At 60.9% G+C, this 57,671-nt stretch carries 43 protein-coding genes and 3 rRNA genes (2 of these 46 cut by a window edge); 20 read left to right on the plus strand and 26 right to left on the minus strand.

The features are described 5' to 3' along the window. From AB1Z25_RS01955 to AB1Z25_RS01965, 3 genes are all read left to right on the plus strand, one after another. Positions 1-744 carry the 3' portion of an ABC transporter permease gene (locus tag AB1Z25_RS01955; protein WP_227106683.1) on the plus strand. 150 nt of this gene lie to the left of the window's left edge, so 744 of the gene's 894 nt are visible here — the last part of the coding sequence; the start codon falls outside the window, past its left edge; its stop codon occupies positions 742-744. Then, a complete protein-coding gene (locus AB1Z25_RS01960) occupies positions 737-1,531 on the plus strand; it encodes an ABC transporter permease (protein WP_227106685.1) in 795 nt (264 codons plus the stop codon). The genes AB1Z25_RS01955 and AB1Z25_RS01960 overlap by 8 nt, the downstream gene beginning before the upstream one ends. Before the next feature lie 99 nt (positions 1,532-1,630). Next, positions 1,631-2,695: an ABC transporter substrate-binding protein gene (locus tag AB1Z25_RS01965; RefSeq protein WP_107798018.1), complete on the plus strand. Its 1,065-nt coding sequence runs from the start codon at positions 1,631-1,633 to the stop codon at positions 2,693-2,695. Positions 2,696-2,744: 49 nt separating this feature from the next. Here AB1Z25_RS01965 and AB1Z25_RS01970 read toward each other — a convergent pair whose 3' ends face one another. Continuing rightward, a complete protein-coding gene (locus AB1Z25_RS01970) occupies positions 2,745-3,380 on the minus strand; it encodes a pyrimidine 5'-nucleotidase (RefSeq protein WP_107798019.1) in 636 nt (211 codons plus the stop codon). Between the two features lie 386 nt (positions 3,381-3,766). Between AB1Z25_RS01970 and AB1Z25_RS01975 the strand changes: the two genes are divergently transcribed. The 3 genes from AB1Z25_RS01975 (at position 3,767) to rrf (ending at position 8,731) form a co-directional block, all read left to right on the plus strand. Beyond that, positions 3,767-5,302 (plus strand): 16S ribosomal RNA (locus AB1Z25_RS01975). A 304-nt stretch (positions 5,303-5,606) separates the two neighbouring features. Continuing rightward, a 23S ribosomal RNA gene (locus tag AB1Z25_RS01980) occupies positions 5,607-8,495 on the plus strand. Positions 8,496-8,616: 121 nt separating this feature from the next. Next, positions 8,617-8,731 (plus strand): 5S ribosomal RNA (rrf, locus tag AB1Z25_RS01985). The 16S, 23S and 5S rRNA genes sit together here, the layout of an rRNA operon. Before the next feature lie 105 nt (positions 8,732-8,836). Here rrf and AB1Z25_RS01990 read toward each other — a convergent pair. Both AB1Z25_RS01990 and dnaE read right to left on the minus strand, forming a co-directional pair. Continuing rightward, positions 8,837-9,280 (minus strand): GNAT family N-acetyltransferase, encoded by a 444-nt coding sequence (locus AB1Z25_RS01990; protein WP_107800826.1) that lies wholly within the window; start codon positions 9,278-9,280, stop codon positions 8,837-8,839. A 121-nt stretch (positions 9,281-9,401) separates the two neighbouring features. Then, complete coding sequence (gene dnaE / locus AB1Z25_RS01995) at positions 9,402-12,851, minus strand: DNA polymerase III subunit alpha (protein WP_486636470.1); 3,450 nt, start codon at positions 12,849-12,851, stop codon at positions 9,402-9,404. Positions 12,852-12,962: 111 nt separating this feature from the next. On the opposite strand from dnaE, the gene AB1Z25_RS02000 reads away from it, so the two are divergent. Further along, entirely contained in the window at positions 12,963-13,571 is a 609-nt protein-coding gene (locus tag AB1Z25_RS02000) for a flavin reductase family protein (RefSeq protein ID WP_235084698.1), read from the plus strand. On the opposite strand, the gene AB1Z25_RS02005 is transcribed toward AB1Z25_RS02000, so the two are convergent. The 7 genes from AB1Z25_RS02005 to AB1Z25_RS02035 all read right to left on the minus strand — a co-directional run bounded on the left by AB1Z25_RS02005 (position 13,546) and on the right by AB1Z25_RS02035 (position 22,223). Beyond that, entirely contained in the window at positions 13,546-14,469 is a 924-nt protein-coding gene (locus tag AB1Z25_RS02005) for a VirK/YbjX family protein (protein ID WP_227106692.1), read from the minus strand. The genes AB1Z25_RS02000 and AB1Z25_RS02005 overlap by 26 nt on opposite strands. A gap of 120 nt (positions 14,470-14,589) precedes the next feature. Further along, on the minus strand, positions 14,590-16,293 hold the full coding sequence (locus AB1Z25_RS02010) for an ArnT family glycosyltransferase (protein WP_486636471.1): 1,704 nt from the start codon (positions 16,291-16,293) through the stop codon (positions 14,590-14,592). A 184-nt stretch (positions 16,294-16,477) separates the two neighbouring features. Beyond that, positions 16,478-16,732, minus strand: a complete 255-nt coding sequence (locus AB1Z25_RS02015) for a PhaM family polyhydroxyalkanoate granule multifunctional regulatory protein (RefSeq protein WP_107800821.1) — start codon at positions 16,730-16,732, stop codon at positions 16,478-16,480. A gap of 79 nt (positions 16,733-16,811) precedes the next feature. Then, positions 16,812-19,088, minus strand: coding sequence for an NADP-dependent malic enzyme (locus tag AB1Z25_RS02020; protein ID WP_107800820.1), 2,277 nt, complete (start codon positions 19,086-19,088; stop codon positions 16,812-16,814). A 155-nt stretch (positions 19,089-19,243) separates the two neighbouring features. Continuing rightward, on the minus strand, positions 19,244-20,572 hold the full coding sequence (locus AB1Z25_RS02025; RefSeq protein ID WP_081548523.1) for a TRAP transporter large permease: 1,329 nt from the start codon (positions 20,570-20,572) through the stop codon (positions 19,244-19,246). After that, positions 20,569-21,159 (minus strand): TRAP transporter small permease, encoded by a 591-nt coding sequence (locus AB1Z25_RS02030; protein WP_107800819.1) that lies wholly within the window; start codon positions 21,157-21,159, stop codon positions 20,569-20,571. Before AB1Z25_RS02030 ends, AB1Z25_RS02025 begins: the two co-directional genes overlap by 4 nt. A 59-nt stretch (positions 21,160-21,218) precedes the next feature. Further along, positions 21,219-22,223, minus strand: a complete 1,005-nt coding sequence (locus AB1Z25_RS02035; protein WP_107800818.1) for a TRAP transporter substrate-binding protein — start codon at positions 22,221-22,223, stop codon at positions 21,219-21,221. Between the two features lie 210 nt (positions 22,224-22,433). Between AB1Z25_RS02035 and AB1Z25_RS02040 the strand changes: the two genes are divergently transcribed. Together AB1Z25_RS02040 and AB1Z25_RS02045 are read left to right on the plus strand one after the other, a co-directional pair. Further along, positions 22,434-24,719, plus strand: a complete 2,286-nt coding sequence (locus AB1Z25_RS02040) for a PAS domain S-box protein (protein ID WP_233246740.1) — start codon at positions 22,434-22,436, stop codon at positions 24,717-24,719. A gap of 186 nt (positions 24,720-24,905) precedes the next feature. Beyond that, complete coding sequence (locus tag AB1Z25_RS02045; protein WP_081548533.1) at positions 24,906-25,412, plus strand: DUF1993 domain-containing protein; 507 nt, start codon at positions 24,906-24,908, stop codon at positions 25,410-25,412. Here the strand turns inward: AB1Z25_RS02045 and AB1Z25_RS02050 are convergent. The 3 genes from AB1Z25_RS02050 to AB1Z25_RS02060 form a co-directional block, all read right to left on the minus strand. After that, a complete protein-coding gene (locus AB1Z25_RS02050) occupies positions 25,394-25,984 on the minus strand; it encodes a nucleotidyltransferase family protein (RefSeq protein WP_486636472.1) in 591 nt (196 codons plus the stop codon). The two genes, AB1Z25_RS02045 and AB1Z25_RS02050, sit on opposite strands and share 19 nt — an antisense overlap. Then, a complete protein-coding gene (gene nadB / locus AB1Z25_RS02055) occupies positions 25,974-27,572 on the minus strand; it encodes an L-aspartate oxidase (protein WP_235084688.1) in 1,599 nt (532 codons plus the stop codon). The genes AB1Z25_RS02050 and nadB overlap by 11 nt, the downstream gene beginning before the upstream one ends. 276 nt (positions 27,573-27,848) lie before the next feature. Further along, a complete protein-coding gene (locus AB1Z25_RS02060) occupies positions 27,849-28,463 on the minus strand; it encodes a hypothetical protein (RefSeq protein ID WP_486636473.1) in 615 nt (204 codons plus the stop codon). Positions 28,464-29,047: 584 nt separating this feature from the next. Here AB1Z25_RS02060 and AB1Z25_RS02065 point away from each other — a divergent pair. Next, entirely contained in the window at positions 29,048-29,263 is a 216-nt protein-coding gene (locus tag AB1Z25_RS02065) for a hypothetical protein (RefSeq protein WP_486636474.1), read from the plus strand. 298 nt (positions 29,264-29,561) lie between these two features. Here the strand turns inward: AB1Z25_RS02065 and AB1Z25_RS02070 are convergent, their stop codons facing one another. From AB1Z25_RS02070 to tssJ, 13 genes are all read right to left on the minus strand, one after another. Then, positions 29,562-29,867: a hypothetical protein gene (locus AB1Z25_RS02070; protein ID WP_486636475.1), complete on the minus strand. Its 306-nt coding sequence runs from the start codon at positions 29,865-29,867 to the stop codon at positions 29,562-29,564. 156 nt (positions 29,868-30,023) lie between these two features. Then, complete coding sequence (locus AB1Z25_RS02075; protein WP_486636476.1) at positions 30,024-30,716, minus strand: hypothetical protein; 693 nt, start codon at positions 30,714-30,716, stop codon at positions 30,024-30,026. Positions 30,717-30,759: 43 nt separating this feature from the next. Continuing rightward, positions 30,760-31,272, minus strand: coding sequence for a hypothetical protein (locus tag AB1Z25_RS02080; protein ID WP_486636477.1), 513 nt, complete (start codon positions 31,270-31,272; stop codon positions 30,760-30,762). Between the two features lie 207 nt (positions 31,273-31,479). After that, positions 31,480-31,695: an RHS domain-containing protein gene (locus AB1Z25_RS02085; protein WP_486637339.1), complete on the minus strand. Its 216-nt coding sequence runs from the start codon at positions 31,693-31,695 to the stop codon at positions 31,480-31,482. A 134-nt stretch (positions 31,696-31,829) separates the two neighbouring features. Continuing rightward, entirely contained in the window at positions 31,830-32,255 is a 426-nt protein-coding gene (locus AB1Z25_RS02090; protein ID WP_486636478.1) for an SMI1/KNR4 family protein, read from the minus strand. Between the two features lie 131 nt (positions 32,256-32,386). After that, the gene (locus AB1Z25_RS02095) at positions 32,387-32,509 is read right to left on the minus strand and encodes a hypothetical protein (protein WP_486636479.1); all 123 of its coding nucleotides are present in this window, start codon (positions 32,507-32,509) and stop codon (positions 32,387-32,389) included. A gap of 280 nt (positions 32,510-32,789) precedes the next feature. Next, on the minus strand, positions 32,790-33,323 hold the full coding sequence (locus AB1Z25_RS02100) for an SMI1/KNR4 family protein (RefSeq protein ID WP_486636480.1): 534 nt from the start codon (positions 33,321-33,323) through the stop codon (positions 32,790-32,792). Position 33,324: 1 nt separating this feature from the next. Beyond that, positions 33,325-37,956, minus strand: a complete 4,632-nt coding sequence (locus tag AB1Z25_RS02105) for an RHS repeat-associated core domain-containing protein (protein WP_486636481.1) — start codon at positions 37,954-37,956, stop codon at positions 33,325-33,327. 15 nt (positions 37,957-37,971) lie between these two features. Further along, positions 37,972-41,001: a type VI secretion system Vgr family protein gene (locus AB1Z25_RS02110; RefSeq protein WP_486636482.1), complete on the minus strand. Its 3,030-nt coding sequence runs from the start codon at positions 40,999-41,001 to the stop codon at positions 37,972-37,974. Between the two features lie 19 nt (positions 41,002-41,020). Next, on the minus strand, positions 41,021-41,500 hold the full coding sequence (gene tssE, locus AB1Z25_RS02115) for a type VI secretion system baseplate subunit TssE (protein ID WP_227106718.1): 480 nt from the start codon (positions 41,498-41,500) through the stop codon (positions 41,021-41,023). Positions 41,501-41,503: 3 nt separating this feature from the next. Further along, the gene (icmH, locus tag AB1Z25_RS02120) at positions 41,504-42,205 is read right to left on the minus strand and encodes a type IVB secretion system protein IcmH/DotU (protein ID WP_081548565.1); all 702 of its coding nucleotides are present in this window, start codon (positions 42,203-42,205) and stop codon (positions 41,504-41,506) included. A gap of 7 nt (positions 42,206-42,212) precedes the next feature. After that, positions 42,213-43,559 (minus strand): type VI secretion system baseplate subunit TssK, encoded by a 1,347-nt coding sequence (gene tssK / locus AB1Z25_RS02125; RefSeq protein WP_486636483.1) that lies wholly within the window; start codon positions 43,557-43,559, stop codon positions 42,213-42,215. A gap of 269 nt (positions 43,560-43,828) precedes the next feature. Beyond that, positions 43,829-44,368 carry a type VI secretion system lipoprotein TssJ gene (gene tssJ / locus AB1Z25_RS02130; RefSeq protein ID WP_107798022.1) on the minus strand — a complete coding sequence of 180 codons (540 nt, stop codon included), beginning with the start codon at positions 44,366-44,368 and terminating at the stop codon, positions 43,829-43,831. A 198-nt stretch (positions 44,369-44,566) separates the two neighbouring features. On the opposite strand from tssJ, the gene AB1Z25_RS02135 reads away from it, so the two are divergent. The 10 genes from AB1Z25_RS02135 to AB1Z25_RS02180 form a co-directional block, all read left to right on the plus strand. Then, complete coding sequence (locus tag AB1Z25_RS02135; protein WP_253315661.1) at positions 44,567-45,415, plus strand: M15 family metallopeptidase; 849 nt, start codon at positions 44,567-44,569, stop codon at positions 45,413-45,415. Between the two features lie 27 nt (positions 45,416-45,442). After that, positions 45,443-49,213, plus strand: a complete 3,771-nt coding sequence (gene tssM, locus AB1Z25_RS02140) for a type VI secretion system membrane subunit TssM (protein ID WP_253315662.1) — start codon at positions 45,443-45,445, stop codon at positions 49,211-49,213. A gap of 15 nt (positions 49,214-49,228) precedes the next feature. After that, positions 49,229-50,248, plus strand: a complete 1,020-nt coding sequence (tagF, locus tag AB1Z25_RS02145) for a type VI secretion system-associated protein TagF (RefSeq protein ID WP_107798024.1) — start codon at positions 49,229-49,231, stop codon at positions 50,246-50,248. Positions 50,249-50,331: 83 nt separating this feature from the next. Then, positions 50,332-50,844 carry a type VI secretion system contractile sheath small subunit gene (gene tssB, locus AB1Z25_RS02150; protein ID WP_107798025.1) on the plus strand — a complete coding sequence of 171 codons (513 nt, stop codon included), beginning with the start codon at positions 50,332-50,334 and terminating at the stop codon, positions 50,842-50,844. 3 nt (positions 50,845-50,847) lie between these two features. After that, positions 50,848-52,332 (plus strand): type VI secretion system contractile sheath large subunit, encoded by a 1,485-nt coding sequence (tssC, locus tag AB1Z25_RS02155; protein WP_107798026.1) that lies wholly within the window; start codon positions 50,848-50,850, stop codon positions 52,330-52,332. Between the two features lie 113 nt (positions 52,333-52,445). Further along, positions 52,446-52,943, plus strand: coding sequence for an Hcp family type VI secretion system effector (locus tag AB1Z25_RS02160; RefSeq protein ID WP_043640831.1), 498 nt, complete (start codon positions 52,446-52,448; stop codon positions 52,941-52,943). Between the two features lie 287 nt (positions 52,944-53,230). Then, positions 53,231-53,665: an OmpA family protein gene (locus AB1Z25_RS02165; protein ID WP_158274210.1), complete on the plus strand. Its 435-nt coding sequence runs from the start codon at positions 53,231-53,233 to the stop codon at positions 53,663-53,665. A gap of 133 nt (positions 53,666-53,798) precedes the next feature. Next, complete coding sequence (locus AB1Z25_RS02170; RefSeq protein WP_486636484.1) at positions 53,799-56,417, plus strand: type VI secretion system Vgr family protein; 2,619 nt, start codon at positions 53,799-53,801, stop codon at positions 56,415-56,417. A gap of 30 nt (positions 56,418-56,447) precedes the next feature. After that, positions 56,448-57,362, plus strand: coding sequence for a DUF4123 domain-containing protein (locus AB1Z25_RS02175; protein ID WP_486636485.1), 915 nt, complete (start codon positions 56,448-56,450; stop codon positions 57,360-57,362). A 79-nt stretch (positions 57,363-57,441) separates the two neighbouring features. Next, positions 57,442-57,671: the beginning of a T6SS effector BTH_I2691 family protein gene (locus AB1Z25_RS02180; RefSeq protein ID WP_486636486.1), read on the plus strand. The gene runs 2,338 nt beyond the window's last position; 230 of the gene's 2,568 nt are visible here — the first part of the coding sequence; it begins with the start codon at positions 57,442-57,444; its stop codon lies off the right edge, out of view.

Here is a 57,671-nt window from a genome sequence, read left to right on the forward strand (position 1 = left end):
CTCGAGGAAGGCAAGCTGGTCTGGGATCTGACGCTGGACAACTTCCGCCGCTTGGTGGAGGAGCCGCTCTATATCGAGCTGTTCATCAAGTCCGCCGGCTACGCGGGGATCACTACCGTGGTTTGCCTGTTGATGGCCTATCCGCTGGCCTGGCTGATCGCCCGCTCCGGCAAGAAATACCGCGACCTGATGCTGCTGCTGGTGATCCTGCCGTTCTGGTCCAACTTCCTGATCCGCATCTACGCCTGGATGATCATCCTGGGGCCGCAATCGGCGTTCACCAAAATGCTGAACGTGGTGGTGACCTCGCTGGGTTTTGAACCGGTGCGTCTGCTGTTCACCCCGTTCGCCGTCATCGTCGGCCTGGTCTATGTGCACCTGCCCTTCATGGTGTTGCCGTTGTACGCCAATCTGGAAAAACACGACATGGCCTTGCTGGACGCGGCGCAGGATCTTGGCGCCAACGCCTGGCAACGCTTCTGGCGCGTGACCTGGCCGCTGAGCCTGCCCGGCGTGTTCGCCGGCTCCGCGCTGGTGTTCATCCCGGCGCTGGGCATGTTCGCCATTCCGGACATCCTGGGCGGCACCGACTCCATCATGATCGGCAACCTGATCAAGCAGCAAATCCTGGACACCCGCGACTGGCCGTTCGGTTCGGTGCTGTCCATCATGCTGACCGGCGGAGTGTTGTTGATCGCGGCCCTGGGCGCGATGGTGGGCAGAGGAGGCAAGAAACGTGGCTAAGAAACAATCCCGCTGGTTGTGGGCGTCGGCGCTGCTGACCTATCTCTTCCTCTATCTGCCGCTGGTGATCGTGGTGCTGTACTCGTTCAACGATTCCAGACTCAACGCGGAATGGGTGGGCTTCACCCTCAAGTGGTACGACAAACTGTTCCACAACGAGAAGATGCTGAGCGCGGCGGCCAACTCGCTGATCATAGGCATCATCGCCAGCGCCTGCGCCACCGTGCTGGGCACCTTGGCCGGCATCGCCATGCATCGCTACAAGCTGCGCTTGCTGCCCTTCCTGGTGCTGACGCCCATCGCCATCCCGGAACTGCTGATGGGGGTGTCGCTGGTGATCTTCTTCGTCATCGTCAACCAGCTGATCGGCATTCTGGAACTGGGCATGATCACCATCCTGCTGTCCCACGTCGCCTTCTGCATCGGCTTCGTCGCCATCGTGGTGCGGGCGCGGATGCAGGGCATGGACGACAGCCTGGTGGAAGCGGCGCGCGATCTGGGGGCGACGCCGTTTCAGGCCTTCCGCCTGATCACCCTGCCGGTGATCAAGCCGGGCATCATCGCCGGCGCCCTGATGGCCTTTACCTTGTCCATCGACGACTTCGTGATCACCTTCTTCACCGCCGGCGCAGGCGCCAGCATGCTGCCGCTGGAGATTTACTCGATGATCAAGATCGCGGTGACGCCGGAAGTGAACGCCGTTTCCAGCTTGCTGATGCTGTTGACCCTGGTGCTGATCGTCATTGCTTCGCGCGTGTCGCCCAGCGCGCTGCGGGCCAATGGCTGAAAGCCTGTTTAAGTAGTAGGGCCCCGGCCGGGCAACAAGGGAGCCGGCCGGTTTTTCATGTAGTCGCAACGCACTCGTGCGAATAGAAGGAAAAACGCAATGAAAAAAGTCCTGGTGACGCTTGCCCTGGCCGTATCTGCACAAGCGTACGCAGCGGAAGAATTGCACCTCTACAACTGGAACAACTACCTATCGGAAAGCACCGCCAAGAGCTTCGAGGCTTATTGCAAGTGCAAGCTGGTGCAAGATTTCTACGGCGACAACGAAGAAATGCTGGCCAAGCTGGCCGCCGGCGCCAAGGGTTACGACATCGTGGTGCCGACCGGCTTCGCGGTGGAAGCGCTGATCAAGCAGGGCAAGGCGCAGCCGCTGGACAAAAAACAGCTGCCCAACTTCAAGAACCTGAACGCAGGCTATTTGAACAGCTTCTTCGACAAGGGCAACCAGTACTCGGTCCCCTACGCCTTCACCACCACGCTGCTGGGCTACAACGAAACCAAGCTGAAAGAACTGGGCTTGCTGGACAAGGCCAATAGCTGGGCGCTGATCTTCGATCCGGCCGTATTGGCCAAGCTCAAGGGCAAGATCACCGTGCTGGACTCTCAGCGCGAGCTGGTGTCCGCCGCCTTGATGTATCTGGGCAAGCCGGCCAACTCCACCAATCCGGCGGACTGGAAGGCGGCGCGCGACGTGATCCTGAAGGCCAAGCCCTACTGGGCCGCCTTCAACAACCAGAGCTATATCAAGGAACTGACCGTAGGCAACATCTATGTCGCGCTGGGCTATTCCAACGATATGTACCAGGCGCAGCAGGACGCCAAGAAGGCCGGCCGCAAGTTCGGCGTCAATTTCGGCTTGCAGAAAGAAGGCAACACCCTGTCGCTGGACAACTTCGTGGTGTTGAAGGACGCGCCGCGCAAGGACCTGGCTTACAAATTCATCAACTTCATGCTGGACGGCAAGAACGCCTCCGGTCTGACCAACGAGATGGGCTCGGGCAACCCCAACGCCGCCGCCGGCAAGTTCGTCAAACCGGAACTGACCAAGGTGCATGCGATCTTCCCGACCGCCGGCGAACTGCCGCGCCTGCAACAGCTGAAGGACTTGAACGCCAAGGACCGTCGCGAGCTGAACAAGGTGTGGTCCGAGATCAAGCTGAAGTAAGCGGGATACTCTATATAGGAAAAGGCCGGGATTCCGGCCTTTTTTTATTTCAGTCCCAGCGACGGCGCGCCAGCTCGCCGATGGAGGCGATGCGGATGTCCACATGCGCAGGCCGCCGCACCTGCTTGCTGACCCAGACCGTTTTCATGCCCAGCTTCTTCGCCGTCAGCAGATTGGGCAGCGAGTCCTCCACCATGATGCAGTGTCGCGGATCCAGCCGCTCTTGCGCCAGAACTTTACGGAAGGCGCCCACATGCGGCTTGGGCACGTAGTCCACTTGCTCGACGCCATATATAGAGTGAAAGTGCCGCTCTATCGCCAAGCGCTGCAAAATGCCTTGCACATAATGGTGCGGGCCATTGGAGAAGATCAGCTTGCGGCCCGGCAGCGCGCTCAGCGATTCCGCCAGATTGTGCTCGGCGAACAGCCATTGCTCCAGTTCTTCCAGCTTATGGGTTTCTAATAGGAAGTCATGAGGGTCGATGCCGTGGTGGGTAACTAGCCCATGCATGGTGGCGCCGTATTGCGCCCAATAGCGCTCGCGCAGCAAGCGGGCTTCCACCGCGTCCACTTGCAGATGTTTCATCATATAAGCGGACATCGCGTGGCTGATATGGGCGAAGATGCCGCCGCTGGCGTGGTGCAGCGTGTCGTCCAGGTCGAAAATCCAGGTTTTGTTGCGCATGATTGTGCTTCTAGAAGGGCGGACGAGGAGGGGAATTATCGTTTTTTCAATCCGGAAACGACAGTCCCTACCAGTGCATGGCGGCTACGCTGAAATTCTTCATATGGATGATTCAATATAAATCATGGGGATAGCTTGCGAGAGGCCTCTTTTGTCAAAAATCTTTCACGAAAGGTGTTGACGGGTTTAGGGGGCTGACGTATAGTTCGCCTCCTCAGCAGACAACGCAGCGGCGGAAACGAAACGCAGCGACCTGCACCGATCTTTAACAGAACGAATAACCGATAGGTGTAAGTGCTCGGTCGATGACCAAACACTTGCACTGCAAGACGAGAAATGTCTCGATGTTTCTTTGATCTTGCGTGCCAGAAAATTTGCTTGGAATTGAACTGAAGAGTTTGATCCTGGCTCAGATTGAACGCTGGCGGCATGCTTTACACATGCAAGTCGAACGGTAACAGGGTGCTTGCACCGCTGACGAGTGGCGAACGGGTGAGTAATGCATCGGAATGTACCGTGTAATGGGGGATAGCTCGGCGAAAGCCGGATTAATACCGCATACGCCCTGAGGGGGAAAGTGGGGGACCGAAAGGCCTCACGTTATACGAGCAGCCGATGTCTGATTAGCTAGTTGGTGAGGTAAAGGCTCACCAAGGCGTCGATCAGTAGCGGGTCTGAGAGGATGATCCGCCACACTGGGACTGAGACACGGCCCAGACTCCTACGGGAGGCAGCAGTGGGGAATTTTGGACAATGGGCGCAAGCCTGATCCAGCCATGCCGCGTGTCTGAAGAAGGCCTTCGGGTTGTAAAGGACTTTTGTCCGGGAGCAAATCCTAGTGGTTAATAACCGCTGGGTCTGAGAGTACCGGAAGAATAAGCACCGGCTAACTACGTGCCAGCAGCCGCGGTAATACGTAGGGTGCAAGCGTTAATCGGAATTACTGGGCGTAAAGCGTGCGCAGGCGGTTGTGCAAGTCTGATGTGAAAGCCCCGGGCTTAACCTGGGAACGGCATTGGAGACTGCACGACTAGAGTGCGTCAGAGGGGGGTAGAATTCCGCGTGTAGCAGTGAAATGCGTAGAGATGCGGAGGAATACCGATGGCGAAGGCAGCCCCCTGGGATGACACTGACGCTCATGCACGAAAGCGTGGGGAGCAAACAGGATTAGATACCCTGGTAGTCCACGCCCTAAACGATGTCAACTAGCTGTTGGGGGTTTGAATCCTTGGTAGCGTAGCTAACGCGAGAAGTTGACCGCCTGGGGAGTACGGCCGCAAGGTTAAAACTCAAAGGAATTGACGGGGACCCGCACAAGCGGTGGATGATGTGGATTAATTCGATGCAACGCGAAAAACCTTACCTGGTCTTGACATGTAACGAACGCCGCAGAGATGTGGCGGTGCCCGAAAGGGAGCGTTAACACAGGTGCTGCATGGCTGTCGTCAGCTCGTGTCGTGAGATGTTGGGTTAAGTCCCGCAACGAGCGCAACCCTTGCCATTAGTTGCCATCATTAAGTTGGGCACTCTAATGGGACTGCCGGTGACAAACCGGAGGAAGGTGGGGATGACGTCAAGTCCTCATGGCCCTTATGACCAGGGCTTCACACGTCATACAATGGTCGGTACAGAGGGTCGCGAAGCCGCGAGGTGGAGCCAATCTCATAAAACCGATCGTAGTCCGGATCGCACTCTGCAACTCGAGTGCGTGAAGTCGGAATCGCTAGTAATCGCAGATCAGCATGCTGCGGTGAATACGTTCCCGGGTCTTGTACACACCGCCCGTCACACCATGGGAGTGAGTTTCACCAGAAGTGGGTAGGCTAACCGTAAGGAGGCCGCTTACCACGGTGGGATTCATGACTGGGGTGAAGTCGTAACAAGGTAGCCGTAGGGGAACCTGCGGCTGGATCACCTCCTTTCTAGAGAAGGTTGTTGATCGAGTACTTACAGCCTATCGGTTATTCGCGAGTTTGAGTCTCGCGATCAGAGTGCTTGGATGAGTACTGTGATCGCGTTGTTTGAACGCACTGATCTTTAACAAACTGAAGAAGCCGAATATATAAAGACGGCGAGAAGGAAACGTAGAGTTAACTCTTTACGTGGACGGATCGTCATCTTGGGTATTTGATTGTATCTAGGCTACGTCGCCATATCAAAAGGGGCGGTGTAGTCGTCGCACAAACACACTTGTTGTTTTGGTGATCTAGGTTACTGAAATGATAGGGTCAAGCGACTAAGTGCATCTGGTGGATGCCTTGGCGATCATAGGCGAAGAAGGACGTGTAAGCCTGCGAAAAGCGCGGGGGAGCTGGCAATAGAGCTTTGATCCCGCGATGTCCGAATGGGGAAACCCCTCCGCAAGGAGATCCCAGACTGAATCCATAGGTCTGAGGAGGCGAACGCAGCGAACTGAAACATCTAAGTAGCTGCAGGAAAAGAAATCAACCGAGATTCCGTTAGTAGTGGCGAGCGAACGCGGAAGAGCCTGTACGTGTTATGGATTGTGTTAGTGGAAGGTTCATGGAAAGGACCGCCATAGTGGGTGATAGCCCCGTACACGAAAACGCATTCCAAGGACTAGGCGTACGATAAGTAGGGCGGGACACGAGAAATCCTGTCTGAAGATGGGGGGACCATCCTCCAAGGCTAAATACTCATGATCGACCGATAGTGAACCAGTACCGTGAGGGAAAGGCGAAAAGAACCCCGGGAGGGGAGTGAAATAGAACCTGAAACCGGATGCATACAAACAGTGGGAGCGGACTTGTTCCGTGACTGCGTACCTTTTGTATAATGGGTCAGCGACTTACGTTCAGTAGCGAGCTTAACCGAATAGGGGAGGCGTAGGGAAACCGAGTCCGAATAGGGCGATTTAGTTGCTGGGCGTAGACCCGAAACCGAGTGATCTATCCATGGCCAGGATGAAGGTGCGGTAACACGCACTGGAGGTCCGAACCCACTAGTGTTGCAAAACTAGGGGATGAGCTGTGGATAGGGGTGAAAGGCTAAACAAACTCGGAGATAGCTGGTTCTCCCCGAAAACTATTTAGGTAGTGCCTCATGTATCACTTCCGGGGGTAAAGCACTGTTATGGCTAGGGGGTCATTGCGATTTACCAAACCATGGCAAACTCTGAATACCGGAAAGTGCGAGCATGGGAGACAGACGGTGGGTGCTAACGTCCATCGTCAAGAGGGAAACAACCCAGACCGCCAGCTAAGGTCCCAAATGATCAGTTAAGTGGTAAACGAGGTGGGAAGGCATAGACAGCCAGGATGTTGGCTTAGAAGCAGCCATCATTTAAAGAAAGCGTAATAGCTCACTGGTCGAGTCGTCCTGCGCGGAAGATGTAACGGGGCTCAAACTGATAACCGAAGCTGCGGATTTGCACGTAAGTGCAGATGGTAGGGGAGCGTTCTGTAGGTCTGTGAAGGTGTCTCGTAAGGGATGCTGGAGATATCAGAAGTGCGAATGCTGACATGAGTAGCGATAAAGCGGGTGAAAAGCCCGCTCGCCGAAAGCCCAAGGTTTCCTACGCAACGTTCATCGGCGTAGGGTGAGTCGGCCCCTAAGGCGAGGCTGAAAAGCGTAGTCGATGGGAAACGGGTTAAAATTCCCGTACTTTTATGCAGTGCGATGTGGGGACGGAGAAGGTTAGGTCATCAGACTGTTGGAATAGTCTGTTTAAGCCGGTAGGCTGGGGTGGTAGGCAAATCCGCCGCCCCTTAAGGCCGAGACGTGATGACGAGGGTCTACGGACCTGAAGTGACTGATACCACGCTTCCAGGAAAAGCCACTAAGCTTCAGCTGCATAAGAACCGTACCGCAAACCGACACAGGTGGGCAGGATGAGAATTCTAAGGCGCTTGAGAGAACTCAGGAGAAGGAACTCGGCAAATTGATACCGTAACTTCGGGAGAAGGTATGCCTCTTAGAGTGAATCCCCTGCGGGAGGAGCTTTGAGAGGTCGCAGAGAATCGGTGGCTGCGACTGTTTAACAAAAACACAGCACTGTGCCAACACGAAAGTGGACGTATACGGTGTGACGCCTGCCCGGTGCTGGAAGGTTAAGTGATGGGGTGCAAGCTCTTGATCGAAGCCCCAGTAAACGGCGGCCGTAACTATAACGGTCCTAAGGTAGCGAAATTCCTTGTCGGGTAAGTTCCGACCCGCACGAATGGCGTAACGATGGCCACACTGTCTCCTCCTGAGACTCAGCGAAGTTGAAGTGTTTGTGAAGATGCAATCTCCCCGCTGCTAGACGGAAAGACCCCGTGAACCTTTACTGTAGCTTTGCATTGGACTTTGAACAGACTTGTGTAGGATAGGTGGGAGGCTATGAAGTGGGAACGCTAGTTCTCATGGAGCCGTCCTTGAAATACCACCCTGGTGTGTTTGAGGTTCTAACCTTGGTCCGTGATCCGGATTGGGGACAGTGCATGGTAGGCAGTTTGACTGGGGCGGTCTCCTCCCAAAGTGTAACGGAGGAGTTCGAAGGTTACCTAGGTACGGTCGGAAATCGTGCTGATAGTGCAATGGCAAAAGGTAGCTTAACTGCGAGACCGACAAGTCGAGCAGGTGCGAAAGCAGGACATAGTGATCCGGTGGTTCTGAATGGAAGGGCCATCGCTCAACGGATAAAAGGTACTCCGGGGATAACAGGCTGATACCGCCCAAGAGTTCACATCGACGGCGGTGTTTGGCACCTCGATGTCGGCTCATCACATCCTGGGGCTGTAGCCGGTCCCAAGGGTATGGCTGTTCGCCATTTAAAGTGGTACGTGAGCTGGGTTCAAAACGTCGTGAGACAGTTTGGTCCCTATCTGCAGTGGGCGTTGGAAGTTTGACGGGGGCTGCTCCTAGTACGAGAGGACCGGAGTGGACGCACCTCTGGTGTACCGGTTGTGACGCCAGTCGCATTGCCGGGTAGCTAAGTGCGGAAGAGATAACCGCTGAAAGCATCTAAGCGGGAAACTCGCCTGAAGATGAGACTTCCCTGAGGGCTTGACCCTCCTGAAGAGTCGTTCGAGACCAGGACGTTGATAGGTCGGGTGTGGAAGCGCTGTGAGGCGTTAAGCTAACCGATACTAATTGCTCGTGAGGCTTGATCCTATCATTTGAGTGGCTTGGGAAACTGAGCGACGAGATAGTGTTGTGCGGCACAATTGAATACCGAATATATGTGGGGTGGTGTAGACCATCCCAGGCTTCTTCAAGTTTGTACCAGTTTATGTCTGGTGGCCATAGCGAGGTGGTCCCACGCCTTCCCATCCCGAACAGGACCGTGAAACGCCTTAGCGCCGATGATAGTGTGGCATTCGCCATGTGAAAGTAGGACACCGCCAGACGCCCCATTGCAAAGCCCAGCTCACACGAGCTGGGCTTTATGCATTGTGCTGTTGAACGGCGACACGGAAGCCTCCCCAAAGGGAGGCTTTGTTGCGTCCGGACGGCTAGAAATCCGCGCGCATGACCAGGCGCGGATCGTTGTCGCCGAAGTAATGAGGCTGATGTTCGACGACGACAAAGCCAAGCTGCTGGTACAGCCTGACCGCGGGATTGTCGGGGTGGACCGTCAGTTTCGCGTGGCTGGCCTGGCGCGCCCGCAGCGCCTGCAGCAAGGCCTGCAGCAGTTGCTTGCCTACGCCTTGTCCGCGGCAATGCTCGTGGACCGCCAGCGACATGATCCAGAATTCGCCTTGCCCGCTGCCCGGCGCGCCGATGATGTAGCCGCCCAGTGCCCCGTCTTGCGCGCCCGGCGCGACGAAGAACAGGTCCGGCCACAGGTCGTGAGCCTGGCGGAAGAAAAAGTCCGGGTAGACGTGGTGGCCGAATACCGCTTGCTCGATCTGGAAGACCGGGGCGACGTCTTGGAGTTGCGCCGGGCGTGCCGTCATCTGAAAACATCCTCTTCTGTGGTGCGTTTGAGCGGGCAAGCCTACTGCAATGCCCGGCGCTTGCAAAGCGCGGGGCAAGAAAAAAGCCGCGCTGCGCGCGGCTTGGCGGGAGCGCGGCGGCTCACCACATCACTTTGACCTTGTCGTTGCCCAGCCAGTCCTGCAGCGCCAGCAACAGCCCGTCGTCCAGCCGGACGCCCCAGGGCGGGGGCAGCATTAGGTCGCCGCTGGCCGCGCCGTTGTTGTAATGGATGCGCACCGGGCAGCCGGCGTCTTCGCTGCGGAACGGGTGCAGCTGGGCCTTGAGTTTGCTGACGTCCACCTTGCCGGCCAGTTTCAGCGACAGGCTGCGCGCGTAGCGGCTGCGCGCCTCGCCCAGCTCATAGACTTTGTCTGCGATGATGCGCAGGCCGCCGGAGAAGTTGTCCTCGCTGACCTTGCCTTCTATCACCAGCACCACGTCGTCTTTCAAGCGGCTGCGGTTGGCTTCGAAGCTTTCCGCGAACAGGCTGACTTCCAATTTGGTGCTGCCGTCGTCCAGCTGCACGAAGGCCATTTTGCCGCGGTTGCCCACTTTGACGCGGATGCCGGTGACGAAGCCGGCCAGCAACTGGGGCTCCTTGCGCGGGCTGAGCCGGGACAGCGGGGTCTTGATGAAGCCGCGGATTTCCTTGGCGTAGGCGGCGAAAGGGTGGCCGGACAGGTAGAAGCCGATGGCCAGCTTTTCTTCCGCCAGCTTGACCGCGTCGCTCCACGGCTTGATCTCGACCATGTCCACGCTGGGGGCGACGTCGTCGCCGAACATGTCGAACAAGCCGCCCTGATTGGCGTTGGCGTGCTCCTGTTCGGCGGCGTCCATCGCCAGCCCGACGTTGCCGAACAGCTTGGCCCGGTTGGGCTCTATGCTGTCGAAGGCGCCGGCGCGGATCAGCGCTTCGATCACGCGCTTGTTGACGATCTTCTTGTCGGTGCGGCTGCAGAAGTCGAACAAGTCCTTGAACGGCCCGGACGCGGCGCGGATCGCGACGATGTGGTCGACGGCGGCTTCGCCGGTGCCCTTGATCGCGCCCAGCGCGTAGCGGATGTGCTTGCGGTCCACCGGCACGAAGCGGTAGTAGCTCTGGTTGACGTCGGGCGGCAGGAAGATCAGGCCGTTTTTGCCGTCCACGCTGTCGTCGTAGAACACCTTGAGCTGGTCGGTGTTGTCCAATTCCGAGGACATGGTGGCCGCCATGAAGGCCGCGGTGTGGTGGGCCTTGAGCCAGGCGGTCTGATAGGAGACCACGGCGTAGGCGGCGGTGTGCGACTTGTTGAAGCCGTACTCGGCGAACTTGGCCATCAGGTCGAACAGCATTTCGGCGAGCTTGGGGTCGTAGCCCTTGGTGGCCGCACCCTGGGCGATTTTGCCGCGGTGCTCGGCCATTTCCTCCGGTTTTTTCTTGCCCATCGCCCGGCGCAGCATGTCGGCGCCGCCCAGGGTGTAACCGCCGATGATCTGCGAGATCTGCATCACCTGTTCCTGGTAGACGATCACGCCGTAGGTCGGGTCCAGGCAGGCCTGCAGGTCCGGGTGGTAGTAGTCGACCTCTTGCTTGCCGGCCTTGCGCAGGATGAAGTCGTCCACCATGCCGGAGCCGAGCGGGCCCGGACGGTACAGGGCCAGCACAGCGATGATGTCTTCGAAACGGTCGGGCTTCAGTTTTTCCAGCAGCCGCTTCATGCCGTCCGATTCAAGCTGGAAGACGGCGGTGGTATTGGCCTGCTGCAGCACTTTGTAGGCGGCGGCGTCGGTGAACTCGAGCAGATTGAGGTCGGTGTCGAAGCTGGGGTCCAGGTCCTTGATGTAGCCGACGGCCAGTTCGATAATCGTCAGGTTGCGCAGGCCGAGGAAGTCGAACTTCACCAGGCCCACTTTTTCCACATCGTCCTTGTCCAGCATGGACACCGGCACCGAGCCGTCGCCGCTGGCCTGGTACATCGGGCAGAAGTCGGTGATCTTGCCCGGCGCGATCAAGACGCCGCCGGCGTGCATGCCGATGTTGCGGGTCAGGCCTTCCAGCTTCTTGGCCAACTCCCACAGCTCGCGCAGTTCCTCCTCGTTTTCCAGCCGCTCGCGCAGCACCGGCTCCATTTCCACAGCGTCGTCCAGCGAGTATTGCTTGCCGGGCGCGGCGGGAATCAGTTTGGAGATGCCGTCGCAGAACATATACGGCAAGTCCAGCACCCGGCCGACGTCGCGTACCACGGCCTTGGCCGCCATGGTGCCGAAGGTGGCGATCTGCGACACCGCTTCGGCGCCGTATTTCTGGCGCACGTATTCAATCACGCGGTAGCGGTTGTCCTGACAGAAGTCGATGTCGAAGTCGGGCATGGAGACCCGCTCGGGGTTGAGGAAGCGTTCGAACAGCAGCGCGTAGGCCAGCGGGTCGATGTCGGTGATGCCGATGCTGTAGGCCACCAGCGAGCCGGCGCCGGAGCCGCGGCCGGGACCCACCGGGCAGCCGTTGTTCTTGGCCCAGTTGATGAAGTCCGCCACGATCAGGAAGTAGCCGGGGAAGCCCATCTGGATGATGGTGTCGCACTCGATCTTCAAGCGCTCGTCGTAGCGCGGCCGCTCTTGGGCGCGCGTTTCCGGATCGGGATAGAGCTTGGCCAGCCGTTCTTCCAGCCCTTCCTGGGACAGATGCACCAGGTAGTCGTCCAGCGTCATGCCGTCCGGCGTCGGGAATTGCGGCAGGTAGTTCTTGCCCAGTTGCACGCTGATATTGCAGCGGCGGGCGATTTCCACCGAGTTTTCCAGCGCCTCGGGGATGTCGGCGAAGCGCTCCAGCATCTGCTCGGTGGACAGGAAGTATTGGTTTTCCTCGAAGCTGCGCGGCCGGCGCTTGTCGCCCAGGGTGAAGCCCTCGGCGATGCAGACGCGGGCCTCGTGGGCCTTGAAGTCGTCCGGGTCCATGAACTGGATGGGGTGGGTGGCCACCACCGGCAGGCCGGTCTCGCCGGCCAGCCACAGCGAGGCTTGCAGCGCGTGCTCCACCTGCGGGTTGTTCAGGCGCTGCAACTCCAGGTAGAAGCTGTCCGGGAAGCAGCTCTCCCAATATTCGGCGCGGCGGCGCGCCTCGTCGCGCTGGCCCATCAGCAGGGCCTGGCCCACGTCGCCCATGTGGGCGCCGGACAGGCAGATCAGGCCGCTGTTGTCGCCGTTTTCCAGCCAGGCGCGCTTGAGTTCGGCGCGGCCGCGGTACTGATTGTGGGTGTAGGCGTCGGCCAGCAGTTCGCACAAGCGCCCGTAGCCCTGGCGGTTCTTCACCGTCAGCATCAGGCGATAGGGTTTGTCGCGGTCATCCTCGTTTTCCAGCCAGACATCGCAGGACACGATGGGCTTGACGCCTTTGTCCCGGCAGCCCTTGTAGAACTTGACCATGCCGAAGATGTTCATCAGATCGGACATGCCCACCGCGGGCATATTGTCCTTGATGGCGCGCTTGATGGCGTCATCCAGGCGTACGATGCCGTCGGTGATGGAGAACTCCGAATGGAGGCGCAGATGGATAAAACGAGGTGAGTTCATCGCGTCATTTTACCTGCCGAGCGGTTGCGACACCATCGCCGGGCGCAATTGGCGGCGCTGGTATTTTGTTGCTGTGCAGCATTAGAATGATGGCATCTAGGAGGAATCCCCATGGACTGCGACATCAAGAGCTTGCCGCCGGAGGCGGTCTACCCTTTGCTGGTGGGCAGCGTGCAGCCCCGGCCCATCGCCTGGGTCAGCACTCAGGACTTGCGGGGCGTGGCTAATCTGGCGCCGTTTTCCTTCTTCACCGTGGCCAGCGTGAAGCCGCCGGTGCTGGCGCTGAGCATTCTGACGCCGGCCAGCGGCGGCGAGAAGGATACCCTGGCCAATATCCGCGCCACCGGCGAGTTCGTCGTTAATGTGGTGCCGGAGCGCTTGGCGGAGGCGATGAACCTCAGCTGCGGCCCTTATGCGCCGGAGGTGGACGAGTTCGATCTGGCCGGCGTGAGCAAGGCGCGCAGCCGGCAGGTGAGGGCGCCGGGCGTGGAACAGGCGCCGCTGCGTTTCGAATGCGTGCTGAGCCAGTGCCTGGTGCTGGGCGAAGGCGCGGGCGCCGGCAATCTGGTGTTGGGCGAGGTGCGCCACGTGCATGTGGCGGACGAGGCGTGGCGGGACGGCCGCGTGGCGAGCAAGGCCCTGGACTTGGTGGGCAAGCTGGGCGGCGACGAGTTCAGCCGCGCTAAGACGGCTTTCAGTTTGCGGCGGCCCGGCGCGTGACGGCGCTGCGGCTCTGGCTGGCCAGTTCGTCCAGCAAGGCGTAGCGGCGCTGATATTCCGCGCGTTTCTTGCTGGCGATCTCGCTCAGGGGCTTGCGCGGCAGTTGCAGCGGCAGGCTGAAGAAGCGCTTGCAAGCGGTGGGCTGGGCGTCGAAGGTGTCCCAGAAGCTGTCGTAATCGGCGAAGAACTGGCGGCGATAGCGCCAGGAGCTGTAGATATGCTGCCATTTGCTGACGGCCAGCACCTGGTTAGCGCCTATTTCCTGGGCCAGCGCGACCAAGGCCTCAACCGCCAAACGCTTGGGAAACAGGCCGTGGCTTTGCTTGGTGAGCTGGTGCACGGCTTCCGCGCCATGGGGTTTGCGCGGGCCTTGCAGGCCGCCGATGATGATGGCGGTTTCACCTTGATGGCGGGTGATGGTGAAGGTCAGCGTGGCGATGGCGATCCCTTCCTCCGAGCAGATCTGCAAGGACAGCTCGCCTTCTTTGTCGAAGCTGTGGCGGTGCGTCAGCACCGCCGTGATCGCGGCCTCGTTTTTGCCGAGCAGCGCGGCCAGCGGCAGACCGGCGTCGCTGAGCAGGCTGCGGTAGGCGGCGGGAGACACCCGCGTCGCCAGCGTCTGATAGTGTTCGCGCAGAGCCGCCAGCTTGCCGCTTGGGCCAAGAGCGCGGTACAGATAGGGGCGGTGCAGCTTGCAGGCCAGCCGCGGATTGGCTTGCAGATGGCGGCGCAGCGCGGGTTGGCCCCAGCTGTCCAGCCAGCGCAGCGTCCAGGGCAGGGTCAGCAGTCCGCGCAGCGCGAATTTGCAGCGATTCTTCCCTTCGTCGAATCCGTCCTTGCGGGAGAAGCGCCCGCTGGCCAGAGACCAGAATAAATCCACCGCGTTCAGCGCCGACATACCATAACCTCAAGAAAAAAAGGGTTAAGGCTACGTTATCGCGGCGCTGTGATTGTTAATGAATATGGGGCAAATTGTGACGAATTGTGACGATTTCGTCTGAAATTAAATACATTGTAATTATTTGCCCGTATCCAACAGCTGGCCCAGCGGTTGTTCCAGCCGATACAGGCGGAAGCGTTCCTTCGGGTCGCCCGGACGCTGGAAGCTCGCCATCGGCGTCAGGCCGCGGAGAAAGGCCGGCAGCTGGTCGTGAAGAGACTGGACCAGCAACCAGCGGCAGTCTTTGGCCTGCGGCGTGCTTTCCAGCCGCAGCGTGCGGTAATCGGCGTAGTAGTCCAGCAGCGCGCGTTGGGGTTCGCCCAGGCCGACGCTGGCGACGCATTCGCCTTGCCGGCCGATGTCGGCCAGGACAGGGCGCAGCGGGGCGAAGGTTTCGCGGTAGCGCATGCCGTGATCCAGCGCCGGCAGCCACAGTGTGGCCAGGCCGCCCCACAACAGCACGATGGTCAGGCTCCAGCGCCAGGCGAAGCCGGGCGCAGTATCGGCCGGGACGCGTCGCCATAGCCAGGCCGCGCCGCCGGCGATCAGGCCGAAGGCCAGCCAGGTCCATGGATGCCACTGCGGGTGCCAATCGGTGAACTTGCGGTGCAGCAGGTGACGGGACCATTGCGCCGGTTCGCCGGTGGAAAGCACCCAGGCGACGGCGAGCACGAAGGCGCCAAGCGCCAGGCAGAGCAACAGGCTGAAGCCGGACAGCGCGCGCCAGCCGCGATGGGATTCGCCGGCGCGCAAACCGGCGATGGCCAGCAGCGCCAGCGGCAGCAGCAAGGGCATCGCATAGAGTTCGCGGGCGTCGCCCGCCAGCGACAAGACGGTCAGCGTCACCAGCCAGAGCAGCGCCGGCGCCGCCGGCCAGGCGTGGGTCCATTGTCGGCGGCCGCGCCACAGCCCCCACAAGGCCAGCGGCAAGACCGGGATGCCGTACCAGGGCAGGGTGCGGCCGTAGAACAGGCGCGGAGCCTTGGGGCCCAGATGGGCGCTGCCGTCGAAGCGGCCGAAGTTGTTCACTTTGAACCACAGCTGGAACAAGGCCGGGTCGCGCAAGTACAGGCTCAAGCCCCACAGCGCGGTCAGCGGCAGGCCGATCAGCGCGGCCAGCAGCAGGCCGCCGGCGTAACGGCGGTTGCGGTAATCCGGGTGCAGCGGTAGCAACAAGGCGGTCAGGCCCAGGCAGCCGGGGCCGAGCAGGCCCTTGCTCAGGAAGGCGACGCCGCCGCCCAGGCCCAGCAGCGCGCCGCCGAGCAGGGCGCGCCGGCGCAGCAGCACCAGTCCGGCCAGACCCCAGGCCACGCCGGCCAACAGGGCGGTGTCCGTGATCATCTGATGGGCGCGCATCGGCAGGCCCAGGCAGCCCAGCAGCAGCAAGGCGCCCCAGGCGGCGGCGCGGCGGCCGTACAAGGCGCCGGCGGAGACGGCGGTGCCGGCCAGGGCCAGCGCCATCCAGCCGCCGGCGGCCAGCCGCGCGGCGTCCGGCGCGCTGAGCCAGCCGCTGAACAATTGCATGGTGAAGGCGGCGCTGATGAAGAACAGCGGCGGCTTTTCCATGAAGGGCTCGCCGGCCAGCGTCGGCACGATCCAGTCGCCGGTCTGAGCGATATGGCGGATCAGGCCGAAGGTGTAGGCTTCGTCCGGCTTCCAGGGCTCATGACCCACCAGGCCGGGCAGCAGCCAGGCGACGGCGATGAGCAAGAACAGCCAGACGGGGATGGAAGGCAGGCCGGAATCTGCGGGCTGCGCGGCGTAAGGAGTGGAGAAACGCATGGAGTCCGCGGAAAAGTGGTCGTTAATTGTTATGGGAAAGGGGAGGCCGAGCCGTCCCGTTCATCACCTTGAGGCATGGCGACCGCGGGCTTCTGCCAGGAAGATCCGCGGCCGGACGGTAGAGTGTAGCGTTGTTTGCGCGCCAAGCAAACTTGAGCGCGGCCGCATCGGGGCGGGGGCGGTTTCAATTGTGCGGCGGGTCTTTAGGCCGCATCGAGTGCAGCGCGGACTTCTGCATTTCCAGGGCTTTGATCTGCATGCTCAGCATGCCCATATTCATGGTCAGCCAGCTTTCCACCACGCGCAATTCCGCCAGCTTGCGCTCGATCTCCTCCTCGCTCATCGGCGGCAGAAAGGGCTGCATGCCCGGCGGCGTGGCGGTTTGCCAGAACTGGCGGAATAGGGAGAAGGGGTCGTTGGGGTTGAATTCGTTGCTCATGGGCGGCTCCCTTGGCGAAGAAAAAACGGGCAAGCTGTGCTTGCCCGTTCAGTATATGCCTTAAATGCCAGGCAAACGCTTACTTGCTGTTCTGCGCGTCCACGGCGGCCAGGGCCACCATATTGACGATGCGGCGCACCGAAGCGATCGGGGTCAGGATGTGAGCCGGCTTGCTCATGCCCATCAGGATGGGGCCGATGGTCACGCCGTCGGAGGCGGAAACGCGCAACAGGTTGTAGCTGATGTTGGCGGCTTCCACATTCGGCATGATCAACAGATTGGCCGAGCCTTTCAGCGTGCTGTCCGGCATGGCCTGGTTGCGGATGCTTTCCACCAACGCGGCGTCGCCCTGCATTTCGCCGTCGATCTCCAGATCCGGCTGCGCCGAGCGGATCTGGTCGAAGGCGGCGCGCATCTTCTGCGCCGAGGCGCTGTTCAGCGTGCCGAAGCTGGAGTTGGACAGCAGCGCGGCCTTGGGCGCAATGCCGAAGCGCTTGATCGATTCGCTGGCCATGCGGGTGATGCTGGCCAGTTGTTCGGCGCTCGGGTCGGCGTTGACGTAGGTGTCGGCGATGAAGATGTTGCCGGTGGGCAGGATCAGCGCGTTCATCGCGCCGGCCACTTGCTCCGGGTTGTTGTAGCCGAGCACGGTTTCAACGATGTCGAAGTGCTGGCGGTACGGCCCGTAGGTGCCGCAGATCATCGCGTCGGCGTCGCCGCGGCGCACCATCATTGCGCCGATCAGCGTGGTGTTGCCGATCACGCGACGGCGAGCCTGCTCCTGGGACACGCCCTTGCGCTTGGTCAGCTGGTAGTACTCTTTCCAGTACTCGGCGAAGCGCGGATCGGATTCGTTGTTGACGATCTCGAAGTCCTTGCCGGCCACCAGTTTCAGGCCCAGCTTCTGGATGCGCATGTCGATGACGCTGGGGCGGCCGATCAGGATGGGCTTGGCCAGGCCTTGGGTGACGATTTCCTGAGTGGCGTGCAGCACGCGCTCGTCTTCGCCCTCGGTCAGCACCACGCGCTTCTGGTCTTTCTTGGCCTGGGCGAACACCGGCTTCATGAACAGATTGGTCTTGTACACGAACTGGGCCAGTTGATCGGCGTAGGCGTCGAAGTCCTGGATCGGGCGAGTGGCCACGCCGGAATCCATCGCGGCCTTGGCCACGGCGGGCGCGATCTTGACGATCAGACGCGGGTCGAACGGTTTCGGAATCACGTATTCCGGGCCGAAGGACAGTTCCTGGTCGCCGTAGGCGGTGGCCACCACGTCGTTTTGCTCGGCCAGCGCCAGGTCGGCGATGGCGCGCACGGTGGCCAGCTTCATCTCTTCATTGATGGTGGTGGCGCCCACGTCCAGCGCGCCGCGGAAGATGAAGGGGAAGCACAGCACGTTGTTGACCTGGTTCGGATAGTCCGAACGGCCGGTGCCGATGATGGCGTCCGGGCGCACTTCCTTGACCAGCGGCGGCAGAATTTCCGGCTCCGGGTTGGCCATGGCCAGGATCAGCGGCGAGCGGGCCATGGATTTGACCATGTCCTGGGACACCAGCTTGGGACCGGACAGGCCCATGAAGATGTCGGCGCCGGCCATGGCGTCGGCCAGCTTGCGTTGGCCGTTGTCCTTGATCGCGTAGCGTTTCTTGGAGTCGTCCAGTTTCTCGTCGCGGCCTTCGTAGATCACGCCCTTGGAGTCGCAGACGGTGATGTTGTCGCGGTTCACGCCCAGCGCCACCAGCAGGTCCAGGCAGGCGATGGCGGCGGCGCCGGCGCCGGAGGCCACCACGCGCACTTGCGCGATGTCCTTCTCCACCAGACGCAGGCCGTTGAGCACCGCGGCGGCGGCCACGATGGCGGTGCCGTGCTGGTCGTCATGGAACACCGGAATGTTCATGCGTTCGCGGCACTTCTTCTCGATGTAGAAGCACTCGGGCGCCTTGATGTCTTCCAGGTTGATGCCGCCGAAAGTGGGTTCCAGCGAACAGATGATGTCCACCAGCTTGTCCGGATCCAGCTCGTTGACCTCGATGTCGAACACATCGATGCCGGCGAACTTCTTGAACAGCACGCCCTTGCCTTCCATCACCGGCTTGCCGGCCAGCGCGCCGATATTGCCCAGGCCCAGCACCGCGGTGCCGTTGGAGATCACCGCCACCAGATTGCCGCGCGCGGTGTATTTGTAGGCGTTCAGCGGATCTTCCACGATGGCGTCGCAGGCGGCCGCCACTCCGGGGGAGTAGGCCAGGGCGAGATCGCGTTGGGTGGTGAGAGGCTTGGTCGGGGCAACCTGGATTTTGCCCGGGTTGGGGTACTGGTGGTATTCCAGTGCGCTCTGGCGCAATTGCTCGTCCATTCTCTGGGACTCCTGAGGTTGATCTTTAGGTGGTTGGTTGGTGTAAGAGAGTAACTACACATTATACGGGCTTAAGGGCGGGCGGGGCTATCGCCTTGTCGGACAAAAAACGCGATGGCGCATGCCATCGCGTTTTCACGCCTGTCAGGCGGATGCTAATTCACCATGCCCAGCGCGCGCGGCAGCCATAGCGAGATCTCCGGAATGTAGGTGACGGCCACCAGGAAGCCCAGCATGGTCAGCAACCAGGGCCAGACCGCCACCGTCAGTTCGGTGATGCCCATCTTGGTGATCCCGGAAGCCACGTAAAGGTTCAATCCCACCGGCGGATGGCACATGCCCACTTCCATGTTCACCGCGATCAGAATGCCGAAGTGGATGGGATTGACGCCCAGTTTCACCGCCACCGGATAGAGGATGGGGGCCATGATCAGCACGATGGCGGACGGGTCCATGAAGTTGCCGGCCGCCAGCAGCAGGATATTGGTCAGCAGCAGGAAGGCCACAATGCCCAGGCCCTGGCCGGTCATCCAGGCCGCCATCGCCTGCGGAATCTGCTCGGACGCCAGCAGGAAGGAGAACAGCACCGCGTTGGTGATGATGTAGAGCAGCATGGAACTCATGGACGCCGCGTTCAGCAAGACCTTGGGCACATCCTTCAGCCCCATGTCCTTGTAGACGAAGACCGCGATCACGAAGGCGTACACCGCCGCCATCGCCGCCGCCTCGGTGGGCGTGAAGATGCCGCTGTAAATGCCGCCTATCACCAGCGCGATCAACAACAAGCCCCAGACGCTGTCGCGGAAAGCCTGCCAACGTTCGCCCCAGCCGGCGCGGGGCAGGCGCGGGTAGTCGAACTTCTTGGCGCGGAACCAGGTGGTCAGGCCCAGCAGCAGGGACAGGCACAGGCCGGGCAGCACGCCCGCCATGAACAGCTGGCCCACCGAGGCGGTGCTGACGCTCATGCCGTTGGGGCCGGTGACATCCATGCCGGCGGTGGCGATGCTGTACATCACCAGATTGATCGACGGCGGAAACAGAATGCCCAGCGCGCCGGAAGTGGTGATCACGCCGGCGCCGAAGCGCTGCGGATAGCCCTGCTTGACCATGGCCGGCAGAATGATGGAACCCACCGCCACCACGGTGGCGACAGATGAGCCGGTGATGGCGGCGAACAGCGCGCAGGACACCACGCCGGCCAGACCCAGGCCGCCGTACCAGTGGCCCACCAGCGTGGTGGCGAAGCGGATCATCCGTTTGGCCACGCCGCCGTGCATCAGGAAGTTGCCGGCCAGGATGAAGAAGGGGATGGCCATGATTTCAAACTTCTCGATGCCGGTGAACAGCTTCAGCGCCACCGAAGTGACCGGCACATCCGTCATGGTGAACAGGAAGGTCAGCACCGTCAGGCCCAGGGAGATGGAAATCGGCATGCCGGTCAGCATCAGCAGCATCAACAGGCCGAAAATGATCAAGGCGCTCATGGGCGGCCTCCGTGATGCATATCGTGGGGGTGCATATTGTCCAGCTGCTCGTCGCCGTCCAGGCCGTCCACATGGCCGTGGTCATGCTTGGGCAGCGAGCCGGTCCTGAGGAAATTCCAGGCCACTTGCAGGAAGCGGAAGCACATCAGCGAAGAACCACAGGGAATGGCCAGGTAGACCAGCCACATCGGCGCCTCCAGATCCGGCGAGGTTTGATCGGTGTGGGCGATGTCCCAGACGAAATCCGCGCCCATGACGGCGACGGTGCCGGTGAACAGCGCGCCGGCCAGCAGGCCGAAGACGATGAAACGTCCGCGGCGTTTGTCGCTGAGCCGGTTGATCAGCACGTCCACGCCGACATGGATGCCGGTGCGCACGCCGTAAGCGGCGCCGAACTTGGCCATCCAGACGAAGAGGTAAATGGTCAGCTCCTGCGCCCAGGACATATTGATGTGGGCGAGCAGCGGTTGCAGAGTGGCGATGCCCGAACCGTAGCGGTGCAGCACCGCGGTAAAGGTGATGAGGGTGGCCGCCCCCATCAGGCAGGCGATCATCCACTCCTCAAGGTGATCGAGGAATTTCAACATATCTGTCTCCGCATGGAACAAGAGCATGCTTGAGGGCATGCTCTTGAACCGGGCTGGCTTTATTTGGCCGGATTGAAACCGGTTTCTTTATAGATCTGGTTTAGCAGATCCTGGCCAATGCGGCCGGCCATCTTGGCGTGGACCGGCGCCAACGCCTTCTTGAAGGCGCTGCGTTCCTGCGGAGTGGGGGTGTAGATCTGGGTTTTGCCGGAAGCCTTGATGCCGGCCAGCGCGCGTTCGTTTTCCTTCTTCGCGATATCGTTGGCGTAGGTGGACGCATCGCGGATCGCGCTGTCCAGCTGGGCGCGCACGTCGGCCGGCAGGCCGTCCCAGAACTTCTTGTTGACGATGACGGCGTAGCCGAGGAAGCCGTGTTGGGTCAGCGTCAGCTGTTTTTGCACCTCATAGGCCTTGCTGGTGTACAGGTTGGACGCTTCCAGCTCGGTGCCGTCCACCACGCCGGTCTGCAGCGCCTGATACACCTCGGAGAAAGCCATCACTTGCGGCAGCGCGCCCAGGGTGCGCATTTCCTCTTCCAGCACCTTGGACGACTGGATGCGGATCTTCAGGCCCTTGAGGTCGGCCGGGGTGCGGATGGGCTTGTTGGCGGAGAAGTTCTTGAAGCCGTTGTCCCAATAGGCCAGGCCCTTGATGCCCTTGCCCTCCAGCTTGCCCAGCAACTGCTTGCCGATGGGGCCGTGCATCACCTTGTTGACCTGGTCGTAATTGTCGAACAGATAGGGCAGATCGAAGACCTCGAACTCCTTGACCCCCAGCGGGCCGAACTTGGCCAGGCTGGGCGCCAGCATCTGCACCGCGCCCAGCTGCAGCGCCTCCAGTTCTTCCTTGTCCTTGTACAACTGGCTGTTGGGATACACTTGCACCTTGACCTTGCCCTTGGTGCGTTCCTCAGCCAGTTTCTTGAAATATTCGGCGGCTTTGCCCTTGGGGGTGTCCGGAGACACCACATGGCTGAATTTGATGAGGATCTCGCCGGCGGCATTGGCAACGCCGGACAAAGCGAACGCGGCGCAGAGGGCCACGGCGGCAGTCTTCAGTTTCATTCTCTATCTCCATCGTACTTGTATAGTGTTGTATGGAATCCACCAATCCCTTGGCATTTTATGGCCGGCAAAAGCGATTTGGCCGGCGCCGTGGGCGGTTTTTCCTTATGCGCTGTCCTTGTGGACAGTCTGCTTGTTCCGTGTAAAGTAGGATTTCCTATTTCTTTCAACTATTAGGGACTTCCGCATTAGGGCTTTCCCTAGAATGCCATGCAGATAAAAAATTTATTGTCGCGCCGTTCCCCCGGCATGCTCTGGCTCAGCGCCGGCGCGCTGTTGCTGGCCCTGCTGTTGGCGCTGGGCAGCCTGTTCTACCTGGTTTACCGGGACTGGCGCGACGAGCAGCAAGACAATCTGATCCAGGAAGTGCTGTGGCTGGAGCAGTCCTTGCGCATGTATCTGGAAGGGCAGCAGGAATGGGCTGAAAATCTGGGCCGGGAAATCGAGGACGGCAATATCGACAGCCAGCGCTTTGCCCGGCAAGCCGCGTTTTACCTGCGGGGCAACCCGGAACTGCTGAGCATCGAGCAGGTGGATGTGGACGGCCGGGTGGTGCGCGACCAGCACGGCACCCGCCGCGACGGCAGCGTGCTGACCGGAGAAACCTTCGACGCGCTGTGGCGCGCCAACCGCCTGCTGCGGCCCAGTTACGGCGAACCCTATCAGGGCGGCGACGGCAAATACCGCTTCGATCTGGCCGTGCCCATCGTCCACGACGGCAAACCCCTGGGCGGGCTGAGGCTGGCTTATCAGATGGACCTGCTGTTGTTCAACCAGGTGCCGTGGTGGATCGCCTCCAAGAACTACATCAGCATCCAGGATTTGAGCGGCAAAATCCTGGCCAGCAAGTTCGATCCGGCGGAGCGTCCCGGCACCCTCTCGCATCAGACCAGCTTCGATCCCCCCGGCTACGGCCTCTATCTGCACGCGACCAGCTACCGCGCCGGCCTGGGGCTGACCCTGCCGGTGCTGTCAGGCCTGATCGCGCTGCTGGTCAGCGCGCTCTTGTACGCCGCCTGGCGCATCCGCCGCCATGTGCGCGAACGCGCGCACGCGGAACAGGCGCTGGCCAAGGAAGTGTCCTTGCGCCAGGCGATAGAAGACTGCATGAAAAGCGGCCTGGTGGCTTTGGAGGACGAAGGGCGCATCGTGCGCGTGAACCGAGCCTTCTGCGACATGCTGGGCTTCGGCGCGGACGAACTGGTGGGTCAGGCGCCGCCGCATCCGTTCTGGCCGGAGGACGACCACGCTGCCATGACCGCGGCGATCGCCGCGGTGCGCGACAACCGTCAGCCGGAAGAGGGCTTCGAACTGCGCTTTGCGCGCAAGGACGGCGAATTCATCGAAGTGCGGCTCTACGCCACCCCGCTGGTGGAAGCCGACGGCAGCCAGCGCGGCTGGATCGCGTCCCTGTTCGACATCACCGAGCGCAAGCGGCAGCGGCTGGCGCTCAACGCCTCCCATCAGCGCTTCCTCACCGTGCTCAACGGCCTGGTGGCCGGCGTCTGCGTGATGGAAGAAAGCGGCGGCCTGTTGCTGTACGCCAATCCGGCGTTTGCCCGGCTATGGCTGACGGTGGAGCCGGACGGCCCCTGCTGCGTGCTGCTGCCCGGCCTGCAGGAACAGCCGGAACAAGACGAGTACGGCCTGGAATTCACCACCGACGGCGGCGGCAGCTGGTTCCAGATGCACCGCCGCCGCATAGACTGGGTGAACGGCGAATCCGCCTGGCTGGCCATCCTGGCCGACGTTAGCGAAGACAAGGCGCGCGAAGGGCGGGAACTGGCGCAGCAGGAACGGCTGCAAAACACCTCGCGCCTGATCGCCATGGGCGAAATGGCCTCCACGCTGGCGCATGAGCTGAACCAGCCGCTGACCGCCATCAACACCTACGCCGCCGGCGTCAGCCGGCGGCTGCCGGCGGAACTGGAACTGCCGGCCGGCGTGCGCGAGGCGATCCAGGAAATCGCCGGACAGGCCAAGCGCGCCGCCCAGATCGTCAGCAGCATCCGCGCCTTCGTCAAAAAGCACGAGCCCCAATTGCAGCGCGTGGAACCGGGGCCGGTGGTGCTGCGCGCCGTCGGCCTGGCGGAAGGCCTGGCGGTCAAAGCCGGGGTCAAGCTGCAGGTGGAACAAGACCCGGCAGGCTGCCTGCTGGACATGGACCCGGTGCTGATCGAGCAAGTGCTGCTCAATCTGATGAAAAACGCCATTGAAGCGATGCAGGAAGCGCAGACCAAGCGGCCCAGGGTCAAAGTGCGCACCTCCATCGGCACCGCCTTCTGGCGGGTGGAAGTGGTGGACAACGGCCCCGGCCTGTCCGAGGCGATGAAGAGCAATCTGTTCACCCCGTTCTACTCCACCAAGCCGGAAGGCATGGGCATCGGCCTGAACATCTGCCGCTCCATCGTTGAATTCCACCGCGGTGAATTCGGCGCCAACAGCACCGTGGCCGGCGGCTGCGCGTTCTGGTTCACCCTGCCGCTGGCCAAGTGAGAGCCCTGCCTCCGCGCCTCCGCATGGGACAGAGAGGGCAGGCGGCGGACGGGGGCGGTGAAGGCCCGTTTTGAATAAGCCGCTGCCGGGTCCGCGTCTGTTTCCCGGCGGCGGATTGGCTTATGCTGTGGCGGCGCGCCGGAATGTCCGCCGCGCCCGCCTTCCCGCATCCGACAGGAGCCCGCCATGTCCGTTTCCATGTACCAAGCCTCCGTCCCGGCGCTGATCCGGGGCCTGAACAATCTGTCCGCCATCCTGGACAAGGCCGCCGCCGACGCCGCCGCGCGCAACATCGCGCCGGACGTGCTGCTGAACGCCCGGCTGGCGCCGGACATGTTCGCGCTGACGCGCCAGGTGCAGATCGCCAGCGACAGCGCCAAAGGCTGCGCCGCGCGGCTGGCGGGCGTCGACGTGCCCAGCTACGCCGACGACGAAGCCAGCTTTGCCGATTTGCAACAGCGCATCGCCAAGACCGTGGCGTTTTTGCAGGGTTTTAACGCTGCGCAGATCGACGGCAGCGAGACGCGGGAAGTGGTGCTGAAAGTGCGCGGTGACGAGATCCGCTTCAGCGGACAGAACTATCTGCTGGGCTTTGTGCTGCCCAACTTCTACTTCCACCTCACCGCCGCCTACGCCATCCTGCGCCACAACGGCGTGGCGCTGGGCAAGATGGATTACTTGGGCGGCGTGTAGTCCCGGGCGGGGAGCCGCCGCAGCGCTGGCCAGCGCTGCAAAAACTGCTTGTCCATCAGCCTGCGCTCAAACACGGCGGCGTTGCCATGCCTGGGATTATGGCGCAACACGCCGTTCATCAAATCGTCCAGACCGCAGGGAGCCAGAATCCGCACGCGGTCCTCCTCATCCAGCCAGGCCGCCACGGAAGTGGCGGTTTCCGGCCAACTAGCCACCCCGTCCGCCAGGCTTTGTAATGGCGGCAAGGGGCGGCCCGGCTCCTGTTCGCGCCAGAGGTGCACCGCCGCTTGATTGCAGACTTCCCAGTTCAAGCTTGGCAGCGCAGTGCGCAATTGGGCTTCCAACTGATGCTCGCGCTCTGGGCTTAAGTCCGCGGGATCGAAGTAAACCAGATCTATGTCCGGGATAGGTGTGGGCCGTGCATGGCCGCACAGCCGGTCCCAAACCAGGCTGCGGATGGCTCCGGCGCCGATGGCCCAGGAGGACAGGCCCAAGGCGCGCCCAGCGCCAAGCGCCTCCATCAGCCACGGCTGCCCGCGCAGCAAAGCTACTAACTGTCGCTCATGCTCCATCGGCCTGCGCCGGCGCCTCCGGCGTCAGGATGGTCTCCTGCGCCAGCTCCAGCTTCTCCGGATAGTCGCGGCTGTAGTGCAGGCCGCGGCTCTCCTTGCGCAGCAGCGCCGAACGCACGATCAATTCCGAAGTCTGTACCAGATTGCGCAGCTCGATCAGATCGTTGCTGACGTGGAAATGGCGGTAATACTCGTTGATTTCCTCGGACAGCAGGCGGATGCGGTTTTGCGCCCGCATCAGCCGCTTATTGGTGCGCACAATGCCCACATAGTCCCACATCGCCCGGCGCAGCTCGTCCCAGTTGTGGGAAATCACCACCTCCTCGTCCGGGTCCGTCACCTGGCTGTCGTCCCAGTCCGGGATCTTGGGCAGCTTGATCTCCGGCGCGGCCAGGATGTCCGCCGCCGCCGCCTTGCCTATCACCAGACATTCCAGCAAGGAATTGCTGGCCAGCCGGTTGGCCCCGTGCAGGCCGGTGCAGGCCACTTCGCCCACCGCGTACAGCGCGTCCACATCGGTGTGGCCGGTCAGGTCCGTGACCAGGCCGCCGCAGGTGAAATGCACCGCCGGCACCACCGGAATGGGCTGTTGGGTGATGTCTATGCCCAGCTCCAGGCAATGGGCGTAGATATTGGGGAAATGCTCGCGGATGAAATGGGCGGGCTTGTAGGAAATGTCCAGGTAGACGCAATCCAGGCCATGCTTCTTCATCTCAAAGTCGATGGCGCGCGCCACCACGTCGCGCGGCGCCAGCTCGGCGCGCGGATCGTGTTCCGGCATAAAGCGGGTGCCGTCCGGCAGCTTCAGGATGCCGCCCTCGCCGCGCACTGCCTCGGTGATCAGAAAGGACTTGCTGTGTGGGTGATACAGGCAAGTGGGGTGGAACTGCATGAATTCCATATTCCCCACCCGGCAGCCGGCGCGCCAGCCCATGGCGATGCCGTCGCCGGTGGCGGTGTCCGGATTGGTGGTGTACAGGTAAACCTTTCCGGCGCCGCCGGAGGCCAGGATGGTGTGCTTGGCGGCGATGGTCACCACCTGATCCGCCAGCTTGTCCAGCGCGTACACCCCATAGGCGCGGTTGCCGGGCAGGCCCAGCTTGCGCGAGGTGATCAGATCGATGGCGATATGCTCTTCCAGCTCCGTGATATTGGGGTGGGCCTTGATCTTCTGCCCCAGCGTGCTGGTCACCGCCGCGCCGGTGGCGTCCGCGGCGTGGATGATGCGGCGGTGGCTGTGGCCGCCCTCGCGGGTCAGGTGATAACCGGTGCGGTGGGTTTCATCCTTGGTGAAGGGCACGCCCAGCGCAATCAGCCAATCAATGGCTTCCTTGGAATGCTCGACGATGAAGCGCGTAGTCTCCTCATTGCATAGCCCTGCGCCGGCAATCAGCGTATCGCGGATGTGTTCCTCCACCGAATCCTCGGTGTCCAGCACCGCAGCGATGCCGCCCTGGGCGTAAGTGGAACTGCCTTCCAGCAAATCGCGCTTGGTAATCAGGCCCACCTTGCGGCTTTCCGCCAGGTGCAAGGCCAAGGTCATCCCGGCCAGACCGCTGCCGATGATCAGAACATCAAACTTAAGCATGATGAAATCCTGCAGGACGCAGAGTCGAAATGGATAGGCAGCGTAGCAGACTTCATGCTGGTGTGACAGATGGGGGAGGGGACGGATGGGGACTGGTCAAATCCAAGGGGATTAATGAGCCGATACGATAAAGGCCCAGGATGCCAGCGTTGTCGTCGCCATAGTGGAGCTGCGGGTAGATCGTTTTGAGTGGGCATGCCTTTGATTGTTGGAGGCTTGCTATGGGCTTTGGCAATATATTCTGAAGGTGTGACGGTATGCTCTGTTGTATATGATTTATGGAAAGAAAGTTACGCCAAAATCTTTAACGGGAACCAGCTCTACTCCGGGCTTGTGAAAGAAGTCCGCAATGCTGCTGTGTACAAGTAGCCAGCCCTCAGTCGTCGCTCCCATTTTGAAGAGTCTGCGTTCTGCGAGCGGTATTGAGTCAAGAGTGGCTTTGTCGAGATGATAACTAATCACTTCATAACGGATGTCATCAAAGCCGGTTAAGGGTTCTGGGGCGTAAAGAGATTTATTTCTGTCCCAGCAATCCAGTTTGTTTGTGAAGGTCAAAAACCAATAGCTGTCATGGTGTACATTATTATGGTCTATGTAAATTGCCGGTTGTAATACAAGGTTGGGTATTTCAATGAGGGCAAGCTGCTTATATGTTTCTGCCTTAACGGCAATGTCGGAGCCGTGGAATAATATTTCTGGAGGCTCTTCATTAAATAAATACTTGTTTTTGTTGTTTGCCGCGCCATTGTTGAATTTTAATGGCAGGCTACTTAATGGTAGTGCTTCTGAGGTGTATGCAAGAGCTGCTGTTTCAGTGTCTGCTGAAAGGATAGGACGATTATTTGCGCTTTTATAGCTGATGAAGCAATACTCAGAATGGTAGTTTTTCATGGTCGTACGCTTATTAGACTGATTTAGCTGCTTTGCGCCTACGGGGTGAGCAGATGGCCAGAGCGATAGTAGTGCACCGTTGCGGCTTTGTGCAGTAGGCCGGAGTCTGAACGGTTGGCCTCATGTTGCTTGCTACACAGCACGTTGACGGCACGCATGGATTCGGCATCGGCCAAGGGGGGGGCCGCAGAAGGCGACGGCGTCTTGCCTCCCAGCCCCAAGCACGTGATAATCCGGCGGTGCTGTGCATCAGCACCGGAATTAGCGTTCCGAACACTATGGCGGGCAGCCGCACATGCGGCATCTCATGTCCGGACACACTATTGATGCGTCTACTCTCAGGCGGGTCATGGTGGGAGCGTGCTTGCACGCGCCGGTTCCATAGTGCCGGTAACGCTAATCCTGCCATGTTCCCGCCGCCCCGGTTAGCGTCGGACGGTGGGTTTCATCGCTCACTATTGGAGGCTCTCATGCCTAGCGCCATCTTCTCTCCGTCTCCTCATATCCCGTCACTGCCAACCTTGCTGTCCCAGCTGAAAAGCTTGCGTCGGCAAAATGCTTCACTGCAGCCGATTGACCCGCTGTTGCAGCAGCTTGACGAATACGACGAGCGCTTCCATCACAGCGCCCAACTGATCTGCCTGGAACTCGGCCAGGTCAGCCATGCCTTGAGCGCGCTTGTTACCATGCTGGACCAACCCAACTTGGACACACTGGAGTGCGAGCAGCTGTATTGCCTGCTGGAGCCCTTCGCCCGCCGTTTGCAGCAGACCACGGTGCAAATGCAGGAACTGGCTTAATCCTTCCAAATGCTCAAAGCCCCGGATGGGGCTTTGGGCTTATTACGGCTTGGGTTTGGTTCGGTTTTTGTGCATCAGGCGGCCGCAGGACGAGTCTGCCTTTTGCGCCAGCGGATTGATGTCGCCGCTACGATTCTCTGTGCCTGACTCCAGGCCTCGTAGTCCATTTCTAGCTTCGCGTCCTTGCGCGTCGGGCAATGCCCGTGGAGGGCTAGGTGGTTGAGACGGAGGTGGAGCAAATTATTTTGAATAGAAATTCATCTAGATTGATATTGATGCTGTTTGTAGATGCTTTTGTTCAAACCGTGATCTCTCTTGCCAAGTCGGAGAGAAGTAAAGCTGTTTTGTATATGGCCTCTGACATCGCTGCTTGTTTCTTCTCATTCTTATGCCAGTCCGCGCTTGTTATCAGGCTGGCTTGCATGTCAATAAGAACATTTACAATCGCCATCGGCAAATATTTTTTGCCTTTATAGTTTGTAATTAACTGGTTTGTGCTGCTAATGGCTTGGTTGATTTCTATGTCTGTGATGCCAGTATTTGATCTGGCATTTAATATTAAGGTGGTGATGTGATCAATCCAAACCTCATCTATGTTGGCCATGGACTTTCCTCGATGCTAGCATACATAAAACATCTGTTCGCGCGTATGGGGTGTTCGGTGCTAGGTAGCACTCAAGCATAGAAATGCGTTGATGTAATTTTTCAAATCGAAATCTATTTAAATGGCTGTTGGCCTATTTTGTCGGTGCATTAAATTTTAAATGTGCTTGTTTTTCCATGTGATGATGTCAGGGGCGCCATCCCTTTCCTTGGTTGTAATGCTTTCTACTTGATTATCATCAGTGTAGTGTAAGTCATAACGGATAGGGTTTTGATGTCTGGATCCCTGCACGTAAATATGCTCGACTAAATTTTTTTCATTAAAGGAGAATGCCTTAAAACCGTAGTCGCCCCGTGTTGATATGCCTACGCTTACTTCTAGATCGCTGGATAGTTTTTTAATGGCTGTCAGAGAAACAAGCTCGGGCTTTTTGCCTGGCTTGTCAGTGAAGTCATAATGATGCGCTCGGCGAATAATGATTTCAGAATTTTTGTATGATATGAGGTTTGCGGTTAACCTTGCAAAGTCAGGGTCTTCTTTCTCAGAATCTATTGTTAACACAAGCCTGTCATCGATGAAGCTCGCGCTTTCAACGCCATTTTTTCTAGCTTCTAATGGCGATGTGAACTTCTTCTGTAGCGGTTTTCCCGGGTTTTCTTCTAAGAGCTCGTTGAAGAAACGTTCTGGAGTATAGAGTATGCCGCGGGAGTACTTCCATTCTGTGATATTGCTTACTAAGTGAACGGTAGCGTTAAGTGCATCTGTGTCATTTTTTAATGAGGCTAGTTCCCTGGTTAGATTTTGCCTCGTACTGATGGCGTGCTCAATGCCTGGAAAAGTGTTCTTCATGTCTACGGAGAAAAGACTTTTGGTGGTGACATTAATTAACGGCCTAAAGGTAAATTATTTTTCCTGTTGGTCGAATAAAGTCGTCTTCACGACTCTTTGAGTACCCGCAAGGGATTTTCCCAAATTTGTATATGTCAAGTAGACGACTGAAAAGCATTTTCTTTATGCCAACACGTTTTGTGAAGTATCCCTCAATGATGATGTGTACGATGTCATATCCGATATCGTCATTGAGATTTTTTAATCCATGTGTGTCTTCGAATGGCTTCAGTTTTGGTTCTATTTTTTCGTTAAAATATTGACGAGCTTCTTTAGCGACTGTATTCCATTCCTGATACTGATTTTGGAATTTTTTGTTGAGCATTGTGCTTAGTTGTGCTGCGGCTTCTGCTCTAATGTCCTCCCACTCTTCTGAGTGAATCGATTTTTCAAAAATGGCAACTCCTTTGCACAGGGTCGCATCGATGTTGATATCTGTTTCTTCAGTGTCGAAATTCTCAAAAAAAGATATCGTATCAAGTGTTTGAAATAGGGTATGAAGTATTTCTTTTTTCATTCTGAACACTTTCTATAGCTTGTTCTTTCCGCTAAAGTTCCTTTTGTACTGTAGATTCTCTGCAATGTTAAACCAAATTGGCCAATCCATTCTATTAGGTTTGGGGCATGGTTGTGGATATTTATATCCCCTGGCAACTCAATTGAAATAAAGCGCCTGATCTCTGGATGTTGTCGTGCAGCTCAGAACTCCTTGCTCTGATGCCGATCAGGGATTGCCAGTGTCGGCCGTGTTGGCTGCGTCGGCAATGATTTCGCGCGCATGACTCTCTGCCTGATCGTCCATTTCCAACGACAGCGCACCTTGCTTGTCGGTCAGAGCTTGCGGGGTGCCTAGGTGGCAGGTTTGGTAGTAGTACGCTGCTGTTGGTCCAGTCGGGTCCGGAGTGGGCTTGCGAAGCGGGTTAGGCGGTACTGGCCCCAGTTGGGCACTTTGACGCCACGCACGGCTTCGGTGTGGACTTGGGCCAGCGGCACGAAGCTGTCCGGTTCAAACTGAGAGTGCATCACCTGTAGGTTTTTATTGTGCTGGATTGTTTGCAAAAGCAAATCTAACCATCAAGAGAAGTACCAGCTTATAAAGCTATTGAAGTCTTTCCATTTCGCAGAAAGAGCGCCTTGCTTTAATAGATAGATGTCCTCGAAATTTACATCCAAAACGGCTTCATTATTTTTGTCATAAAGATACATACCTTCACTTTCATCTGTTGTCAAGGCGAGATAGTTATCTGGTATCTCGTGTACGTCTTTGATGTATTCAGTTTGATCTGGTATTGCTGGGATTGCTACGTCGTCAATGTCGAGTAGCTCTGGTTCGTCTTTGGGGCTGATAAATGCTCCTTGGTATTTTAGATAAAACTCTCCAAGCTGAGAGTCTTCACTTACACCAAGGTTTTTTAACGCGGTAGCCGCAGATGCAGGGTTGGTGCGAAAAACATTAACTTTTCTAGAGGCTAAAAATTTTTCTACAGAACTTGGGATCATGGTGCTTCCTTGCTTTAAGTTTTGCAGCCTTTTTTGAATCTATTCGATCCTTCCTGTATCGCTTCTTGCTGATGCTGTAAGCGGCGGCAGATGTCGTTCTTATTAGGGGTGTGGGTGATGATTTATCGCGTCTAGCCCCAGGCAAGGTAGTCTATTTCCAGCACCAGCGCGCTTTGCTCGTTGGTCAGAGCCTGAGGAGTGTCCAGATGGTAGGTGTGGTAGTAGTACGCTGCCGCCGGTTCGCTGGGTTCCAATGCTTGCTTGGGGGCCAGGTCTGAGTCGTAGAGGTTAGCCCCAGCTCGGCATGTTGACGCTGCGCACGGCTTGTGGGGCTGGTGCAGAGGCTAGGTACGAACAGGATATGGCCGCCTGCTCGTACCTAGTTTTAAAGTCCAGTACGTTGCTCCAGTAGATAATTATCTGTTTGGTAAAGTGTTGGTGGCACTTCGGGTTAAACAGAGCTATTTTGCTTTGATCAAAATTTAAAACTTATTGTGGGTAATGTGTTTTTTTGATTAATTTTGGGTTTGTAGGCTACTGAAACATACGGTCCAAATCAGTAAAGTTTGTCGCAATCTTTGTCATGTTGCCAAAAAAAGGCTCTTCCGAGCAGTCTGCTTCATTGTTGTGATCCCAATAATATATTTCCCCTTTGTTATCATCGGTGCAGCTTAAAAGAAGCAAACTACCACTTGAGTCATGTGCAATGGGAATGTATCCAAGAGGAATGCGGCCGTCATACATTGTTATTGCATAATCAAGGGTGCAAGAGTCTATTGGAGTAGAGTGCGCGTAAAAGTACTGTATGGATATACTTTTCCTTTTTATTTTTATTGAGCTTGGGTCTGGTTTTCCGCCATTGTGTTTTGATAAAAACTCTAAATATTCTTGAGTTGGTGAGATGTCAAGTTTTTTAAAGTAATCTATTAAGGCTGCTATAGAGGGTTTTTCTCGATAGTTATAAGCCTCAAGCATTTGTCTTTTTTTTCGTTTGTCATATTTTATTCCGTGCTTGAGCAAAAAATCCAGCTCTTCAGGACTAATGCCTAGTGGTAGGTAGTCTGTCATTTTATCTCCTTCGTGTGCCGCATATAGCAGCTCCGCCTGTGTGTTTTACTGCATCGTGTATGTCTTCAGGTAGTAACTGTAATGTGCCGCTTTGAGGGTTGTGGTGCCAAACCATTCCAGGAGGAGCCTTATCTCCAAAAGGATTTCCTTTGCCAAATGCCGATTCATTAGCCTTTCTAAAATCTGCTTTGTCTGACGAGAAGCCACCTATATTTACATTTTTGACCGCATATCTAGAAAAATCAGGGAACCCTTTTACATTAAATGGAACTCCATGAGGATATTTTCCTACAATGCCTGGATGCTTTTTCTTTAAACTATCAGGTAAGTCTTGTAACGGCATGGTCTTGCCTGCGTAGCAAGAATTGATAGGCATGCGGCCATTAACTTTGCTAACGTTAGTTCGACTGGAGTGCGTATTATACTGTGCGCCTGGTTTTAGTTTCTTTAAGCCGTAGGGGTCTGCCCATTGGATTGGGTCAGGTCCATACTCATAAATATTTTCTCCTCCCCATAGCCCAATCGGATCCCGAGAAATAAACCTTCCGATCTCCGGATCATAGTAGCGATAACGGTTGTAGTGCAGCCCGGACTCCTCGTCCTGGTACTGCCCCTGGAAGCGGAAGGGATTGCGGATGCCGGCCTTGTTGGTGGCGTCGGCGATGATTTCCCGCGCTTGCCCCCAGGCCTGGTAGTCCATCTCCAGCGCCAGTGCGCCTTGTTCGTCGGTCAGTGCCTGCGGGGTGCCCAGGTGGTCGGTGTGGTAGTAGTACACCGCCGTCGGTTCGCTGGGTTCCGGCGCCGGCTTGCGCAGCGGGTCCTGGTCCGAGTCGTAGGGATGGTGCTGGCTCCAGCGCGGCACTTTGACGCCGCGCACGGCCTCGGTGTGGACTTGAGCCAGCGGCACGAAGCTGTCCGGCTCAAACAGATAATGCACCGCTTGTTCGTCGCGGGTCTCGAAGGCCAGCACGTCGCCGTCCCAGCCGTAAAGCGTGGTCTGGCCGGCCTGGGTTTTGGCGATGCGGCGGCCCAGCGGGTCGTAGTGGTAGTCGGTGCGCTGACCGTCCGGCGCGGTCAGGCGGGACAGACGGTTGTGGCTGTCCCATTCCAGCTTGGTGAGCGCGCCGTTGACGCGTTTTTCAACCAGGTTGCCGCGGCTGTCGTAGCGGTAATGGCGGCCGGCGTACTGGCTGAGCAGGTTGCCCAGCAGGCTGTTGTCCTGGTGGCCGTCGGCGGCCGGGGTGTTGTCCAGCAGGTTGCCGGCCGGGTCGAAGCGGAAGCTTTCCACGCCCTTGGGGGTGGCGGCTTCCAGCAGGCGGCCCACCGGGTCGTAGCGGTAGTTGAGCTGGCCGGTGCGGCTGTCCGCGATGCCGGTGAGCTGGCCGGCGACGTCGTACTGGTATTGGCGGTTCCACTGGGTGGAGCCCATCAGCCGCTGACTGGTCAGGCGGCCGGCCTTGTCGTAGCTCTGGTGCTGTTGCAGCGCATTGCCCAGCACGCGCTGGGTTTCGCGGTGCAGCTTGTCGCGCTCCAGGTTGACGATGTCGCGTTGGCCGAACAGCAGGCCGTGCACGTGGCCGCTGCCGTAGCTGAGGATGTCCACGCGGCGGCCGTCCGGACGCACGCTGGCGACACGGTTGCCCAGCGGGTCATGCTCATGCTGCCAGCGGTAGGTTTCCTTGACGCCGGCCACGCTGTAGCCGTGGTGTTCTTCTATGACATTGCCCACTGGATCGTAAATCCAGCGCAGGCTGGCGTAGCGGTTCTTGGCCTGGTACAGCCGGCCGGCGGGGTCGTAGCCGAAGCTTTCCAGGCTGCCCGGCGCGCTGCGTTCGATCAGGCGGCCGGCGCCGTCGTAGCGGTAGAGGGTGGCGACATCGCCTTCCTGTTGTTTTTCCAGCTGGCCGGCGGCGTTGTAGTGGTAGCGGGTGGGGCTGCCGTCAAAGCCGGTTTCCGAAATCAGCTGGCCGCCGGCGTCGTATTCGAACAGATACTGGCGGTGGTTTTCATTGCGCAGCGCGGTCAGCCGGCCCAGCTTGTCGTATTTGTAGGCCAGGCTGTGGCCGTTGGCGTCGGTGCGGGTCTGCAGCCGGCCGGCTTTGTCGTAGTCGTAATGGGTGGCGCGGCCCAGCGGGTCGGTGAGTTTGAGCAGGCGTGCTTCGGCGTCGTGCTCCAATTGCGTGGCCTGGCCGTCCGGTAGGACGATGGCTTGCAGCGTGCCGTTGGCCGCGTATTGATAGCGGGTGGCGCTGCCCATGGCGTCGATGATCAGCTGCGAGCGGCCGCGTTCGTCGTACTGCCATTGGGTGGCGCTGCCGGAGCAGTCGGTATAGCTCTGCAGCAGGCCGTCCGGGCGGTAGGCAATCTGCTTCTTGCCGCCCTTGGCGTCGGTGATGGCCACCGGCAGCCCCTGTTCGTTGTAGGCGTACTGAGTCTTGTGGCCCAGCGGGTCGGTTTCCTCGATCAACTGGCCCTTGTCGTCGTAGGCGCGCAGCCATTTTTCTCCCAGCGGATCGGTGATTTCCACCAGATTGTCCTGGGCGTCGTAGGCGAAGGCCACTTCGCTGCCGTCGCGGCGCTCGTGCAATACCAGATTGCTCTTGTCGTCGTAGGAGAAGCTGTCTTGCGAGCCGTCTGGGTAGATGTGGTTGACCAGGTTTTTCTGGGCGTCGTAGTCGAACCATTCTTCCTTGTGGTCCGGGTAGATGATGCGGTAGTTGTAGCCCTTGTCGTCGAAGTAGTACTCGGTGGTGCGGCCGTAGGCGTCGGTGACGTAGGTGAGGTCGATATTGTCGTCCCAGGCCAGGCGGATGTCCTGGCTGCCGTCGTCGGCGTATTCGCGCACGGCGCGCGCGTCCAGGTGCTTGCCGTCCCACTCTAGATGGATGCCGCGGCCGGTGCGGTCGGTGTAGCGGGTCAGCAGGTGGTGCTGGTACTGGTAGCTCCAGCTTTGACCGTTTTCATCGCTGGCGGCCAGCAGGTCGCCGGCGTCCGCGGCCAGCGGGCCGGCGTCGTCGTATTGGTATTGCGCCAGCGTACGCAGCGGCAGGCCGGTTTCCGGGTTTTGCAGGCTGATGCGGACAATGCGGCCGCGCGCGTCGTGGCTGAGGTCCGCCACGTAGCCGGCGCTGCTGAGCAGCTGGATCAGCCGGCCGTCGCGGAAGTTCATCGCGATGCTGTTGCCGGCGCGGTCCTTGATCAGCGCCAGGCGGAAGCTGTCGCCGTGGCGTTCGTATAGTTGCACCAGGTCGTGGCCGTAGGTCTGGGAGATCAGGGTGTCGGACAGGCGGCTGAGGGTGAAGCCTTCCAGCTCGTCCTTGAGGGATTCGCCCACCGGCAGCAAGGGGTAGTCCAGCGTGCGGCAGCTGTCGTCGTGGAGCTTCAGCGCTTCGCCTTCGATGTCGAAGCGCGCGCCGTAAGCCACGCCCCAGCGTGCGCCCAGATCGCCGCGGGCGTCGTTGCCGTCGAAGTTGGAGCGATATTGCCGGGTCCAGATGATGGGCAGCACGCCGGGCAGGCTGAAGTCGGTATGTTGCAGCGATTCTTCGCCCAGCACATAGCCGATGCTGTTGGGCGAGGCGGCGCAGGCGCATTTGGGCGGCGGCTTGATCTTGCCCTTGAAGCGGCTGGTGACCTCCTGATAAAGCTGCTGGGTGCCTTTCTTGGCCTTGTTGGTGACTTTGTTGGCCACCGCGGCGGCCTTCTTGGGCAGGTGCTTGAGGAAGGCTGCCAGCAATTTGTTTAGCAAGGGCTTCAGGTGGCTGGAGTACATGGACAGCAGCTTGGCGGTGAGCTGGCCGGCCCAGGCCAGCAGGGTGCGGCCCAGGCTCAGCATCATGCGGGCGGCGGCGCTGCCTTTCAGCGCCATGTCTATGCCTTTGGCCGCGGCCACGGTCATGCCGGCGGCGGCTTCTTTCTTGGCGCTGGCGGCGGCGCGGTTCAGCGCGTCCAGTTCCGCGCCCACCGATGCCCAGAAGCCTTGCTTATTGGTTTTCTCCAGATGGTATTTGACCGGCGCTTGCGGCACGTGCTGTTTGACGTAGCCGCTGAAGTTGCCGGAGCCCAGGCTGATCAGCAGATTGGCCAGGTCCGAGATGATGACCTTGCCCTTGCCGCCGCAGGTTTCCAGCGTGCTCTGCATTTTGCTGTCTACGTGCTTGACCCATTGGTCCGGCATATTGCGGAAGTCGGCCGGCAACATATTGGCCACTTTTTGGGTCAGCGAGGCGGACAGCTCCATTTTCAGCCAGTCGCCGCCGGCGCGGCGCACGCTGCTGGCGCACAGCTTCAGCGTGGGGCGCGCGCCCATTTTGAACAGGCCGCCTGCGGCCGGCACCACGCCCACCAGGTCCACGCCCAGAAACAGCCAGTCGAAGACGTCGACTTCCTGTTTTTTCTTGCTCTTTTCCGACATCTCCATCAGGTCGACGATGACGTCGCCCACCGAGATCAGGTTGCCGACAATGGGCACCGCGCTGCCTATGGTCTTGAGGCTGTCCACCGACAGATGCCCGTCGCTGATGCTTTGCAGCCATTGATCGAAGGTCTTGCCGGTTTGCTGGATGACCTGGGCTGCGTTTTGCGGCGTGCCGTTGATTACGGCGACGGGTTTGGCTTGGGCTGCGGTGCTCATGTCGGAGGAGGGCTCTTAAACGATATTCTTGATCATGCCGGCGGCGGAGGGGAGGGACGCGCCGGAGGCAAGTTGTTTGATGTCGCGCGCTTGTTGCAGCGCGGCCTGGGCTTGGGAGGCCATGGCTTTGGCCTGGTCCACGGCGCCTTTGGCCTGGGCCAGGTTTTGCGCCAGGCCGGCGGCGCCGGGCGGCAGCGCCTTGCCTACCAGGCTGCCCAGCTGGCTCATGGCCTGCTGCTGCACCGCGGCGCCCATTTTTTGCAGCGCCGCTTCCGGCTGCGGCACAAAGGGGAAGATGTCCGCCTCGCTCTTGTGCGGCCGGCCCAGGAACTGCACTTGGGCCGGTCCGGTGGGCAGGCCGTTGACCATGGCCTTGCCGGCGGCGTCCAGCACGCCGCTGTGCTTGACGCCCAGCGCGTCGGTGAGCACGAATTTGCCCTGATCCATGGAGTAGCCGTTGGCGAAATCGTGAATCACTTGCAGATTGCCCATGCCCGGCTTGTTGAAGGTAGGCGTGGGCGTGCTGAGGCTGGCCGGGCCGGTGAGCGCGTGGCTGGCGCCCTTGACGCTGACTTCGCCCGGGCAGTGCACTTCGATATTGCCGCCCTTGAGCCGGATATAGCCGCCGCCGCTGGTGAGCAGGATTTCCTGGCCGGCGGCGATTTCCACCTTGCCCTTGCAGGCAGTGACGGTCACATCCTTGTCCGCGGTCACCTCGATGCTGTCGCTCTGTGCCTGCATCTGGATCTTGCCCTTGGCGGCGATCAGCTTCAGCGCGATCTGATCCTTGACCCCGGCGACGAACAGGCTGATGTGCTGGCCGACGTTATGCAGCCAGCGCCGGCCCGAGGTTTGGTTGCTGTCCCGCTGCGCCACCAGGTCCAGGTTAGTGCCGGCGGCCACGGTCTGGCTTTGCTGGCTCAGGCTGGCGATGCCGGCCGGCGCGGACAGCACGATTAGCGGTTGCTGGCCGGCTTGGTCCTTGGCGGTTTTGCCGTCCTTGTCGGTGTTGGAGCCGGCTTCCCAGGCTTTCAAGGCCGCGGCCTGGTGTTGCAGATGGCCTTCGGTTTTCTTGGCGGCTTTGGCGTTGTCCGGGCCAATTTCTTCCGGCCCGGTTTCCATGGTGTCGGCCTGCTGGCCGCTGGCGGTGTCGCCCAGGCTTTGGCTCAGGGCCAAGGCCGCGTCCAGCTGGCTTTGCGCCTGTTCGCGTGCCAGCTGTTTGCCGGACGCGCCGTTCTGCGCTTCGGTGCTCAGCAGCAGGCCGTGGCCGGCGCGGATGGCGCCGTGGTTGTCGGTGCGCAGTTCGAAGCCGTCGCCGCGCGGCTCGGCCTTGCCGTTGCTGCGCGGCTGGGTGAGGAAGCCTTGGTTGAGTTGGGTTTTGCCGGGTTCGCTCGATAGTTTGGCGCGGACTTCGCCGGGGGTGTCGTCGAACAGCAGTTCGTTGTACTGGCCACCCTGGTGTTCTTTGGATTTGATGCCGGACAGGGTCTTGTTCGCCGGCAAGGCGCCCGCGCCGCTGAAGTCCGGCGGGGGGTGGCTGCCGTTGTAGAGCACGCCGGTAATCACCGGGCGGTCGATATCGCCTTCGATGAAGTCGACCAAGACTTCCTGGCCGATGCGCGGGATGAATTGGTGGCCCCAGCCGGCGCCGGCGCTGGGCATCACCACCCGCAGCCAGCAGGAGGATTTGTCGTCCATCCCCGCGCCTATGCTCGGGTGTTCTTCCGGCCGCTGCCAGTGGAATTGCACCTTGATGCGGCCGTGCTGGTCGGTGTGGACTTCTTCTCCTTGCGGTCCCACCACGGTGGCGGTCTGCACGCCGCGAGACTTGGGCTTGGCCAGTTCGGTGTGGGCGTAGGCCGGGGTCAGCGGCACGCCGCGGCGCTGGGCGTCGAAGTCGGCGCGGAAGGGTTGGGCTTCCTTGCCATCCTGGAAGGCTTTGAGATCCGCCGGCAGGTTGTTACGCGCGCTTAAGGCTTGGCGGGTGACGACGAATTCGCGCTGTTCGCTGCTGTCGCCGTCGTGGGCCGGATGGTCGTCCAGGCGGAACCACTGGCCGGCGGCCAGGCCGCGCACGCTGCCACCGCCGCTGAATTGCTTGGCGTTCAGGTCATGCGCTTGCTGGCGCAGCTGGGCGTAGTGGCTGAGCTGGTCGGCGTCGCCGGCGTAGTACAGCGATTGCGGGTCGTAGTCGTGCAAGGAGGATTGCAGCGCCTTGCCGTTCTGGCCCTGATCGATGCGGCTGTCGTCGCCGCTGTGCTGGGTGGAGACAGGCTGGTAGTCGAAGCTGGCCAAAGCCACCGCGCCGGGCACGATCTGGCGCTGGGCATTCCACTCGGTCAGGCCGTCCTCGGCTTCGGTGGCGTCGCTGCGGTGGAAACGCACCCGCTCGACGCCGGCCGGCGGCAGGCTGTAAGGGTCGTCGAAGGCGACCAAGCGCACTTGTGGCGTGTCGCCGTCGAGGTGATCGAAACGCCAGGCGTAACCCTCTTCGTGCAGCAGGCGCACGATGAAGTCGTAATCGCTCTCGCGGTATTGCAGACAGTAGCTACGCGGCGACGCCGGGCCGGTCTTGAAGTCCTGGGCCTGCACGCGGGCGAACACCGGATTGGCCTGCTGATGCTCGCTCAGGATCTGCGTGACGATGTCCGGCACCGACTGATCCTGGAACACCCGCGAGCTTATGCGGTGCCGCAGCAGCGCGAACGGCGGCTCTATGGTCAGCTGGTAGCGGCTGAAGCCGCCGTCCGAGCCCAGGCACTCGGCCTTGGACACCACGCCGCAGCGCAGGCTCTCCGCGCCGGCGGCGTCGAGGATGCCGAGCCGGGCCGGCAGGCCGAGCAGGCTCTTGAGTTCGATCTTGCCGTCCGGAGACAGACAGGTCAGCTGGTAGGCGTAAGACCGGGACACGCCTTCTTCGCCGGCCAAGCTCAGCGGCAGCAATTGCTCGGCCGCCACGCTGCCGTCGCCCAGGCTGAGGGTGAGCAGGCGCTGGTCCTGGTTGAAGGCGGAGGCGAAGCTGGCGAGCAGGGTGCTGAGGTCCATGGGGCGCTGTCAGGCTGGGTCAGCCTTGTACCTTGTAAACGTTGGAGGAAAGTTGCAGGGTGGCGTCGAAGGTGACCGGCGGCCGGTGCGGATGCACTTTCAGCACCGCGTCGACGCGGAAGCGCAGGTGGCGTTCCATCTCGCGCGGCGCGTCCAGATTCACCCGCACGCGGGACAGCCGCGGCTCGTGCACTTCGATGGCGCGGCGCAGTTGCTCGCGCAGCAGTTCCCGGTCTTGCGGATTGAGCAGGCTGATGCCGGACAGGTCCGGAATGCCGAAGCTCAACATGCTGTCGTGGGCCTGCGGGTACATGTCGAACAGTTCTTGCAAGGGCGCGAGCCGGGTGTTCAGCAGCGCTTCCAGATCCCGCGCCAGCGAGCGCTTGATCTGCGGCAGTTCGTACAACATGGTTTCCGCGCCGTGGCTGTTGTCCGGCTGGTCGTCCAGCAGCCGGTCCAGCACCGACGGCAGGATCTGGGCGTGGCGGCTGCTGTGCATGGCTTACAGGCCGAAAATGGATTGGAGCTGGTTGGACAGCAGCCAGCGGTAGGCGACAAAGATGCCGGCGCCCACCACGGCCAGCAGGGCGAAGTACAGCCACAGCGGCAGTTCATGGCGGACAAAGGCCTGGAAGCGTTGCGGCAGCTGCCAGTTGGGCGCGAACTCGGCCTTGCCGCCGCGCACTTGCTGGATTTCCTGGCCCAGCTTGTGGGTCAGGTAGCCCAGCTTTTCCTGGCCTTCCAGCAGGTATTTGCCTTGGAAGCCCAGCAACAGGCAGGTGTAGAACACTTCCAGCGGCTCGATATGGGCGGCCGGGTCCAGACGCAGTTGTTCCAGGCGGTTGAAGAAGCCCTCGCCGGCCAGATGCTCGCCAAACAGCCGCAGTTGCAGCGGCATGCGCTCCCATTCGTCGCGGATGTCGAACTCGGAGGACAGAATGATCTCGTCCATCAAGGCGCAAAACGCGTACTTGGAGTGGTTGATGGCGTTCTGGTCCTTGCCGAAGTTGCGCGCGTTGCGCTCGTACTGGTTCAGAAACTGGTCGACGCGGCGGTTGAACTCCACCGCGCTGCTGGGGGCGTTGCCGTCCCGGAGCAGGAACAGCAGGTAGATGCCGTCTTCCAGCATTTCGCGCAGGGTGGGCGCCGAGGCGGAGGCTACGGCCAGCGGGCGTTCTTGTAGAGTTGCGGCGGTTTGGTTCATGGCGGCCTCAGCGGAATACGGCGATCAGTTCAAGCGTCAGGTTGGAGAGCGTCTGCGGCATATAGATGCAGATGCTGCGCGATTGCAGCATGCGGCCGAAGATCTCGCCGTGCGGCTCCAGCGCGAAATAGTGGTTGCCCACGCGTACCGGAATGGCGGACGGCGTTTGCGCCGCATGGCTGAGCGCCACGCCGCGCATGGCGGAGTTGAGGATTTTTTCCACGTCGTCCGGCGCGCCGATCTTCATCTTCAGCGGCACGCTGTCGATGATCTGGCTGGCCGGCAGTTCGCTCTGCACCGACAGGTAGTAATCGACGTTCTCCAGCAGGCGGTCGCTTTCCAGCCGGCCGATGTAGAAGGACGGTTTGGGCGAATGCAGCGGGATGATGGCGTAACGCGAGGAGATCACGGTTTCCAGCAGTTCTCGGATCTGCATGTCCAACGCGGCCAGCACGGCGTGCAGGTCGTCGTGGCGATAGGCCGGGATGTCGGACAGGGTGTAATGGGTGGAGAAGGTCTGCAGCTCGCCGCAGAATTCGGCCAGCGCCAGATACAGCTCTTCCGGATGCAGCGGGCTGGACAGCGACAGGTGGCGCAGTTTGGCGAAGTTGCGGTTGACGGTGTGCAGCAGCCAGAAGGAGCTGATGTCGCTGGAGCTGTACTCCATCACGTTCTTGGCGCGTTCGCGCTGGCCGCCGGACAGCGCCTGGTTCTTGACCAGCAGGATGTCCAGCAGGCGGCGCAGCATGTGGCTGACCTCGCGCGAGCCTTCCACCGTGGCCAGCGGAGGAATGAAGCCGCCGCCCAGGCCCCATTGGCCGGTGGCGTCCTTTTCCAGCCGGCACAGCGGAATGGCGTCGTAGCCGTCGCGGTTCTCTTCCTCGATCATCAGCCGCACGTCCAGCTCCAGCGTGGACAGATCGGCGTCCAGCGCCTGGGTGTAGAGATCGGCCACTTCCGCGCTGGCGCTTTGGAAGCGAGTGGGGCGGGACATGAGCTCGCCGTTGCGGGTGTTGCCGCCGTAGGGCTGCATATGGGCGAGACAGGCGTAAAGCGTGGTCTTGATGCCGGCTTGCGGCAAGGTGTTCAGATCGCGGGACAGCGGCAGCGGCGCGCTGGCCGGCGCCTGGAACAGCGTGCCGTCCCGGAACAGGATGGACAGCCCGTCGATGCGGACGGTGCCGCCCTTGAGCGCCTGCTCGTCCAAGACGATGTGTTGCAGGCCCCAGCCGTGGCGTTGGCTCAGTTGCTGCCGCGCGGCGACGTGCTGCTCCAGCAAGAGGGTTTGCTGTTGAAAGTGCTGCGGGCGCAGGAACATGCCTTCGCCCCAGAGCACTCGTTTGGCTTGTTGCATTACTGATACACCTTGTCTGGAAATCTACTTCAATCTCAATTGCGCCTGGAAATTCATCGGCTTGTCAGCCGGGCCTGGCCGCCGCGGGCGAAGAAGCGCATGGGCTTTGAGCCACGTCATGGCCGGAACGGCCCGCATCCGGTAATAACACCCTGTTCAAACTGTGTACACGATCGCTAAAATGCGCGACATTTTGCAGCAAGAGCGGCGCCCTTGTCATGCAAAAGAGTTTGTTAATTTTCAGCGTCGGCCCGGGGCCGCGGCAGGCTTCAGTTTCGGCTGCCGGCGCAGTCCGCCTTGGCGGAAGCGGGCTGGCCGGGCAGGGTCAACGCTTTGGGTTTGATGGCTTCCAGGTGGCAATCGGCGGCGCGGAAGCTCAGGTCTTTGCTGCGGACGGCGTCGGCGTCGTACAACAGGCGCCAGAAGTGGGCGTCCGGACGGCGGAAAAAGCCGACGACGCCGATGAACTGAGCGTCTTTTTCAATGGTGACGTCTTCTAGCGTCACTTTACCACCTGGCAAAAAGGTCAGTTCTTTGCTGTTGATCAGACTGTCGCCCAGCAGTTCTGATTCAGGCTTGCCGCTGGACAGGGCCTCCATGGTCAGGCGGTTGAAAGCCTGCTGGTTTTTGAGCTGGTAGACATGCACCACCACGGACAGCGGTTTGCCTTTGGCGTCGCGGTTTAGCGACGGGCTGCCTTCCGCTTTGATGTCGATGGTCTTGGTGCTGGAACAAGCGGTCAGAGAGGCTATGGCGATGGCGTAAAATAGGGCGCGGGCCCGTTGCCAGCTGGGGCGTTTTTTCATCATGACGGCGGTTCCTAACGATTGGATTTGTGACTATCTGCTATCGAAAGTATCCCAAATTTTTGGTTTAATTGGAATGCATGCTCCGTCGCAAATTGATTTGCATACGGCGGTTAAAATCAGAGATCGGGTAGCTCAAGCTATTGATTTAAATTGTAATGTCATTTATCGTCTCGCGTCAAAATGCATTTGAACTATATCTTGCCGATCCTGGTGCTTGGCATCGTTTTGCTCCTGTCCTGGCTGGGCTGGAAATTCTTCTTGGGACAGCCCCGCATCTTGGAAGGGAGCCGCTCGCCAAAGCCTGTTCTGCCTGGGGCGGAGGCTTTGGCTGGAGCCATGGCCGCAGGGCCGGAAACACTGACTGAAAAGCGGGCGGTGAGCGCCGCTTTTTTGCGTGCGTCGCGCCGGGCGCCCAGCGCCGCCGCGCGTTACTGGCGGGTGTGGCTGCCGGTGGTGTCGCTGTTGCTGGTGGCGCTGGCGGTGGCGATCACGCTGAAATTGAATCGTTTTCATCGCAGTCCCGAGTTCGAAGCGGCAGAATATGCGCAGGGCATAAGAATTAAGCAAACGCTGTTGGAAGAAAAACTGGTGCCCCCGCCGCCGCTTCCGCCGGAAGCTTTTGTCAACGTCATAGCAGAGCGGCCCAGCTTGGGCCATGCGGACCGGGACTGGAGCAAGCTGAATCCGGAGTTTGTGCAGGTGGTGCTGCGGGTGATGGAAAAAATGAAGGCCAGGGGCTTCCCCATGGTGCTGCTGGAAGGCTATCGCAGCCCGGAGCGCCAGGACTCGCTGGCGGGGCAGGCCACGCTGGTGACCAAGGCCAAAGGCGGACAGAGCAAGCATCAATACGGCCTGGCGGTGGATTTGGCGCCGATCCGCGAAGGCAAGGTAGTGATATCGGAACGCGATCCCTGGGCGATGCAGGCTTACAACGCGCTGGGGGAAGAGGCGACGGCGGCCGGCCTGACTTGGGGCGGCAACTGGAGCTTCAAGGACTTCGGGCATATCGAGCGCTCAGGCTCGCTGAAGTCCCTGCTCAAAAAATAACGGTTTAAAAGAAGGTGGTGGGTGTTTATGAAAGGTTGGCTGCGTCACGCCAAAGTGGCTTCGGCAATCGGGTTCCTGATCCTGATCGCTTTGATCTGGTTCCTGGGGCCGTGGTTGGGCTTGGAGTCGCTGGAGGCCCGTTTGGGCTGGATTATCGGCGTCATGTTGTTTTGGGTGCTGACCCTGCTGGTGGGCCAGGTATTGGCGCGCCGCGCCGGCGGCCTGCTTGAGCGCATGCTGCGCAAGCAGGCGGACGAGGCGGTCATCAACGCCAGCTCCGACAAGCGCGCCGAGGTCACCCTGCTGCGCCAGCGGCTGCTGGGGGCGATCGACACCCTGAAGAAATCCAAGCTGGGCAGCGCCAGCGGCAGCGCCGCCTTGTACGAGCTGCCGTGGTACATGATCATCGGCCACCCGGCGGCGGGCAAAAGCTCGGCCATCCTACAGTCCGGCCTGACCTTCCCCTTCAGCGACAAGAGCGGCATCCAGGGCGTGGGCGGCACCCGCAACTGCGACTGGTTCTTCTCCACCGAGGGCGTGCTGCTGGACACCGCCGGCCGCTACGCCACCCAGAGCGAAGATAGGGTGGAGTGGCTGGAATTCCTCAAGCTGCTGAAAAAACACCGGGCCAAGGCGCCAGTCAACGGCATCTTGATCGCCATCAGCCTGCCGGAGCTGGCGCAGCACCATAGCGAAGGCTTCACCCTGTACGCGCGCCAGATCCGCGAGCGCATTCACGAGGTCTGCAACACCTTCGGCCTCTTGGTGCCTATCTATCTGGTGTTCACCAAGCTGGACCTCTTGGGCGGTTTCGCCCAGTTCTTCCAGGACGCCAGCGACGAGGATCGCGCCAGGGTCTGGGGGGCGACGCTGAGCGCGGACCAGGGCACGGGCTTCGACGTGGCCAATGTGACCGGCCAGCAGTTCGAGCTCCTGTACCGCGGCCTGGTGCAGGCCGGCGAGGAAAAACTGATCCAGTACCGCGGCGATCAGGTCAAGCCGGCCCATTTCGCCTTCCCCATCGAATTCCACGGCTTGAAAGAGGCGGTGGTCAAGTTCGTCAAACTGCTGCACGAAGAAGACCCTTACCACGCGCGGCCTTTGCTGCGCGGTTTCTATTTCACCAGCGCCCTGCAAGAGGGCGTGCCGCGCATCGTGGCCGCCAATCGCGTGCAAGGCCAGTTCGACCTGAGCCAGGGCGGCCAGGAGATGAAGCAGGCGCCGGCGTCTTACAGCTACTTCCTGCGCAATCTGTTCCGCGACGTGCTGTTCCAGGATCAACACCTGATCTCCCGGCAGACCAAGCCCAGCGGCAGCCGCTGGCGTCTGTTCGGCATGGCGGCCGGAGTGTTGTCGCTGGCCGCGCTGGCCAGCTTCTGGACCTGGTCCTTCATCGGCAACCAGCATTTGCTGGACGAGGTGAAGGCCGAGCGCGCGCAGGCGCAAAAGCTGGCCGCCAGCGGGCAGCTGTACGACAAGCTGCGTTCGCTGCAGATCCTGCAGAAGCGCCTGGAGGAATTGCAGTCCTACCGCAAGAACGGCGCGCCGTGGCAAGTGGGCCTGGGCCTGTACCAGGGCAAGGAGCTGGAGCCGCAACTGCGCCGCGAGTACTTCGCCGGCCTGAAGGAAGCGATGCTGCGCCCGGTGCAGCGCAATCTGGAAACCACGCTGGTGGCCCTGAAGCCGGAAGCGCCCGCGCCGACGCCCGCGCCCGCTCCGGTGGTGAGCGAACCGCCCAAGCCGGCCGCGCCGGCTCCGGCGCCGTTCAAACCCAAGCCTAAAAAGCACGCGCCGCGCGGCGGCCTGCCCAATATCAACTTGAGCGCGCTGGATTGGCCGCAACGCGCCACCACGGCCAAGCTGGAAGCTTCCGCCGCGCAAGGCGAGACCGCCGCTGCGCAACGCAATCCGCAGCAGTTGGACGCCAGCTACAACGCCTTGAAAACCTATCTGATGCTGCACGAGCAGAAGCGCATGGACGAAGCGCATTTGATCGACCAGCTGCCGCGCTACTGGCGGCCTTACCTGGAAAGCCAGCGCGGCCAGTATTCGGTGGAAGAGGTGATGGCGGTGGCCGAGAAGCTGGTGGCCTTCTACGTCAGCCAGATCAAGGAAGCGGACCTGCCGCTGATCGACAACAACGCCAAGGTGGTGGGCGAGGCGCGCGAGGTGTTGCGCGGCTCCTTCAAGCGCCTGTCCGCTCAGGAGCGGGTGTTCAATGAGATCAAGGCCCGCGCCAACACCCGCTTCGCGCCGCTGACCGTGGCGCGGATCCTGGACAACCGCGACCTGGACGTGATGGCCGGCAGCCAGATGGTGGAGGGGGCCTACACCCGCGAAGCCTGGAACGGCTACGTCAAAGCCGCGATCGACGAAGCCAGCAAGGGCGAAATCCGCAGCGACGACTGGGTGCTGGCCTCGTCCTCTCAGGACAATCTGGGCCGGGACGGCGACGTGGAGAAAAACCGCGCCGCGCTGGAAGCCCTGTACCGCGGCCAATACGCCGCCGCCTGGAAGAAATTCCTGATCGGCGTCACCACCCGCGACTTCAGCAACCCGGCTCAGTCCGCCTCCGCGATGGCGCGGCTGTCCGACAAGCAAAGCTCGCCTATCAAGCTGGTGCTGGCGCGCGCGGCGATGGAGACGGCCTGGGACAACCCGTCCGAGCTGAACCGCTCGCTGGAAAACGCCAAGCAGTCGATGCTGGAAAAAACCGCGGAATTCCTCAAGGGCGGCAGCGCGCCGGCCCAGGCGGACAAGGCCAAGCTGTACGGCGAAGTGGGCCGCCAGTTCGCCGGCGTCGCCCAACTGGTCAAGGGCGACAATCCGCCGATCAACGCCTACCTGGATCAGCTGGCCAAGCTGAAAGCCAAGCTGGCGGCGATCTCCAGCACAGACGAGCCCGGCCCGCAGGCGCGCGCCGCCTTGCAGGCGACCCTGGGCGGTTCCGGCTCGGAGCTGGGCGACACCGCCTCCTTCGTCGACAACACCCTGCTCAGCCAGGTCACGCCGGAAACCGGCGAGATGGTGAGGCCCATGCTGGTGCGTCCGCTGACCCAGTCCTACAACGCCTTGCTGGGGCCGGTGGCCAACGACATCAACCAGGCCTGGGCCAATGAAGTGCTGCCGCAGTGGAAGCAGCTGGCCGGCAAATACCCGTTCGCGGATTCCAGCAACAGCGCCTCGGTGGCGGAGATCAGCCGCTTCGTCAAAGCCAACGACGGCACGCTGGACAAATTCATCAACAAATACCTGAACGGCCTGGTGCAGAAGAAGGGTGACCAATTGGTGCCGCGCGCCTGGGGCAATATGGGGGTCAAGTTCAACCCGGCCTTCCTGTCCAGCGTCAGCAGCCTGTCCGCGCTGGCCAACGCCCAGTTGCAAGACGGCGAGAACACCCGCTTCGAACTGCAGCCGACGCCGACGCCGGGCCTGTCCGAAATCGTGTTCGAGGTGGACGGCCAGGAACTGCGCTACCGCAACGGCCCGCAGGCCTGGCAGCCGTTCACCTGGCCGGGCAACGGCCAGAACGCCGGCGCCCGCATCCAGGTGGTGTCCTACAGCGGCGCCAGCAGCGTGGTGGGCAACCAGCCGGGCCGCATGGGCCTGATGCGTTTGCTGTCCAGCGCCAAGGTCAGCCAGGACAGCCCGGACTCCGCCCAGCTCACCTGGAACCTGCGCAAGGCCGACGGCGAGGCGCAGACGGTGAAATTCAATTTCCGCATGGTTGGCGGCGTCAATCCGCTGCAACTGAACAAGCTGTACAAGCTGACCTTGCCTGAGCGCGTGACGCTTTAAGGGAGACACATAGTCATGGCGTTCAATTTCAAGCGGGCGCAGGAAACGCCTCCGCAATTCTGCATTTTCGGCAAATTGCCGCGTCGCGGCGATTTCGTCCGCGTCAACGCCACCCACCCGGCGGCCACCCAGCTGGACCAGTTGCTGGCGCAAAGCCTGGGCGGGCTGGAATCCGGCCCGGAGGCGGTGGAGCGTTACCGCGCGATGCCGGGCACCAGCTTCGTGCTGCGCAGCCGCGACCAGATGTGGCTGTCGCTGGGCGTGATGCAGCCCAGCCGCGACGAAAGCGGCCGCAATTACCCGCTGGTGGCGGCCTCGCTGATGCCTTGCGACGCGGCCTTGCCGCCGTTGTCGGTGCTGATGCTGGCCAACGAACTGTTCTTCTCCGGTCTTAAGGAGCAATTGAGCAGCGCCATCGACAATGCGGTGGAAATGCTGGCCTGCCGCCAGTTCCTAGAGGAGCAGTCGCTGTTCGGCATCTCCTCCGTGGCGGATCTGGATCTGGCGCAGCAGTTGCTGGAACGGCATCTGAGCGTGACGCCGGCCTCCCATCTGAGCCGGTTGTTGAGCGGCCGCGGGCTGCCGGACCTGGAGACGGTGCTGCTGGCCTTCACCTTCCACCATCAGCTGCTGCGCAAGTTCCAGGGCAGCCTGACGGCGCAGACCTATCTGCTGCCGCTGCCGGACCGCGACGGCGAAGACATGCTGGCCGCGGCCACCTGGCTGTCGCTGTACCAGGCGGCCACCGCCGGCCAGGCGGGACAGGCGGAGCAATGCCTGCTGATTCAGCGGCCGGAAGGCCGCTTCCTGGCCTTGCTGCCGGGAGATTTGAACGAACAGATCGTCGCACAGTGCTGGGGAGGGCAGTTGGACGCCCGCTTCATCGTCGACGTGGCCGAGCCGCACGCGCCGTGGCGCAACCACCAGGCCTACGCCGAAGCGGCTTACATCCTGGGGCGGAGGCTGAACGATCCGTCCATTTCGGTGGCGCAGCTGCGCGAGGTGGCGTCCAGCCTGTCGCGCAGCGTGGCCTGAGTAGTGGCGTAACACCGGAGCGGCCGGCGACATTTGCCGAGGCCGCTCCAATCAGAGCTTTGTGAACTTGAGAGAGAACCATCATGGCCAAAGAAAGCACACAGAAAAAACTGTCGCGGGTACGCCCGCCGCGCGTGCAGATCACCTACGACGTTGAAATCGGCGACGCCATCGAAACCAAGGAACTGCCCTTCGTGCTGGGCGTGCTGGGGGATTACTCCGGCCACAGCAAGGAGCCGCTGCCCAAGATGAAGGAACGCAAGTTCGTTCAGATCGACCGCGACAACTTCGACGAAGTGCTCAAGGGCATGGCGCCGCGCCTGGCCATCAAGGTGGACAACAAGCTGAAAGACGACGGCAGCCAGCTGGCGATGGAGCTGAACTTCGACGAACTGGCGGATTTCGAGCCGCAGAACGTGGTGGATCAGGTCGAGCCGCTGAAAAAGCTGCTGGACGCGCGCAAGCGCCTGGCCGACCTGCGCAACAAGATGGCGGGCAACGACAAGCTGGAAGAATTGCTGGATGAAGTGGTGCGCGATACGGAAAAGCTGAAGGCGATCAGCCAGGCCGCGCATCCGGACAAAGCGGGAGAGTGATAGATGAGCGCAGAACAACAACTTGAGGCCGGCGCGGCCGCAGCCCCGGCGGCGGCAGGCAGCCTGCTCGACTCCATCATCGAGCAAAGCCGCGTCGCCACCAACGACAATGAGAAGGGCCACACCCGCGACCTGATCGGCGAACTGGTCGACCAGGTGCTGGAAGGCAGCGTCAGCGTATCGCGCGATCTGTCCGCCAGCATAGACGCGCGCATCGCCGAAATCGACGCGCTGATCTCCTCGCAGCTGAACGAGATCATGCACCACAACGACTTCCAGAAGCTGGAAGCCTCCTGGCGTGGCCTGAAATACCTGGTGATGGAGTCCGAAACCAGCACCATGCTCAAGATCAAGGTGCTCAACGCCTCCAAGAAAGACCTGGTCAAGGACTTCAAGGCGGCGCCGGAGTTCGACCAGAGCGCGCTGTTCAAGAAAATCTACGAAGAAGAATACGGCACCTTCGGCGGCGCGCCTTACGCCGGCCTGGTGGGCGATTACGAATTCACCCGCCACCCGGAAGACTTCTACCTGCTGGACGAACTGTCCCACGTGGCCGCCTCCGCGCACGCGCCGCTGATCACCGCCGCTTCCTCCGGCCTGTTCGGCCTGGAGAGCTTCACCGACGTGGGCAAGCCGCGCGATCTGGCCAAGATCTTCGACACCGTCGAATACGCCAAGTGGAAATCCTTCCGCGAATCCGAAGACTCCCGCTACGTCGGCCTGGTCTTGCCGCATGTGCTGGGCCGTCTGCCCTACGGCCGTGACAATGTGCCGGTGGAGGAATTCGACTTTGAGGAAAACGTGGACGGCAGCACCCACGAAAAATACCTGTGGACCAACGCCTCCTACGCCTACGCCGCGCGTCTGACCTCCGCCTTCGCCCAATACGGCTGGCTGGCGGCCATCCGCGGCGTGGAAGGCGGCGGCCTGGTGGAAGGCCTGCCGGCCCACACCTTCAAGACCGACGACGGCGAAGTGGCGCTCAAGTGCCCCACCGAAGTGGCGATCACCGACCGCACCGAAAAACTGCTGTCCGATCTGGGCTTTATCTCGCTGGTGCACTGCAAGAACACCGACTACGCGGCCTTCTTCGGCGGTCAATCGGTGCAGAAGGCCAAGACCTACAACACCGATTCGGCCAACGCCAACGCGCGTCTGTCCACCCAGCTGCCCTATATCTTCGCGGTGTCGCGCATCGCGCATTACATGAAATCCATCATGCGCGACAAGATCGGCAGCTTCGCCTCGCGCCAGAACGTGCAGGACTTCCTGAACACCTGGCTGGCGCAATACGTGCTGCTGGACGACTCCGCCAGCCAGGAAGCCAAAGCCAAATATCCGCTGCGCGAAGCGCGCGTCGACGTGGTGGAAGTGCCGGGCAAACCGGGCGTCTATCGCGCCGCCGCCTTCCTGCGGCCGCATTTCCAGCTGGATGAACTGACCATTTCCCTGCGTCTGGTGGCGGAGCTGCCGCAGCCGGCGGGTTAAGGCTGGAGAGCCTGCGCGCGTCCGCCGGGTTCCGGCGCGGCGGCGGGCGCGGGCGTCTTTTGGAATGGGAGGGCTCGCCTCCAATTTTTGACCTTTGTTCTAAGGAGAAGTAAATGGCTTTTGATGCATTCCTGAAAATTGACGGTATTCCTGGCGAAAGCAGCGACGACAAGCACAAAGACTGGATCGAAATCCAGTCCTTTGCCCACAAACTGGAACAGCCGGCCCAGGCTACCGCCAGCTCCGCCGGCGGCGCCACCGCCGAGCGCGTGAACCACGCCGCTTACGAAATCACCCACTTCCTGGACAAAGCCAGCCCGAAGATCTACGAAGCCTGCTGCAAGGGCCAGCACATCAAGGAAATCACCATCGAACTGTGCCGTGCCGGTGGCGACAAGGTGAAGTACATGGAGATCAAGATGGAGCAAGTCCTGATCGCCAAGGTTGAGCCGCACGGTTCCGCCAACGACAACGGCTTCCCCAGCGAAAAAGTGAGCTTCACTTACGGCAAGATCAAGTGGACCTACACCCAGCAGAAACGCGCTGACGGCGCCGGCGGCGGTAACGTCAGCTCCGGCTGGGACCTGACCGCCAACAAAGCGATCGCCTAAGTCTCAGTAGCGAAGAAGTGCCAACCCGCCCACTGCCCTGGGCGGGTTGCAAGAATCTGTTCAATGTCCGCCGCGTGCGCGAGACCTTGCACGGCGAGTACCGCTTCGGAATGCTCATGCGCCCTAGGGCCAGTCCGTTTCTTCCGCTGTTTTCGCCCTGTTTCGCTCGTGACCGCCGGGCTTTGAACAGGCTCTAAGGCACCCCGGGTGCCGCCGCGCGCCGATTGGCCGCGGCGGGCTCCGGGATGTCCTTTACCCATGTCAAAGTCAATCCGGGAAGTAATGCTATGAAACGTTTGCTGATGGTCGCCGCGCTCGCCCTGTCGCTGGTGGGCTGCAAGACCAATCCTAACGCTCAACAAGCCTCCAACGACCCCGCCGTGATCAAGGCGGCGGAAGAGAAGGCCGCGCTGGACAAGGCCGTGGCCGCCAATATGGCCATAGACCCCAACCTGATCCCGTTTGAAAAAATGAGCCCCAAACTGTCCCCGGTGGGCGAGGCTCAACTGCAACTGCTGCTGCCCAAGCTCAAGACCGCCAAATCCATCCTGGTGCGCGGCCACTGCTACCGCGGCGACATCGGCAATGCCCGCGCCGCGGCGCAAACCCGCGCCATCGCCGTCAAGCAGTTCCTGAGCGACGCCGGCGTGCCGGCCAATAAAATCACCGTGCGTTACGACACCGAGCGTCAGCTGCACGCGGTGCGTCTGATCGCCAACTGAATCTCGGCGCCGGGCCGCCCTGCGCAAGCGGGCGGCCGGGCGTTTTCGGGTGCTTAAGCAAACCCGGCGCGGCCGCGCACGGTTTGCTTAAGGACTCGCCAATTGCGCAGTCGATTTGAATCAGGTTAACGCCATGGATCCCAGCACCCTGCTCGCCAGCTTCGCCTCCGCCTTCAACCAGGACCAGCGCCTGCTCACCCTCAGCCTGGGCGACGGCAGCGTGGCGGCCGAGCAATTGCTGCCGCTGAGCCTGGCCGGCGAAGAAGGCGTGTCCCGGTCGTACGCCTACCAGCTGACCTGTTTGTCTCCTGACGGCAAGATCGAACTCAAGAGCCTGCTCGGCCTGCCGGCTAGGCTCGGCATCCTCGACGCCGCCGGCGCGGAGAGCCTGCGCTGCGGCGTGGTGTCCAAGGCCGAGTGCCTGGGCTCGGACGGCGGCTTCAGCCGCTACCAGCTGACCATAGAGCCACCGTTCGCGCTGCTGCGGCACCGCGTCAGCTCGCGGGTGTTCCAGGATCAGTCGGTGCCGGACATCGTCACGCAGATTCTGAGCGAGCATCAGCGGGCCAATCCGGTGTTCGCCCGCGTGCAGGCCCAGGACTTCAAGACCGGCCCGGCGTCGCCGCGTAGCTACTGTCTGCAATACCGCGAGAGCGATTACGACTTCATCGTGCGCCTGCTGCACGAAGAGGGTTACGCCTGGCGTTTCGATCACCTCGACGGCGACACGCCACAAGTGCGCTTGGTCGCCTTCGACGACCCTTACAGCCTGCCGCCGGCCGGCGTCGAGCGGGTGCGTTTCCACCGCAGCGACGCCACCGAAGCCGAGGACGGCCTGACCGAGTGGAATGCCCAGCGCCAGATCGTGCCCGGCGCGGTGGCTTTGGCCAGCTTCGACTACCAGCCTGTCTCCACCCAGCACAGCGGCGACGACAGCCGCATCGATCAGGGCCAGAACGGCAAGGCGCTGCAATCCTCCTTGCACGACTACGACCCGCAATCGCTGTACTACGCCGGCGACGCCGACCAGCTCAGCCATTACGCCCAGCTGCGCCAGCAAGCGCATGACCTCAACGCCAAGCAATTCAGCGGCGGCGGTTCGGTGCGCGGCCTGGCCGCCGGCCAGTGGTTCCGCCTGGACGACCATCCGGCCCACGACGGCGACAGCAGCGAACAGCGCGAATTCGTCGTCACCCGCCAAGCCTTAAGCGCGCGTAACAACCTGCCGGCGGATCTCAAAGCCTTCCAGGATGGCAAGGAAGCCCAACCCTTCCGCGCCGACTTCGACGCCCAGCGCCGCGGCGTGCCGCTGACCCCGGCCTACGCCCACACCGAACTGGCCAAGCCCAAGTCTCGCGGCGTGCAGACCGCCACCGTGGTGGGACCGCAAGGAGAAGAAGTCCACACCGACCAGCACGGCCGCATCAAGGTGCAATTCCACTGGCAGCGGCCGGAAGAACACCCGAGCATAGGCGCGGGGATGGACGACAAATCCTCCTGCTGGCTGCGGGTGGTGATGCCCAGCGCCGGCGCCGGCTGGGGCCACCAATTCATCCCGCGCATCGGCCAGGAAGTCTTGGTCGACTTCATCGAAGGCGATATCGACCGCCCGGTGATTACCGGCGTGCTCTACAACGGCAGCCACCCCCCGCCGGACTTCAGCGGCGCGGGCGCCTTGCCGGCGAATAAAACCCTGTCCGGCATCAAGTCCAAGGAACACCAGGGCGGCCAATACAACGAACTGCTGTTCGACGACACCCCGGGCGAAGTGCGCGCCAAGCTATCGAGCGAGCCGGGCAAAACCCAACTCAACCAAGGCTTCCTCACCCAGCCGCGCAGCAACGGCAAGGCCGAGCCGCGCGGCGACGGCTTCGAACTGCGCACCGACAACCACGGCGCCATCCGCGCCGGCCACGGCCTGCTGCTGTCCACCGAAGCGCAGAACGGCGCTGGGGGCAAACAACTGGCGCGCGAACAAGCGCAAAGCCAGCTGGACGCAGCCCTGGCCCTGAGCCAAAGCCTGGGCGACACCGCCAGCGGCCAGCAGGCCGATACCATGGAAACCGGGCCGGAAGAAATTGGCCCGGACAACGCCAAAGCCGCCAAGAAAACCGAAGGCCATCTGCAACACCAGGCCGCCGCCTTGAAAGCCTGGGAGGCCGGTTCCAACACCGACAAGGACGGCAAGACCGCCAAGGACCAAGCCGGTCAGCAGCCGCTGATTATTCTGTCGGCCCCAGCCGGCATCGCCAGCCTGAGCCAGCAAAGCCAGACCGTGGCGGCGGGGACCAATCTGGACCTGGTGGCGCAGCGGGACACCAACCAGACCAGCGGTCGGCGCTGGCTGCATAACGTGGGCCAGCACATCAGCCTGTTCGTCACCGGGGTCAAGGACCAGATCGCGCTGAAGCTGATCGCTGCCAAGGGCAAGGTGCAGGTTCAAGCACAGAGCGACAGCATCGAGGTGACCGGCGACCAGGACGTCAAGATCACCGCCATCAATGGCCAGCAGTTGTGGAACGGCAAGAAGGAGATTCTGCTGACCAGCGGCGGCGCTTATGTGCGGATCAAGGACGGCAAGATCGAGCTGCACGCGCCCGGCACCGTCAGCTTCAAGGGCGGAAGCCACGATTGGAGCGGGCCGGCCAGCACCAGCCTGCCCACGCCTTCGTTCAAACCGCCGCAACCCTGCAATTACCAGGCCGCGGACGCCGCGCACGCCGGCGCGGCGAGCGCGCCCTATCCGGACTGAGCATCGCGGCCAGGATGAGAGATTAGACATATGCAGGCATTGCATGAAATTTTGCAGGCGGAGGCGCCGGAAGGCTGGTATCTGCTGCTGGACCGGACCCAGGGCGACCCGCTGGCGTCTGAGCAGTTGGCTGCCTGTTTCCCGGAACCCGCGGTCACCGTGTTGAACGACGCTTTTTTTGCCCATGCGCCGGAGCAAGCGCCGCTGCTGATCAACTTGGCGGAAACCGTGGACTTTGGGTCGGAGGAACGCCGGAGCTGGTTGAAGCGGGGGACGGACGACATTGAGGATTCGCTGCGCAAGGGCGGCGCGGCCATGGTCAGCGCCTGGCTGCAGTCCGCGCAGCCGGCGGAGCAGGTGGCCCGGCATTTGAAGCGCCTGTTCGTCCAGCCGCATCCCGATGGACGGCAACATCACCTGCGTTACTACGACCCCAGGGTTACGCGCTTGCTGGACCAGAGCCTGAGCGGCGAGGACAAGAACCAGTTGCTGGGTCCTATCGATCATTGGTGCTATCCGGCTCACCCGGCCGGGTATCGGCATATGGGAATAGACGAGACCAAGGGCCGCGCCAGCGCAGTGTCGCTGCGCGCCGAGCACTGGGCGCAGCTGGACTGGGCCGCGCATTACCACAAGCTGCTGCGCACGGTGGCGGGCTTGAGCGAACTCCATCCCGACACGGTGGCGGCGCAGTGGCCGGACTTTCCGCTGGCCTTGCAGTGGCTGCGAGAAGCGGCGGCCTTGCCCTGGGTGGACACCGAGGATGAGGCCGCGGGCTGCGTCGCGCTGTGGTGGCTGCTGGGGCGGGATTGCGAGGAGCGCTACCCGAACGTGGCGGCGGAGTTGGAGCAGTACCGGCAGGACAGAGCCCCGACCTTGACGGAGTGGCTGCTGTTCGCCGGCGCGGAGTTTTGGAACAAGCCAAGTCAGCCGCCGTTGGCGTGATGACGGCGGCCAATATCGTCGGAGTAAAGCCTGAGGCAAGTTGGCGCAAAGCAGCGTCGGAAAACCTGGAATCAATCAAGTGAGCACTAAAACCCCCTGCGGTAACAAATTTTGCGGCAAGACCGGGCTGATGCTGCTGCCGCTGCGCTATGCGGTGGCGGCGAGCGAGGAAGGGCACGCCGAGTTTCCGGAACTCAGCGGCACCCTGGGCCAGGGCGTGGCGGACAAGAAGCTGCGCACCGCCGCCTACACCGTCCGCATGCTGCGCCAAGGTTATCTGTACGTGATGACCAAACGCTCGGGCAAGCT

It is taken from the genome of Chromobacterium sp. HL1 (assembly GCF_057418835.1).

Coding starts and splice junctions, on each gene's coding strand:
- AB1Z25_RS01965 (WP_107798018.1), top strand. CDS start 1,631: ATGAAAAAAGTCCTGGTGACGCTTGCCCTGGCCGTATCTGCACAAGCG.
- AB1Z25_RS01970 (WP_107798019.1), bottom strand. CDS start 3,380: ATGCGCAACAAAACCTGGATTTTCGACCTGGACGACACGCTGCACCAC.
- AB1Z25_RS01990 (WP_107800826.1), bottom strand. CDS start 9,280: ATGACGGCACGCCCGGCGCAACTCCAAGACGTCGCCCCGGTCTTCCAG.
- dnaE (WP_486636470.1), bottom strand. CDS start 12,851: ATGAACTCACCTCGTTTTATCCATCTGCGCCTCCATTCGGAGTTCTCC.
- AB1Z25_RS02000 (WP_235084698.1), top strand. CDS start 12,963: ATGGACTGCGACATCAAGAGCTTGCCGCCGGAGGCGGTCTACCCTTTG.
- AB1Z25_RS02005 (WP_227106692.1), bottom strand. CDS start 14,469: ATGTCGGCGCTGAACGCGGTGGATTTATTCTGGTCTCTGGCCAGCGGG.
- AB1Z25_RS02010 (WP_486636471.1), bottom strand. CDS start 16,293: ATGCGTTTCTCCACTCCTTACGCCGCGCAGCCCGCAGATTCCGGCCTG.
- AB1Z25_RS02015 (WP_107800821.1), bottom strand. CDS start 16,732: ATGAGCAACGAATTCAACCCCAACGACCCCTTCTCCCTATTCCGCCAG.
- AB1Z25_RS02020 (WP_107800820.1), bottom strand. CDS start 19,088: ATGGACGAGCAATTGCGCCAGAGCGCACTGGAATACCACCAGTACCCC.
- AB1Z25_RS02025 (WP_081548523.1), bottom strand. CDS start 20,572: ATGAGCGCCTTGATCATTTTCGGCCTGTTGATGCTGCTGATGCTGACC.
- AB1Z25_RS02030 (WP_107800819.1), bottom strand. CDS start 21,159: ATGTTGAAATTCCTCGATCACCTTGAGGAGTGGATGATCGCCTGCCTG.
- AB1Z25_RS02035 (WP_107800818.1), bottom strand. CDS start 22,223: ATGAAACTGAAGACTGCCGCCGTGGCCCTCTGCGCCGCGTTCGCTTTG.
- AB1Z25_RS02040 (WP_233246740.1), top strand. CDS start 22,434: ATGCAGATAAAAAATTTATTGTCGCGCCGTTCCCCCGGCATGCTCTGG.
- AB1Z25_RS02045 (WP_081548533.1), top strand. CDS start 24,906: ATGTCCGTTTCCATGTACCAAGCCTCCGTCCCGGCGCTGATCCGGGGC.
- AB1Z25_RS02050 (WP_486636472.1), bottom strand. CDS start 25,984: ATGGAGCATGAGCGACAGTTAGTAGCTTTGCTGCGCGGGCAGCCGTGG.
- nadB (WP_235084688.1), bottom strand. CDS start 27,572: ATGCTTAAGTTTGATGTTCTGATCATCGGCAGCGGTCTGGCCGGGATG.
- AB1Z25_RS02060 (WP_486636473.1), bottom strand. CDS start 28,463: ATGAAAAACTACCATTCTGAGTATTGCTTCATCAGCTATAAAAGCGCA.
- AB1Z25_RS02070 (WP_486636475.1), bottom strand. CDS start 29,867: ATGGCCAACATAGATGAGGTTTGGATTGATCACATCACCACCTTAATA.
- AB1Z25_RS02075 (WP_486636476.1), bottom strand. CDS start 30,716: ATGAAGAACACTTTTCCAGGCATTGAGCACGCCATCAGTACGAGGCAA.
- AB1Z25_RS02080 (WP_486636477.1), bottom strand. CDS start 31,272: ATGAAAAAAGAAATACTTCATACCCTATTTCAAACACTTGATACGATA.
- AB1Z25_RS02090 (WP_486636478.1), bottom strand. CDS start 32,255: ATGATCCCAAGTTCTGTAGAAAAATTTTTAGCCTCTAGAAAAGTTAAT.
- AB1Z25_RS02100 (WP_486636480.1), bottom strand. CDS start 33,323: ATGACAGACTACCTACCACTAGGCATTAGTCCTGAAGAGCTGGATTTT.
- AB1Z25_RS02105 (WP_486636481.1), bottom strand. CDS start 37,956: ATGAGCACCGCAGCCCAAGCCAAACCCGTCGCCGTAATCAACGGCACG.
- AB1Z25_RS02110 (WP_486636482.1), bottom strand. CDS start 41,001: ATGGACCTCAGCACCCTGCTCGCCAGCTTCGCCTCCGCCTTCAACCAG.
- tssE (WP_227106718.1), bottom strand. CDS start 41,500: ATGCACAGCAGCCGCCACGCCCAGATCCTGCCGTCGGTGCTGGACCGG.
- icmH (WP_081548565.1), bottom strand. CDS start 42,205: ATGAACCAAACCGCCGCAACTCTACAAGAACGCCCGCTGGCCGTAGCC.
- tssK (WP_486636483.1), bottom strand. CDS start 43,559: ATGCAACAAGCCAAACGAGTGCTCTGGGGCGAAGGCATGTTCCTGCGC.
- tssJ (WP_107798022.1), bottom strand. CDS start 44,368: ATGATGAAAAAACGCCCCAGCTGGCAACGGGCCCGCGCCCTATTTTAC.
- tssM (WP_253315662.1), top strand. CDS start 45,443: ATGAAAGGTTGGCTGCGTCACGCCAAAGTGGCTTCGGCAATCGGGTTC.
- tagF (WP_107798024.1), top strand. CDS start 49,229: ATGGCGTTCAATTTCAAGCGGGCGCAGGAAACGCCTCCGCAATTCTGC.
- tssB (WP_107798025.1), top strand. CDS start 50,332: ATGGCCAAAGAAAGCACACAGAAAAAACTGTCGCGGGTACGCCCGCCG.
- tssC (WP_107798026.1), top strand. CDS start 50,848: ATGAGCGCAGAACAACAACTTGAGGCCGGCGCGGCCGCAGCCCCGGCG.
- AB1Z25_RS02160 (WP_043640831.1), top strand. CDS start 52,446: ATGGCTTTTGATGCATTCCTGAAAATTGACGGTATTCCTGGCGAAAGC.
- AB1Z25_RS02165 (WP_158274210.1), top strand. CDS start 53,231: ATGAAACGTTTGCTGATGGTCGCCGCGCTCGCCCTGTCGCTGGTGGGC.
- AB1Z25_RS02170 (WP_486636484.1), top strand. CDS start 53,799: ATGGATCCCAGCACCCTGCTCGCCAGCTTCGCCTCCGCCTTCAACCAG.
- AB1Z25_RS02175 (WP_486636485.1), top strand. CDS start 56,448: ATGCAGGCATTGCATGAAATTTTGCAGGCGGAGGCGCCGGAAGGCTGG.